Genomic DNA, 57671 nt, shown 5'->3' on the forward strand with positions numbered 1-57671 from the left:
CCAGTCACCGGTCGAGTTCGAACGCCTTCACAAGACCGCCAACCCGGCGGCATGATCAACACACCCAAACCGTCCGGAGAACCGGTTACAGGTCACCATGTCGTGGAAGGTGGGGTCGAGCTTGGTGAAGTCGCCGTCGATCTCCTTGCGCCACTGCTCAACGCCAACGCGAAGCCGGCAGCACTCGTCGCCCTTCTTGGTGAAGTGAAGCTCCGGCGCCGATGCGACGAAGCCGACCAGGCTCATCTGGGTGGGGATGGACATGTTCTGCTCCTGACACGTTTGCAGCCTCCGCGTGAGACCGCGTTCAGGAGATAGGTGCACATCACACACCGGCGATTGGGAGAGAGAATCAGGCCGCGCTACGGAAGCGTCGTGGGTGTCGGGATGCCCGGCCTCGATGTCCAACGGTCGGTTCGTCAGCGAAACAGCGCCGCGGATTATGTTCCTGACCTATCGTCGGCTGCATGACGTTTGCGTGCCCGACGTGCGGTGACGATCTAATCACCGTTCCGAATAGCGACCCGGCATATGGCCCAGCGACTCTCTATTTCTGCGAAACCGCGGGCGCCGCACATGTTCCGCTCGGATGGAGTCCCGATGACAAGTGACTTACTGGAGCAGTGGAACGATGCCACACCTGGCGATGCGGTGATCGGTGGCAGCTCGACGGGGCCGTCATCCGGCTTCGACTAGCCATCCGCTCGGGTCGCAGCTGACGTGGATCCAGCCCTCCCGCCGCCCGGCTGCGAGCTCGTCATCAGGCGGGCCAACGGTCAAGCCCAGGTCCCGCGCCCTCGCGACCAGAGCACAAACGATGGCGTCACAAACATCGTCGCTGGCGAAATGGCTGACGAGGTGATCGTCAGCGGTGAGGAAAGGGAAGTTGGACTGCAACTCAGACCAGGTCTGCTTCGCCTTCCCGAACCCCCACGCGGCCAGGGCCGCTGACGGGTACGTTTCGCAAACGTTCCCGTCAAGGCCAGCTCGGTCGATCGGGACACCGAGGGAGGCGAGCTGGGCCTCGACCAACGTCCACATCGCAGCGGTCGCGCCGAGCAATTGGAAGGACGCTGGTAGCGGACGAGTTTTGATCCGGGGGTCGTCGGTCAAGAAGCGATCCGTGAGCCGCTGGGCGACCTGTCGGGTCCGCCACTGTTCCCAGTTTTCCAAGGTCGGGACGGCCTCAACAGGCAAGGGTCCTTGGTGCCGATCGGCTATGAGGGCGACGAACAGGTCGGGCCAACCGAATGGGACGTCGACCGCCCAAGTACTTTCCTGGTTTTCGGCGATGAGGGGCGCGATGTCAGCTGCTCGAAGGGGGTGACGCACGTCGATCACACGGGCCTCGCCGGGGATCGACCAGTCGAGCGCGACGGCAGCAGTCTTGGCCTTGTTCGTGGACACGTCGAGGCCCCAGCTCAGCGCATCCATGACCTATATCTTCGCCTGATTCAACGAGGGAACGTTTCGCGGCTCGCCGCGGCCCCTCTGTCAGAGGTGCTCGATTGTGACGTCGTCCCAGCGCTCGGCCAGGTACTCGGCAACCAACCGGCGGTGGCACTGGTGCGGCGTCGCCTCGCTGCAAAGCAAAACAGCATTGTGGAGAATTGAAGGTGAGATCCGGTCCTCGATACGTCGCTCGGCGATGAGGTCGAGGAACCACCGCTCGTAGTCATCCCAACGCGCGCCGTGTTTCTTGTAGTCGTCGAGCATGGACTTCGTCGGGGCGAGCTCAAGCTCGTGTCGGTAGTCCATGCCACAAATCTCAGTGAGGAAGTAGGCAAGGTCATCGCGCTTCGCGAACCCGGCCAACTGCGAAACGTTGTTGAGTCGGACGTCAACGAGCCGCTCAGCGCCGGACTTCTGGAGTAGCCCGAAGAAGGTGCTGGCCGACTTCTTAGTGAATCCGATTGTGTAGAGCTTCATCCCGGCTGGACCTCGCCGAGCGACAAGTCTTTGTCGACATAGGCGATGCGCTGCTCTTGCCGCGCGAGAGCCTCGCCAAGCAACTCCTCGCGTGTGTGGAACAAGTCGTCCTGATCGAGTCCGAATCCCGACATCAAGCGTTGCATCGCGACGTCATGAGACTCAAGGAGCCCGTCTCCGTGGATGTGCGCTACCGACGCACCCCGCTCGGCCAGAACCCTCGATACGAGAACCGTGCGGTGACAATCCAAGGGTTCCTGCTCGGCGCACAAGATGGCGATGCGTTCGGAAGTTGCGCCGTTCAGCAGCCTCTCGATCCCCTCACCGAACGGGACCGTCTGCGCGAGTCGGTCGTACTGAACTTGGCCTTCGATGTAGCACGAGCGATCGTCGGATCGGGCCCCGAGCTCCTTCCCTAGGAACACGTACTTGATGTCGACGTCCGCCAGTGATCGTTTCAGAGCATCCCGATTGAACTGTGGGGTAAATCTGCTGGCGGGGACGGATCGAACGTCGGCTACAGCCGTGGCACCGTGCTTGGAGAGCAGACTGAGGAAGTGCTCGATCACATGGGTGGAATGCCCAATCGTGAGGATCTCTCCCATCTCAGGTCCCTTCCGCCGCTCGCTCCTGAGTGATCACCGCAGCGATTAATTTGTAACAGTATCCGTCATCTGCGCGCTCCCCGAGGCTCATCGTTGCGTAGCAGTCGCCGACGTCGTAGGTTCCATCGGCCTGCGCGAGGTAGTGCCGCTCGACTACGGGATCAGTCATCCACACGCGGTATGACGTGCCCAAGTACGTGAAGCCACCCTGGACGCGGCGCTTGGGATTGTTGAAATCAGCGCCTGGCGCGAAGACGCGAATGGTCAAGTCTGGCACCCGAATCAGCCGGAGTGAGTTGGCGAACCCATCCGCGTGCGACGCCCATACGCGGTCATTGATGCCGTGACGCGTCGGCGGTGCATCGTCAGGCCAGAGTGGTTCTTGGTCGTCTTCCAGGGGTGCCAACTCCTCCCAAGTGGCCCGGCCCCTCGGCATCCAATAGCTCTCGGGGTCGAGGAGCCAGTTCTCCGCTTGGTAGCCGTCTGGAGCAGCGGCGAGAAGTGGGATCTCCACGACGTCGAGGACGCGCGTGTCGGAGCCGTCGGGATACTGCCTCTCGTACTCGGAAACCTCAGCGCCGGGTCGGTCGCTCACTGGCCGCACCCACTCGACGGGGAGTCCTTCGACGATCTCGAGACCGGCGATACAGCGGCCATTGTGCTTGCGCGAGTTGGCCAAGCACACAACTAGTTTGGTTGTCGCCATGTCAATCTCCTTCAGACGCCCAACTCGCGGCCCGGCCGACTCTCAGCCTAGGGAACCGGCCGACAACCCCGAGATGCGAGGCGATGGCGCTCAGAGCACCGCTTGCATCAACCGCTGGTACTCGCCCACCGACGAGACCAAGAAGTCGACGTACGCACGTTCCTGTTCGACCGGAGCGCATAGGACCGTCGTGCCAAGGCGTCCGCGTGTCAGCGCGACATAGAGCATCGCCCTGCTGACGTCGCCTTCAGCCTTGGTCTTGGGCTCCCAAAAGGCGTAGCCGAGATCGAGGAGTAGGACGCGGCTAGCCTCGATACCTCGCGCCGACGAGTACGAGACCAACCGGACGTGGCCCTCAGGCAGAACGATGCTCTTGTTTGCCTCCAGCGTCTGGTCAAGATAGGGAACTCCCATCAGGTCCAGTGCCTTGCGGACCGTGCCAAGGTTCACCGCGTCGTTCTTGGTCCGCGCGACCAGGATGGCGAGGTCGCGTGGTCGGCGCTCGCGGTCGAGCCGATCGAGTAGCTCGGTCAAGACATCCTGGAAGCACTGGTCCTTGCCGGGCGGGTACTTCCAGAAGCGGACATCGATCAGCTCGGTGGGATCGGGCACTGCCTCGATCTCCAGGTCAAGCGTTCCCTGGCTGGAAGGTCGCTGGATCGCACGCGTTGAATACCAAGGAGCGATGCGCTCCGTCGAGGGTGCGATATCCCGCACCGACCGCGCAATCTGGAGAGCCGCACTCGCTGCTCGCCGTGAGGTCGTCAACTTCACCAACGAGCCAACTTGCCCGGCGCGCTCTCTGGCCTTCAACAGAAGTGGTGCGGGTGTGCCCTCGCTGTAGAGTTCCTGGCCTGGACCGTCGGCAAGGAACCATCGGGCATCGTCCTTGGCAACCAGCTGAATGTTGTCGAACGCCCATTCAGAGAGATCCTGCGACTCGTCGACACAGACGGTGTCGTAGAGGTCCGCCATGACGGTTGCGTCGTCGCCGGCCAGTGTCGTCAGCCGCCCGACGGGGATGATGTCGATATGGGAGGCAAGCTCGTCCCCGACGTCCTCGTGGGCGAGCATCCCCTCGAGAAAGCTCGCCAAGACGAGGTTGAAGCACGTGAACAACACACGGCGGCCATTCCGCGCGTGTTCGAGGGCAAGGCGCATGAGCTCGATCGTCTTGCCCGTGCCCGGGGCACCCTCGAAGATCACGACGCGCGGATCCGTTGGGCCGAGATACGCCCGGTCCCGTGGTGTCTGCTCGACGACAGCCGGAGCCTTTTGGCCAGGCGCCGAGGCTCTGACAACGCGCTGGATTGCGACCTTCGCGCGCTCTGCATCTGCGGACGACGGCTGGGGCTTTCGAGTGACCGCTTCGTCGATGGATAGGTGGCTGACGAGGAAGTCAATCTGCTGAGCATCCGGTAGCGCACGCTCGCCGTAGATGCTCTGGAGTTGGCGACGCAAGGACTCAGTCGACTCAAGGTCGTCCGCGAACAGGAACCAGCTCTCGGCCAGCTCGATCAACTGGCTGCTGGCAGCGAAGGCTTCCTCGAATTGAGCAAAGGTGATCTTCGGGAGCGCCACGACGTGCTTCATGAATGGATACGGGTGCCGATGGTTGCTGCCCTGGGCGTGCTTCTGCAGGTAGTTCCGGAGCGAGTTCATGCCGCTGCGCGCCTGCTCCAGCGGGTGCTTGGTCTGCACGCCGCTGGGATAGCGGATCTTGCAGGTCTTGGGACCCATCTCCTCGATCTGATCGAGAATGATGGCCTTGATCTCGATGGCAAAGGCGCCCAAGTTCGGTGCGGCAAGTAGGAGGTCACACTCGTCCCCAGAACCCAGGGTGTGGCTGTTGAGCTCGGTCCAGACGTGGGTGTCATCGCCGAGTAGCTCCTCGACGCGGCTGACGAACGCCAGTTCACCTCGATTGCTCGGCCGAGGCGTGTGCAAGACCGCCATTCGTCCCCCGTCCTCCGGCCATTGCTGGGCGGCAACACCCCCGCACCGGAAACGGTAGTGGGCGCCGTGCGGATCGACCGGCGATTACCCAGACTGGTGCGTTCAGGAGGACGCCTGGCAGTTGTGACCGATGGCGGGGCATCCGTGCCTGGTTGTAGTCGGACCACCTTTCGCAGCGCCTCCGCCAGGGTCACGGAGAAGTCCAATGCCGAGGCCTCCGTGCGTCCTCCGGCTAGCGAGCCGTCCACTGTCGGAGGTCCGCCACGATCGGCGGCGCGCTTCGCAGCAGCACGAGGCCGGTGCCGAACGGCAAGGTCCGAATCCTCTCCGGCGGCATGACGGACACACGCCGAGTCGAGCGCTGCAGCGAGCGCTGCCCATAGTCGCCGATGGTGATCGAGTCGGATCGTTCGTCCCGTTCGCCGATGAGCACGGACAGCTCCTGGAGGTCCCGCGACGCCGAAGCACCGCCCAGGATGACCTTCACGATGGAGGCGTCCCAGATGGTGCTGGCGGCGTGGTCGCCCCACCGATTTCGGGCCTGGGAAAGCGACTGCAAGACGGGCATGGTCGTGATGCCCGTGCCGCCCCCTTCCGCCATGAGGACTGGCAGGGAGGGGAGTGGGGACAGGTTGCCGATCTCGTCGAGGGCGAGAAGGAGTGGCGGGTCGAGCCGGGCGCCGTGGGAGGCTGCCGCCATGTGACGTGCGACTTCGGCGAGGTCTTCCATGAAGGCTGCGACGAGGGGCCATGAGGCGCCGGCTCCAGCGCCCGTGGCCAGCAGGTACAGAGTCCCGTTCCGCTCAAGGAACGTGCGGGGGTCGAACTCTTCGCCTGGGTCTGGGTTCACGGCGTCGAGGACGGCTGGGTCGGCGAGTGAGGCGAGTGCCTGGCCGACTGCCATCCAGATCGAATCTCGGGTTCGCGGGTCGGAGTTGATCATTCCCTCAAGGGAGTCCGACCAGCCGGGCGCTGCCTGGGGGTGGCTGGCCAGGATGCCGACTGCATCGGCCGCAGCTGGCGCGGACAGAGACCACTCGAACAGCGCGCGGGTCGAGAGGCGCTCGATCGCGGCGGCATGGAGCAGGGCCTGGATCGCCGATCGGGCTTTGCCCTCCCAGAAGCCTCCGGACTCCACACCGCCGGACGAGAGTCCGGTTGTTGACGCGAGGCCCGAGGCGCGGATCATCGCCGTGAGTGGGTGCTCGCAACCTCGGATGGGCGACCACCGCACGCCGTTGCCCTCGACCTCGCATAGGCCTTCGGTGAGGCGTTGCGGATCGAAGACCGCAACGGGCCCGCGCTTCTGGCGAGCGCGGATCGTCGCGGCGATGTTGTCGGGGCGGGTGGAGGTTGTGACCACGGCGCCCGGTGCGTCAAGTATCGCGTTTATGACGAGGTGTAGTCCCTTGCCGGAACGGGGAGGGCCGATGACGAGGATCGAATCCTCGACGGAAGCCCAGACCTCGCGGCCACGGCATCGCCCAAGAAGGTAGCCGACGTCCTCAGCGTTCGGCTTCGGGATCGACGGACGCAGGGTTCGCCCTCGACGTACGAGGGCCCTCTTCGATGCGGCGGCGTCGATGTCGCGGCGCGTGGCCGTGCCTTGGAGTCGGTGTGGATCCCGGGCGCTTCGATGGCGGAATCGCGCTGCGAAAGACCATCCGACCCAGACGATGACGGCAAGGGCGCCGAAAAGCAGGAGAACGACAACCCAGTACGTGATAGCGGAGAGGCCCGGCGCTCCAAGCGCTTGAGCCGGGTGGGCTGGATCCGTCACGAGTCGCAGCCCGGACGCGACGCCTCCCGTTGGCGCCGCCTGACCAGTGACGAGCGCCGCGACCGTCCCCGCAGCGCGGAGGAGGACGGCGAGCGCGAACGCGACAACCAGCCCGATCAGGGCGAGGTTCACCAGTTCGTCGTTGGCGCTCCGGGCGGCCGGGTTCATGCAGTTGCCTCGATGGGTGCCACCGTTTGGGAGCTGAGGCCCAGCAGGACGAGACCGCCACGCGTTGATGCCAGTAGTGCCGGCGGAAGGTGGATCGAGGTGTTGCCATCGGAATCGGCCGCCTGTCGCGCGACGACGTACGCGAGCGCGACCTCCTCCCCAGGGCGGAACCCGGCGCCGGCGAGCGCGGGAGTCGTTAACGGTGGTTGGGGCTCCTCGGATGCCGGCGCCGGGGGATCAGGGGGCGTTGCGATATCGGCGTACGACGCACCGCCGGCCTCGCGCACCTCGACGCGTACCGCGGTCCCGAGGTTTGTGGTGATCTCATCGAGGACCAATCGCAGTTCGGCGCGGCCGAGGTGTCGATCGTTCGCATAAGGCTCGCCATCGACGGCTACAAGGAGTCGCCCGTCGGCGGTCACGTCCGCGCGGACCGTGCTGAGGACGATGGGGATCTTCATAGCCCGAGCACCGTCTCGACGCGGCGTACGGCGGTGACGACCGGCGACCTGCCGGACCGATGGCTGAGCGCTTCACGGTCGAGGCCAGGTGGGTTGCCGTCGCCGATCTTCTGAGTATCGAGCTTCTCGAGGATCCCGAGCGCGGTCTTCCTGACTCGCTCGGCGGTCGACTGGACGACCTCGACCGGAGTCTTCCCCGGGACGCTTGCAGCCCAGGTCGAAACGTAGGGAACGGTGTACGACGAGGTATCGAGCCCGTGAGCGGCGCTGACCATCAACGCGATCGACTCGGCTTCTACCTCGGCGATCCCGCGGTGCAGGGTCGCGTCTGCCGCAAGGTCGGTGGACATCACGTTCTCGCGAGGAGCATGGGCCAGGCAGTGGCCGAGTTCGTGGGCCAGCGTCTTGACCTGTGCGGCGTCGTCCATGTCCATCCGGATCGAGACCTCGCGGGACATGAAGTCGGTCAAACCGTTGGCCCCGCCGATCGCAGCAGCGGACGAGACCAACCTGAGCTCGAACCCCTGGTCGGTGATCTGGTCCGCGAGGCCATCCCAAAGGCCAGCGGGAGCCTCGCCTTGAAGCAGGCTCGGGCGAGGGAGTTCAGGGACCGGGTCCCCGGCGGTCTGAGAGACGTCCCAGACGTGGGTCTGTTTGAGGCCGATGAGTTTCGACCTCACCGTCTCTCCGACACCCGGCTTTTCGCCGCGTGCTAGGCGGTGCCAGGACGTCGCATCCGCGGGGTTCCGGGAGGCGAACCGGGCAGTGACCGGGGCGAGGATGCCGTACCCGTGCTGGCCCTTCTCGACGTGCCGACCGAGTGAGAGCCATTGGTGGAAGCCGGCGACGTACGTCGGGGACGGGTCAGGCACCCGACCTTCGTTGTAGGCCGCGAAGTGCTGTGCCGCGATCAGCATCGAGTTCCCAAAGCTGCGCCCTCGAAACTGGGCGGCGAACGTCAGCGCACGCTTCCAGTCCTCCCCGGTGACGAGAGCGGCGACGGAGTTTGAGAGTTGTTCTTGCAGCGCCTCGAGCTTTGCCTCGCGGGCGGCTCGGGCACGAACCTGAGTGGTCATGACTCTTGGCCTCCGGACATTCTCGAAGAGGTATCGAAGACATCGAGCTCGGCGGGATGCATCTGGTGCTGCACGACGAACGACCGGTTCTTGATCCGCCACAGCCCCTGCCCGGTGCCGAGTGCGGGGATCAACGACTGCTCGGTGCCGGTGAGCCCCAGCGCTGCGGAGGTGGCGCCGAGCTGATCGGACTCCTGGCGGTAGACGATCCGGGTCTCCGCGTTGGCCAACAGCGAGGAGGCCAGCGCCCGCATCGCCGAGCCCTGATCGCCGACGTTGTCGAGGTCGGTGAGCTTGTGGAAGATCAGCATGTTCGCGATGCCGTAGTGCCGAGCGAGCCGCCAGTGGGCGTCCATCCGGCGCAGCAACGCCGGGTGGGACATCAGGCGCCAAGCCTCGTCGTACACGACCCATCGTTGGCCCCCGTTGGGGTCCATCAAGGCGGACTCCATCCACGCCGAGGCACAGGTCATCAGCACTGAGATGAGCGTCGCGTTCTCGGTGACGCGAGAGAGGTCGAGCGAGATCATCGGCAGCAAGGGATCGAAGGTCACCGTCGACGGTCCGTCGAACAGTCCGGCCAGGTCGCCGGCCACAAGACGACGGAGGGCGTGGCCCACGAGACGGCCGTCTTCGGTCAGTCGCCCGTCCGGATCGTCAGCCGAGTCAGGGGCAAGCAGGCGGTCTACGACCATCGGGAGAACCGGTACGTCGGCACAGCGGACTGTGCGGTCGATTGCGATGTCGACGGCGGTGTGTTCGAGCGGGGTGAGCCGACGTTCAAGGACTGTCTCGGCGAGGGCGCCGACTAGGTCGCGGCGTCGGGAGCCGATTTGCCCAGCCCATTCGGCGTCGTCGAGTCCGGAGGGGCGGTGGCCCTCGTCGAGGGGATTGAGGCGATTCGGCATTCCGTGGCCCAGCGCGATGGCTCGGCCACCGACAGCTTCCGCAACTGCGGTGTGTTCTCCCTTGGGATCGCCAGGGACATAGACGCGGCGCCCGAACGGGATCGACCGCGTGTAGAGGCTTTTGGCTAGGCAGGACTTGCCGGAGCCGACGATTCCGGCGAGGACGAGGTTCGGGGCGGTGATCAGGCCGCGGGCGTAGAGGATCCAGGGGTCATAGACGAAGGAGCTCCCCGAATAGAGGTCCTGGCCGACGAATACCCCCTCGCTGCCGAGGCCGCCTTCAGCGAGGAACGGGTAGGCGCCGGCGAGGGTGGCGGAGGTGTCTTGGTGGCGGGGGACTCGGAGCCGGCCTGGCGTGCGCAAGGCCGAGGGTCCTGGTTCGCCAGAGCGGGGGAGCAGTACGGTCGAGCGCTTCTCGGCGCTGAGTTCGTCGGCCTTGCGTCTGGCGACATTGCGCCGTTCGTCGCGGTCTTCTGTCATCAACGCCTGCGCGGCGGCCTTGCGAAGCTTGCGATCACGCCGTCGTTCCCGGCCGGGGGAGACGAGGACGGACGAGTGCAGTCGACCGTCCTGCCAACCGGTCACAGCGACAGCCCGGACTCGTGAGAGGGCCGCTGGACAGGCGAAGGGGTCGGGTAGTCGTGGATGCCGTAGGCGATGGTCGCCTCGATCTCGTGGGCCCGGTCGACGCATTCCGCAACCTGTTGGATCATTTCGGCCGCGCGATGTAGCTCCCACGACTCCCTGTACGACGCAGCGCGACCGACGTGCGCATCGCCATTTACCCAGGCTCGCTTGCACGTTGGGCCGTCCTGGAAGTCGCCGAGCTGATGCAGTGCTTGGGACAGCGAGGCCAGGGCAGTGCTGATCGAGCCGAGGACGGGATAGATCGCCGTCGGATCGTCGACCGATCGCGTCGCATGAGCAAGACCGCGGACTGCTTCGCGGAGTTCATCGGCATCGGCGACCGGGTCGCTGAAGGTGGGCATCGGAGCCTCCTCGATCGATTGGTTCTCATCGATGAGGTGCACGTGGTGCTCCGCCGTGTCGACGAAGCACCACGCGTCGGTTGTCCTAGCCTTGAGCGCATGTCCGATCTGACGGAGCCGTGCCCGAACTGCGACACGATGATGCGCTGGGAGACCTCCCACGAGCGTTGCGACGGCTGCGGCTACATCCGGCCGTGCTGCGAAGGCGCTCCCTGCAACTAAGTGGCCCCTGCCGAGTCGCCACGATCAGGCGTCCGACTCCGCGCGGTCGAAGATGGCGTTGTACTGGTCCTCAGACAGCTCGAACGGATTGCGCACGTTGGCCTGGTCGAATGGAAACTCGGCGAATGCCGGCTGCTCCTTGAGCTCTGAGCGGTGCACGTTCCGATCGAGGAAGCCATCGAACCTGACCGGGAACGCTGGGCGCGGCCCGTTTCCACGGTCCGGCTCCCGGTAGGACATCGGGTGATGAGCAAGCGCCTCTGGGCCATCGATCTGGCCGGCGCCCCACGCGAAGGCGTCTCGTCCCTGGACCCACAAGAGGACCTGGTCGCCGGGGCCCGCTTCGTGTCGGTGGTTTCGGAACGGCAGGCTCAGTAGATCGCCTCCGCTTTCGAGGTGCGCGAGCACCTCTGCCACGGTGTCCTCGCTCAGTTGGAACAGGTAGTAACGCATGGAGCCCTCCGTTGAGTGTCGTGAACTGGGGTCATTGGAGGAGACGGGCGAGGGCCGAATGTGTCAACGACCCTAGAACTCGAGATCGCGCTCGGGGAAGGCTTCGCGCACCTTCTTCCGCGCGACAGAGATCTTCTGACGAGCTGACTTCTCGGTGTAACCGTGCTTCGCCGCGACATCCTTGATCTTCATCCCTTGCGCTGCATCGAGGATCAGTCGCAACTCGGACGTGGACAGGATGTCGGGCAGTTGGCGCACGAGTGATCCCAGTGCTTTCCGGGCTCGTCCCTGCGCGCTAGGGGATGGCTCGTGGAACTCGCTGGGCCAACCCTGCTGGCGTGGACCTGGCGCCGAGAGAGGCAACTCAGTCCAGCCTTCTGGCGCGTCGCCACGATGAGCGTCAATGGCCAGGTTTCGGGCCACCGTACGGATCCACGCTCCCGGATTCGCGGGCGTCTCCTCCTGGGCCCACAGCCGCAGAACCGCTTCCTGAGCCAGGTCCTCCAGTTGCGCGGCAGGAGCGCCGGCCTTGCGAGCCGCGCGCAGTGCCCGCGCGTGAAGGAGTTTGTACGTGGCGTTGTCGATCTCCATCGGCGTTGGCGCCTCCTCACTTCTGCGAACGCTACGGCTCCGCCCGAAAACTGGGGACGGATTCGTTCCATTGACACTTTCGCGGCACCACCGTCCTCCAAGACGAGCCCGGATGGACCGGGCAGATCAGGAGCAGGACATGAGGACAGTACGACTGGATAGGGACGAGTTCGTCGGCACCGTGCAGCAAAATCGCGACAACCACCGCTCGGTCTTCGAGGAAGCCCTCGATGGCTACCGAGACCGATGGATCAAGGAGCTGGAGCGACGACTCCACGACGTACGCCGCGGTCGGGAGATCAACCAGTACTTCAGCCTTCCTGAGCCGGAAGACCACACCGACGACTACGACCGCATCCTCACGATGGCGCGGATGTCGGTCGACGATGTGATCGAGCTCAGCGAGGACGAGTTCGCGATGTACGTGATGGATCAGTGGTCGTGGAAGAGCAACTTCACTCGCACCACGACCATGTACACCGGGCGGCAGCGATGAGGGGCGAGTTGCAGCACGCCAATGCGAGCAGGGTGACGAGCCAACTCTGGATCGGCGGAGACCTCGAGGTACTCCGTCCGACGCTGGCAGCCGTGCAGCTGCACGAGTTGGACGACATCGGAATCACCGACATCGTCGATGTCCGTCTGGAATGGAACGACGAGGAGTGGGTGATGGCGGCCAAGCCCCACCTCCGTTACCACTGGCTCGGTGTCGATGACGCCGGACAGGCCATGCCTCATGAATGGTTCGACGAAGGGACCGAACGGATCAGGGCGGCACTTTCGGACAACGGATCAGTGCTCGTTCACTGCCACATGGGGATCAACCGCGGGCCGTCCATGGGTTTCGCCGCCATGTTGTCCCTTGGGTGGGACCCGATCAAGGCGCTCGACCGTATTCGAGAGGCGCGTCCGATCGCGTACATCGGATACGCCGAAGATGCCCTGGACTGGTGGTTAGTCAAGAACGACTTCAGCGTGGTCGACCTCAACCGAGCCCAGGGACGGATCCGCCAGTGGCGCCGCGACAACTACCTCGACGTCGCACACGTGATCCGGAAGGTCCGCCTTGGGGAGGGAGCATGAGCTCCTGGGATGACCTGACGGCGCTCGTCGGCTTCGCGGTCGATGAGGAGGAACAGGTCTGGATGTGGACTGACGATCCGGCCAGCGTCGACTGGAGTGTCACGGTCCGCCAGCGATGGCGGGGCGTCGAGACAGTCGAGACGCCACGTCGGCATCCTGCCGTTGAACTCAGTTGGTTCGAAACCTCGGAGTGGACGCCGGGGCACCCAGAAACGGGGTGGGGTGGGAGCTTCACGGCATTCAGCGGCTGGCGAGTCGATCGGGACCGCATAGTCGGCATCGACATCGACTTTGGCGATGGGCGTGTGCTGAGCGTGCCATGACCCTCCTCAGCAAGATCGGGCGAGCGGGAGAGCTGCGACTCCGAATCCCTGGGCCTGTTGTCCCCAGAGCCGCCGCGTCTCACACGATGCCTGGATGGCTGCCTGCTCGATCGCGGCGACGGCGCGCTCGAGTTCGTCAGGGTCGGCGGCGCTGACGGCAACGAACCCGGTCACGCGGAGAACGCCGTGGCCAGCGGTGAGGTCGGCCTCCTGTTGAAGGACGTCCTGGTACTCCGCCGTCTGCTGTGCGTCCTCGATCTGGCCGATCTTCTGGCGCTGCGCTGCGTCGGAGATGTATTCGGTCTTCTTCTTGCGGATGTCGCGGGCTGCTCGGTCGGTGCGCATCGGCGTGTACAGGAGCGTGAAGGTGCGGCGGATCCCCGACGAGAGCAGCAACGGGGCGAGGAACCCCGGGTACACGAGGGAGCGCGGCCACTCGCTGATCCAGAGGACGCAGTGGTGGGCCGAGTCGCTTCGCAGGCTGCCCCAGGATTCGGTGACGGCGACCGGGCCAGCCGTGGCCAGGTCGCGGCCGATGTCGCCGTGGCGCTCCAATGCCCCCGCGACAGCGGGGTCGTAGGCCGAGCGCAGGATCAGGGCCAGGTCGCCGGGCGTCAGCCACTTGGACGGGGAGAGATCAGCCGAGCGGAGGGCGGCGAACATCGTTGCCATCTCCTGACGGAGTACGGCGGCTGCCCCACGGTTGCCGCCTCCGGCTGCTCGGATCGCGCGGCCGGCAGTCTTGAGGTCGAGTGAGATCGAGATGGTGCTCGCATGACGTTCACCGGCCGGTCCGGCGCGCTCGACGAGTTCGCCGTACGTCGTCGATGCCCAGGTGTCGGACCGGCTGCCGTGCTGCTCCCACCAGTCCGCCAGACCCTTACCCGAGTCCGGGAGCGTCCGCTCCATCACCTGTACCGACGCCAACCGGCCAGACCGACAAGCCGTGGCGAGGACGCGACCCCACGACACCACGCGCCGTTCCTGCTCAGCTGGGTCGAGGAGTACGAAGGCCGGGTGGGAGACGCCCACGATCGCGGTCAGGGTCGCGACGTGCGGATCATGCACCATCACCGCTCCCGTCTCGGGATCAACCCACTGACGCAGGCGGGCGGCATCGCCTGGGAGCGCGAGGGTGCCAGCGGGGCGTGGCCTCACGATGCGCCGCCGGTAGAGCAGTTGCGCGCCGGTCGAGCGCCACATCCAGCGTGCGCCGATCGGAGTCCACTCGATCAGCTTCCTTCCGCCGACGCTGACGAACGCCAGACCGACGAAGACTCCGATGATCGGGAACGCCATCACGACAGCGCCGACGTACAGGCCGAGGATCAGCGTCGCGGCGGCCAGACTCGCCATCACCAGCTGCGGTCCGGACAGCCCCAGAAGTACGCCGCGGCGGGTGAGTCGAGAGAACTTGAGCGGCGTCACGCGCGGTTCGGTGTTGGCGGAGGTGCTCACGAAGGCTCACTTCCGTCCGACGGGCTCGGCGAGCGTCGACTCGGCGATCGGTAGCGGGACAGAGGAAGGCGCGGCCGTTTCGTGGGCTGCGGCCTGTCCGCTCGCTTGCGCAGCCACGAACCCGCCGAGCCGCGGCCCAGCGGCGGCGGCCTCCTTGGCGACGACGGCCCCCGCCGCGACGGCGCCACCCGCTGCTGCAGCACCTCCACCGGACGCTCCACCAGTACCAGCACCACCGCCACCGCCGCCACCGGCAGCGGGCATCGAGCCACCACCGGACGGCTCGGTTGCGGGGGAGCCGCCGGGCGTCGTACCTCCTCCGCCGTCACCCAGAATCTTGGCTGGCTCACTGCCGGTGCGCCGAGACAACGGAATCGGCATAGGGCGGTTGAGGGAGGCTTTGGCCTCCTGCTCGGCGGACATCGCGTGGTACATGTCGAAGCCCATGAAGGCGATGGCCTTGTAGCTCAGGTAGGGCGCGAACCCGGCCATCAGCATGAGCACGACGCCGGCCATCGGCTGGCTGACCGACTCCAGGTCGGCGTCAATCGGTGCCGAGACCTGAGCCGTCGCGAGCAGGAAGATCACGACGAGGACGACCTTGGACAGGATCATCGCGATCACGAACATGGCCCAGCGGCTGACCCAACTGCGTGTGTGGTCCCAACTCGATCCGGCGAGCGCGATCGGTGCGAACACGATCGCGATTAGCAACAGGGCTTTGCGGATCAGCAGGCTGATCCAGACCACCATCGCGCCCACGATGGCCAGGCTGGCGAGGAAGATCGTCAAGATCGAGCCGGCGCCAGGAGCCGCGAGGTTGATGGTGCCCAGCCCCGCGGCGAGTACGGCGATCTTGTCGCCCATCTCGTTCATGTTGGTGCCCGCGGCGTTGACGATCCCGATGCACAGTTGATCGGTGACCTCGAGCGCAGTGCCGAGAAGTGCCAGCGCCACGAAGGAGCCCAGAATCGACTTTGCAAGACCGAGCGCGGCTCTGGAGAGTGCAGCGGGTTCGCGGCGGATCATGCCGCCGATGACCTGGAGCATGAAGAAGCCAAGCATCACGAAGACCGCGATACCGAACATGATGTTGTAGACCTTCGTGTACTCGCCGCTGGTCACGTCGACGTACGTCGTGGAGTCGATGACCTTCCACACGGACGTGAACATCCACTCGGCTGCACCGCCCATGCCTTGAGCGAGCCAGTCGAACGGAGCGGTGACGACGGCGCCAGCGGCATCCCCCGCGACGTTGCAGACCGTGTGGATCACCGGTACATCACAGACACCCATGACCGTTCGCCTCAGACCTGCTGGCCGACGTTCCAGAAGAAGTTGACCAGCGTCACGGACGCGCCGCAGACAACAGCGGCACCGATCGCGACAAGTACGCCGAGCTTGCCGCGTCCGGCGAGGTGCGGATTGGACGAGTTCGCTCCGAGCGCCCAAACGATGGCGGAGATGATGAGGGCGAGCACGGCGAGAATCAGGCCGACGGTCATCGAGGCACCGACGATCTGTTTGAGCTCGCCGATGCCAGGCAGCCCGTTGGAGTTCGGGTTGATGTCGATGTCAAGCGGCAGCAGGACTCGTGCTGAGAGGTTCATGGGGGCTCCTGAGGTCGAGGGCGTACGACTTACAGGTGGGCGCCGATGTCCAACAGCCAGTTGGCCCAGGTGAGCGCGGCGCCGGTCAGGGTGGCGCCGCCGATGGCGACGAAGCAGCCGAGCTTGGCCTTCTGGGCGGTGTGCCAACTCCCCGAGCCGGACGCGAGGGCCCATGTGGTCGCGGAGACGACCAGCATGAGGACGGCGATGACCAGGCCATAGGTCAGAAGCGCTCCGACGATGGCGCGGAGGTCGTCTGAGCCGCCCACGGCACCGAAGTCAGGGGCGACATCCGCAGGGATGTAATGAGTCTCCACGTCACTCAGGTGCACGAGCCGGGGCGCGCAGGTGCCTGACCCGGTTGTGGGGTAATCGGCTTGGTCGTTGGCGCGACTTCAGCGCTCGTCGCCTTCTCACGCCTCAGGTGTGCGCGGTTCGCGCATCTCTCGCGGGAACGTGTCAGCGGTGACGGTCAGCAGTTGTCGCAGATCCCAGTGGCTGGCAGTTCCGTCCAGCATGTTGGGCACGTAGGGCGCGCAGCATCGTCTCGGCTGCTGCGACTGACTTCGTTCGAGCCGCCCGCATTGCTGAACAAGACGACGCGCTGGTCATCCGTTGCCCCACGGGTGACCCTGATGCCAGCAGCAGTCAGGAGTGTTTCGCTCTCCGGGTGGTGGATGTACGCGCGACCTGCAGCAAGGAACATTTTCTGGATGCCATCAGCGTCGAGACACGATGCACCCCTCATGTACGACGACCCCGACTGCTCTACGTAGCGCACTGTTCCCAAGGCAGTGGCCATGGCGTAGATGAGGGCATGGTCCGCTGCCGTGCGGCGCTTGTTGTACTTCGCGGCTTCCTGGAGCGACAGTTCGGCCATCAGTCGTCCAGCCCGACCGCGGCGGTCACTTGCTCGAAGACCCGCGCCAACTTGTAGCCGTCAGCGCGCCACAGTCCCATCTCCAGTGCCATGGCGACAGCCTCCCAGACAGCACCGACAGTTGGTGGAGACTCGTTCGGATGGCCTCCGGTTCGCCACGGGCTTCGAGTGACCCATGGCTCGGACCAAAGTGCCTAACGAGAGGCGTGTCTGGTTCTTCCTCATGTGGCCGCCGGATCACCCGAGGCGGCGGACGGTCATGACCTCGCCAGCAAACTCGCCGATGGTGCCGTACCGAACGACATCACCGGTCCGAGGTGCGTGCAGGATTTTCTCGGCCCCGACGTAGATCGCAACATGGTGCGGGCGACCAGCGCCGGGGTAGCCGAAGAAGATCAGGTCGCCGGGCTGCTTGTCAGCCCAAGCGATTCCCTGGCCGAGGCGGATCTGGTCGCCTGTGTAGTGGGGGAGCCGGACGCGCCCGCCCGACGCTTGATAGGCGGCGTAAAGGACGAGGCCTGAGCAGTCGAAGCCGTCTCCGGTCGGGCCCTCGAAGTTGCCTCCGCCCCAAACGTACGGCTTACCGAGCTGTGAGGCGGCTGCGGCGATCAGTGCGCCCGGGAACCCCAGCGGCAAGTTGGCCGGAAGATCGCTGCCCGTCTGCGCGCACTCCAACGAACTGCTCAGGGACGCGCCGCTGAGCGTGGCGAGGACCTTCTCGGCTATCGGCTGGTTGACGGCGTATCGGTCCGGATACGCGGAAACCTGCACCGCCTGGGCGGCGGCGCCGGGGTCCATCGTCTGCCAGCCATCGATGTCGAGGAGGCCGCGAGGCGAACCGTGGTTCGGGCCGCTGGGACCACCGTAGAAGGCGCGCGACGACCAGACGGGGTCCATCAGTTTCGCGACGCGGCCCCACCCTGCAGCGGGGCGCTGCTGGAAGAGCCCAAGCGAGTCGTGGTCGCCGCCGTTGCCGTCGTTCGGGAGGTCGTCCGATTCTGGATAGGCGCCGGTGTTCGAAAGCACCCTGAGGGACGACTCGGTGAGTGCAGTCATGATCGCGATGAGTTGGCCGCGAGCAGGGACGTTCTGGCTCTTGCCGACGGCGATGATCGTCGCGGCTCGGGTGAGTTGTTGCTGGTGAAGCGTGACGGTTTGGCCGTTGGTATTGACCGCGGACAGGCTTGGCGGAATGGGTCCCGCAACGCCGAGACTTCCAGTCGCTTGGCCGTCCCACAGGCAGCTACTGGAGCCTGCGGCGGCCGGGCTGATCAGGGTTGCGACGCCGAGGATGGCGGCGGCGGGTGCGAGCAGGACTGCGGCCGCCGCGCCGGCTACGAACACCTTCATGCCCACGCGCGTCTCACCTCATCGGTTTGTCGAGCTGGGAGAGGCGCAGGACGTGACAGCGTTCGAAGGACGGCTGGCAGGCGACGAAGACCGTGAAGGAGACCGGGTACGACGACTCGGCGATCTCGCCGTTCCAGACGCCAGCGCGATGCCGGGTCCCCGCGATCGTCACCGCCGTCGTGCCGGGGCGGAGATGGCCGCGAGCCTGCTCGACGGCGCCGGCCCAGGAGTCGGGCACGTAGGTGTCCTCGATGTTGATCGACTGCACCACCTCCATCGCGCCGAGGTCGAGCCACTGCTCGACGGTGGGCAGGTAGGTGGTGACGTCGGCGAGCAGACCGGGAGTCTCCTCGCCGGACGGATCGGTGTCTGCCAGGACAACTGAGGTGTAGTCGGTTGGGAGGAAGCCCCCGCTGGTGTCCCAGTCGAAGAGCGACTCGGCGACTGCGCGCGCGTAGGCGATTGGATCGTTGGTGTGGGGGAGTGATCGTTCCTGAAGCGTGACGACAGGGTCAGCGGGCGGTTCGACCACCGCGACGTGCCCCGACCGATCCGTCGACGGGTCCGCGTTGTTGCCGCTCGGCCCACGGGCAAGTCCGTAGATGCCGACGGCGACCGTCACCAGGGCGATAACGCAGGCGACGAGAAGGATGATCTGGCGGCCGGTGAGGTTCGACATCACGACTCCGTGGGATGGGCAACAGGACGTCTCGTAGGTGCGCCTACGACGCCGTCGAAGCTGCTTGGCGCCGCGCGGCCATGAGCTGGTCGCGGAACGCGAGAGTCGCGGTGACAACCCGGTCGAAGCGATCCCAGTCCTCATGCGTGAGCTGGGCAGCGAGAGCATCGACGTCGTACATCTCGGTCCAGCCGTCGAGCTCGGTCCAGGTCAGATTGAACGAACGCACGCTGCGGAAGTGGCTGGTCGAACCCTGGTTGCGCTTGAGGTTGTTCCGCCCCTTCTCCCTCTCCTCGCGCAGGGCACGTTCATGAGCCTCCCGGCCCATGCGTTGAAGGTCGGTCTCAACCTCGGGTTGGGGCTCCTGTGTCTTGTCGAATGCTTCCTTGACCTCCCGGTAGAGCGGCTTGACCGGCTCGCCCTCCTCGATGCGGCGGAGCGCGTCGTTGGCCATCGCGCGGATCTCTGGAGGCGTGGCCTTTCGGGCGGCCCAGTCCATCAAGGCGCAGACTCGTTCGTGGGTGCTGTACGACGCCTTGCCTGTGAGTGCCATCGCAGCCTGGCGTCGTGCGGCACCGGGTTCTCCCGGTTGTGCGCCGGGCGCATGACCGGAGAGTCCCGCGTTGTCCGTGCCCCCGAACTGCGTCGCTTGCTTGCGGAGCTCCGCTTCCTCTGCCCTGATCGCCTTCAACTCCCGGTAGAGCGAGGCCTTCTCCAGCTCGGTGAGCGGCAGGTGCAGGGCGTTCTCATCTTGCTGGGCGAGGAGGCTCTCGAGCTTGTCCGAGATCCCGGAGCGGACCCAGACCTTCAGCGCGCGCCAGCCCAGGCGTCGTACGGCTTCGAGACGACGCCACCCGCAGACGAGGACCCCTTCTGGGGTGATGGTGATCGGCTGGAGCATGCCGATCTGCTCGATGGAATCCATGAGCTGTTTGAGGTCGCCGGGGTCCTTGCGGTGACGGACGCCGACCACGATCGAGTCGATCGCTCGATCCAGCTCGATGTGGCCCCGAGTGTCAGGCATGGATCAGGCCCGCCGGACGCGGTGCGGTGCTGCTGATGTCGAACACGAGCAGGTCGTCATCGAGCAGCTCCGTCACAGGATGGCCGATCGCCAGGCGCAAGAGGACGCCATGGCCGTCCGACGTGCAAGCCTCGTCCGGGTTCGGGTTGCCCAAGATGATGCGCAGCACCGTCGACCAGGCGTCTTGGTCGATGTCGAGCAGCGCCCGAGCGGTGTGGTCGCGACGCAGCGCGGCGTGGGTCTTCGAGCGGCTTCCGGACTCGGCGAGGCGGGAGGCGATGTAGTCGAGTGCGCAGGTCGCGGTGTCGTGGGGCCAGCCCAGGGCGGTGAAGAGATCGATCGCCATCTCGACGGCCTCGAATGCGCGGGTGGGAGGAGTCTCGACTGCCTTGAACGGCTCAACTGCGAGGGAGGGCAGGAAGTTCGGGAGGTCGGCCTCGGTGTCGCAGAAGCGACGCACGTCGTGGTGGCGCGAGATCTCGGGCCGCCGTGCTTGGTCGACCGAACACATCAGCCCGGCGGCGCGTTCCTCGGCGATCAGGCTGACCTTCACCGCCTGTGTGACGACGGCCCACGGGTCGATCGCTGACCGGACGGCGTAGGTGCGCATCGCCTCGAACGCTGCGGCTGCGCCGGCGCTCGAGTCGCAACGGTGTTTGACCGCGAGCGCTTCGTACTTGCGGGCGGTGAACCGCATGAGGTCGCTGGCTTCGGGGTCGGTCTCCCAGGCGAGCGGACCGGACACCCGGAGCCGCACCAGCAGGCGGCGTAGTCCTTTGGGGGTGGTGAATGAGTAGCTCACAGTTGGAGTCCTTCCTGACGGTTCACCGGGGTAGGCGGCGAGATTGGGCGTGAGAGGCCTCGTTGGATCGCGTGGGTGGCCTTCGTCGGGGTACGGCGAGCACGCCGGATCAACTCGGCCTGGAGGTCGATGCCGCGTCCGACCAGGGGCGCGGCATACGTCGCGAGTTCGGTCGGGCGCACCCACGTGATGCCTCGCTTCGCGGTCGCTGGCGTCGCCGGACTCGAACCGAGTGACGGGTCGTGGTGGTGAGCGAGTTGGTTGACCGCTGCTTCGATATCTTGCGCGGCGGGCGCCGGCTCTGGCGGCCGGTAGCTGTGGCGGCGGTACTCGGTGTGCGTGTTCACAGTTGAATCGCCTCACTCCGTTGGGTAGGGCCCAGGCCGCTCCCGGGGCCGAGGCGGGATGCGATGCGGAAGGCGGAGTCGATCGTCGACTCGATCTCCCGGTCGGGAAGCCCGGCGTACTGCGCGGCCGGCATGAGGAAGCCGACGGCGTCGGGGCGGCTCAGGCCGTTCTCGACCATCCGGCAGGACGCCCAGAAGAGGGCGTGATTGCGACCGCCCTCCGGAGCCAGCGCGACCGTCCTCGCGAGTGCCTCGGGACGACACCCTTTCGCGAGCAGGCCTGTGGGCGGCGGCGCGGGAGTCTGCCGGGGAGGCTCGAGGAACTGACGCAGCTTGGTCGCGTCGACCGCCTTGGCCGGCTGTGTCGTGACTGCGATGACGCCATAGGCCTTCCTGACGCCGTCGACCTCGATGCGCGACGGCGGGGCGATGACGTAGCCGCCATCGCCGCGAAAGTCGACATGCGCCGACGGGACCTGCCAGGAGCGCTGCTCGTGGTCGGTCGCGACCGGGTAGTAGGCATGGATCCCGCCCGACGGGGTGCGGACCATCCAGCCCCACTTGTCAGCGAGGCCCTCGGCGCGAGCTCGCTCGAACGAGTCGAAGCCGCTGCCCCCCGCGTGGACGTCAACGTCGACGACGAGGATCCCGGTGCTCGCCCCCGTGGGGAGACCGATGTTGGCGTCGGGAGTGCGCTGCCACCAGCGATGGACCACGCGGGCCACCGAGGTGGCGTCGTGGAAGCCGTTGGGGGTCAACGGCTGCTTGCCGCCAGGCACGCACGGGAAGACCGGAATGCCAAGGTTGGCGTAGCGCATCGCGGCTGCCGCGAGCGTTGGTTCCTCAGCGACTCGCTGCATTGTCGAGGCCGACCATGTTGGGATCGGGTTGGTGGGGTCGAGCATGCACTCGACGATGCGCCGTCAGGTATCCACGATTTCGGGATACCTGCCCGGATTCGAGAGGGGGATACCTGCGTTTCCGCAGGTGAACAGGTATCCCTAAGTCGTTCTGGATTCCGGGTTGACGTAGCTGGCTTGGTGTTGAGGTGGCCGCAGGTCAGCGCTGAACACGAGGGCAGGACCGCCGTTCTTGTGGACTTCGCGCTCCAATGCGAGGCCGATGTTCGCTGCGACCCGTTGGGAGGCGACGTTCGCTGGTCGGATGATCGCGATCAGGTGCTCGATGCCTTCTGCGCTTGCCGCCGCGCGAACCGCCTTGGCGGCTTCGCTGGCGTACGCCTGCCGGCGAAGATCACAGCGCACGTGCCAGCCCACCTCTACGAACCAGTCGCCCTCGACCTCCTGCATAGTGAGACCGCAGTCGCCGACGAAGTCACCGGCGTGGGTCTCGATGACCCAGAGTCCGAACCCGTGATGCTCGTAGTTGCGTCGGGTCCATTCAATCCAGCCGTCGGGGCCGCGAGAGCCGCCGATCTCTAAGATTGCAATGTCGGGCAGGTCCGCCTCGATCATCTCGCGGAACCGAAGCCTTGTGGTCGGGGCTGGAATCACCATCACACGATATGGCGCTGACCTCGAGATCTACGTCGGTACGAGTGCATCAAGGAGGGGTCGAGTACGCCGCACCCTCGTCGGATCCCGTTGTGTCGATCCGGATCGCGTGCAACCGAACTCACCGACCAATTAGTCGGTCGCGCTCAATTCGTCGGCGTAGCGCCACGGCGCGGTCGGATCGGCGAGTGTTTCGAGCATTAGCTGACACCAGACCTGAGCCGCCCCGACCACGAGCCGGGCATGCCGTGGCCGGACCCACGTCGGCACGCTCTCGGTTCCGTGATCGACGCCGACCTGATTGCGAATCTCAGTGACGCCCTGCGCGAGCGTCACGAGCGATTGGAGCACCTGACGGAGCGACGCGTTCTCGTCACTGACAGCCTTCGCCGCGAGCCCGAGCGACTCCTGGGCGGCCGTCACGAGCGCAGGCACCTTCGCGGCCTTCGAGTACGTCTTCCCGCGCTTGGTGAGCACCAACTTGGCTGTCGACTCGATGAGCGCCTTTGCGGTGCTCACGGCGAGCCGTGGATCGGTGTCGACGGCATCGCCGAGCCGCGCGAGGTGGTCGTGGATCGCTCCAGCGTCCGTGAGCGCTGCGAGCGCTTCGGCGGTGAAGCCAACTGTCGGCCCGTTCGGATCGGTGACGGCGAAAGTGGTCTCGTCGACCTCGAAGCCCTCGGTTCGGAGCGTCCGCACCCACCTGTCGAGGTTGGCGGGCTCGAAGTCGGGGTCTCTCCGCCTCGTGGCGATGCGCTGCAAGGTGTCGCTGTAGACGCCGGTCAACCTCGCCGTGTGCGACGGGTTCCCGAGGTCGATCGACGCGAGGTAGCGGCGTGTGCGCTCCCGACGTTCGCTCGAGTCGTTGTCGAGCGGCTGGCGCGGACCGAGCGGGATGTGGTTGTCCTCGAAGAGCGCGTCAATGTCGCGGAGGATCGTATTAGTCAGTTCGTCCGGCAACAGCCGGAGCACCTTCTTGCTGAATGTCGCCACGTGAGCACGCTAGTTGGCGACAGCGAGAAGGCACGTGTGCCACGACACGGGCGCTCCCTAGCCAGTCCGACGGGTGCCAGACGACTGCTTCTGGTTGACGATCCCAGACGTGCGAGGCGGCAACTGGATCGGTCCGTAGTCGTCATCGGTCCGGTTGGAGATGCCGTTCCGCAGCCGTGCGTCGGCTCCTTCATCGTCCCCCATGGCCCGATCTACCGCGACGCGGTCGAGGTTCGCGATCTCGTCGTACGGCGACGCGGCGAGTGCGACGTTCGACGCGAAGGAGGCCAAGTCGAGGTCGCCGACAGCCAAGGCATGGCTGGTGACGATGTGCCCGACGTCGACGATCGCGGCGTTCATGATGTGGTCGAGTCGGTCACCCTCGAGGAGCCAGCCCCAGCCGTCCTTGCGGAGGTCCGTGAACGGCTCGCCGCTGACGAGGTGCAACGCGGAGATGAGGTCGTCCATCCCCTCGGAGCCGCGGCTCTGGCCCCGAGCGCGCAGACGCCGGAACAGGTCGAGATCGCAGAGAACCCCGTCGAGGGCGTACGCCGCTGGGACGCCGTCCTGGTGGGTCTGCTGAGCCCGCGGAAGGTACGGCTTGCCTGCACGGCTCTGCCCGAGCCATTTCCGGATGATGCTCAGGTCCGATCGCGCCTTCTGGGGGCGGATGCAGAGGTCCTCGGCCAGTTTCTCAGCGGTGACCCCGCTGGGGTGGAGCGCGAGGTAGGCCAGGAACTCGACGTAGTAGGGCCGTCGGTGCGCGGTCGCTGTCGCGTCACCCAGCGTCCTGACCGTTATCGGCCCGAGCAACGTGAGCTTCGGTGCGACAGGAACCGGGGAATCCCAACGGGCAAGGTCCTCGTCCAGGTCGGGGTCGGCGGCCCGAACTGCGGACGCGGCTTCCGGAGTTGTGTTCGGGGCGAGCGCCTCGACGTCATCGACGGTCGTGGCCGCCCGGTCGGCGTACACGTGGGTGTCGAGCGGAAGAAGCGACGAGGTGCCCGCCTCTTCTGCCTCGGGACGTGGTTCGGTCAGCTCCTCGACGAGCGCACCTGCGCAATCCGCCACGGCCCGATCGTCAGTCGGACGAGGGATCGGCACGACCTCCGCCTGCGTGGTCAGGTCGATCAGCGCAGCGCAGGCCTCCGCCTCAGCAGCAGTGAGCCCCGAAGCAGTGAGATCGAGGTCGAGGGACGGGATCCGGAGACGGCCTTCCGGGGAGAGGTTGATGTCGACGTACGGCGGGGATGGCTCGCCTCCAACGGTCACGAGAGCCATGCCGGAGCGACCCGGGAAGCCGACGATGGCGCCCGCCAAGCGAGCCAGGCCCGCGCCGCTGTCGCCGGCAGCGATGATCGCCGCGTGGAACTCGTCGGGCTCACCGGTGGGACTGGCGGCTCCGAGGTCGGCGGCCAGTGTGGCAAGGAACGCGGCGTCGCCTGGATCGTGAATGTGGACGAAGTCGCGGTTGATGACGGCGAGCTCACCACCAACGCCCAGCGCTTCGACGTGCACCGGGGACGCCCATGGGTTGACGACCAGTTCGGCCATGAGGTGACGAGTCAACGCGGCGCTGCGGTCGCCATCACCGGTGATCGCCACCGCACGGAGTTCCTCAAGGTTAAGCAGGACGAGCGCTCCAGGGACGGCCTGCCCGACACTGACCAGCATCGGGTATGGCGGCAGCGCCTCCGCGGGAGGCGTCGTCACCTCATCGACCGGGATCTGCCATGCAACTCCTTCCCCGGTCCACGGCTTGGGAAGGGCAGCCGGCTCCGCGAGCGTCAGCACGATCCGGCTCGGTGAGAGTCGGACGGAGACCAGGCGCGGTGCAGGGTTGAGGCAGCGAAGTGAGGCATCGAGTTCTTCGATCGGTTGGGCGGTGGCGGATCCCGTCACCTGCACCGACTTCTCGACCGCCCGTAACTCCTCTGGTGGCGGCGCGATGATCCTGCCGGGTCGGCGATAACGCAGTTGGGTCCGCCGGTGCTGCCGGAGCACCAACCAGAGCGACCCGGCGAGGAGCGCTCCTGCACCGGTCAACCCTGGGAGCAGCCAACTCGGGGCGGCCCAGTCCTCGGCAGATCCGGGCTCGGGCTGCTCGGGTGTCGGATCGGCTACTTCGGGAGCAGGAGGGGCGGCATCCGTCGGAGGAGTCGTCTCGTGGGCGGGTGGGTCCTGAGCGTGGTTCGGCTTCTTTGGCTCGGTCGGCCGAGACTGACCAGGAATGGTCAGCTTCCAGCCCGGAAGGATCAGGTCGGGATCGGTGAGGTGAGCGCCTTTCGCCTGAACGGTATAGCGGGATGCCTCGAAGATCGACGGGTAGGCGTCGGCGTCCCCGAGTTCGTCCTCGGCGATCTCCGAGAGCGTGTCGCCGGGCTGGACGAGGTACGCGCCCTCTGGCGCAGCCTCAAGAAGGGGAACCTTGAGGACCGTTCCGGGAAGCAGGAAGTCGGGACGACCGTCGAGGACGGCTCGGTTCAGGTCGACGAGCTCGACGTACCGCGTTCCGGAGCCCAGACGTTCCTCGGCGATCTTCCAGAGGCTGTCGCCGCGCCTCACCGTGTAGCGCTCTGTGTCGGGCTCCACCTTCGCCTCGACCACCGGTTGGGCTGCGCTGACCGCGGCAGGTTCCGCAGCTACGACCGTCGGATCGGAGAGGGGAGATGTCATGGCCGCTTCAGCCGGTGGCTGCGGCAGGAACGCGGTCGCTGACGGGACCGCGACGAAGAGCAATGCCGCAGCAGCGACAAGGCGGTCGGCGGCGATCTGTGGCACGACGAGTCCGGGCAGCCGCGGAGCGCGCATCCCGCGGATCTGTGACACGACCGAGGCGAGCAACTGGCAGGTGAAGACCGCCCACGCGATCCAGCAGACCGCGGTGATGACTTCCACCGCGAGCGTCCCGTCGTCGGGTGCGGTGAGCCGTGACCATGAGAAGGCCGACAGATCCGGGATCGCCCCGATAGCGAGAAGCACGGTCGGCACGCCGACCACGAAGGCCACGAGGGCAACCGTTGCAGCCAGACCTTGCAGGCGGGTGGGGAGAGTTCTCATCGCTCGTTACCTCCGAGGGTGCGGATCAGGCGCGCGGTTGCTGTGCCGGTGACGTCGAGGTGGTCGATGCCGATCACGCCTAGGAATCGTGACTCGTAGGAGTCGTCGACGGTCACGGTGATGGTGTTGCCGTTAGTGATCGCGACGGTGCCGCTGACTCCGGCGGCGTCGAGGTATCGCTGGGCTGCGGCTCGAGCGGCGGCCGGGCTGATGGCGAGGTCGTGTCCCTGGATGGCGGCGCCACCTTCGACCTCTTCGCCTCCGGCTCGGGCGGCTTGGGCTGCGAGGTCGTGGGCGCGCTCGTGGGCGTGTACCTGGCCGCCGAGGTCGACGGCGAGGCCGACGAGGAAGATCATCACGAAGCTGGACAGCGCTAGCCAGACTGTGATGGATCCGCGTGCGTCGCGGTGCCGGCTCACGACTCCCTCCACGTGTCGACGGGGCTGGACATGGTCGCTATCAGGACGCGACTTCCTGGTACTCCCGGAATGGCGAGGTCTGCCAGGTCCAGGCGACAGGAGACGCGCACCTCGACCGAGCCGGGTACGCCGGGCTGCTTGTTGAAGTCGGTGGTGTCCACGGTGACCTCGATGTCCGAGCACCCGATCTGTTGGTTGGCGATGCTCGCTGTCGCGGCTTCGCGCGCGTTACTTCGTGCGGTCTGCGCGTCCCGCGCGATCGACGCCGAGCGGGCCCCGTCAGCGGCAGCCGCTTGGAGCGCTTGGTGGGTGCTCGCCGTACGCCCGCCGAAGATGATCAAGGCGACTAACAGGGCGAACGCAGGTACGCCGATCGCGGCCTCGATCGCCGCTGACCCTCGTTCGTCGCGCAGCCGGATCATGGCGCGGTCACCCTCTCAACTGGGACGGTCGCGCTCTGGGTGATCCGGACCTGCCAGCCGGGGATCACGCTCAGGCTGAACCCGGTGACTGTCACCGAAGCCGTTGTCGCGGTCCGGTCGGCGGTGGTCGAGGTGCCGGTGAGAACATCGTCGCCGCCAGCCTCGGCGATGAAATCGTTGGCCGCGCCGACACCGTCGGACTCGCGTCCATGCTCGACACCGGCTGCTCGGGCGCCCTCCTGCGCAGCAGCGATCGCGACCGTGCGTGCGTGATAGAAGAGCGCGGCCTGCATTCCCAAGAACATGATGGCGAAGAGAGCGGGCAGCAGGATCACGAGCTCGATCGAAACCGAACCCTGCTGATCGCGCCGCCGAGGGCGGCTACTTGATCTTGCCGGCCTGCGACGTGACATAGGACGTGACCGCGGCGACCACAATGCCGACGATGGCGATGACCGCCACAGCCCAGAGGACGTGCTCGGTGGTGACCGAGCCACGCTCGTCATGCCGTGTACGGCGCAGGTCGTCGTACATGGATGTTGCTGTGAGTTGAAGCAGAACGAGAAGTTTCAACATGGGTTCCTCCTTGGTGGTGTCCTTCCGTGTCACGAGGCCGTGAGCATGCGAAGCAATGAGGGCGCGACCAGCAGCGCCATGAAGATCACGCCGAGCAGCGATCCGGGGATGGTCATCCGTTCGCCGACTGCGTTCGCCTCGGCGATCTCGTCGTTGAGCATCGCCGTGCGCATGGCCGCGGATCGAGCGCGGAGGGTGGCATACACGCTCGCTCCTTCCTCTCCGGAGAGCCGCATGATGTCTGCGAAGTCGTCGAGCTCGGGGAGTCCGAGCTCCTCTGCCAAGGTGTGCAGGGCGTCCCAGGGCGGCAAGCCGGACCAGCGCGAGCGTGTGAGTTCCTCCGAGAGTCGGGTGAATACCCACGAGTCGCCAACCTCGGCGGCGGCCTCCATCGCCTGCCGCACGCCGATCCCGTTGTTGCGTTCAAGGGCGACCAAGTCGATGTAGGCGCCAAGTGCGCGGGCGAACTCGAGCCGAGCCTTCCGGGCGTCGTCGAGCGCGTTGTAGTTCGGCAGGAAGAACATGACGGCGGCGAGCCCGAGGGAGGCAAGAGCCGGGATCTGGAAGGGGATGCCCAGTCCCAACGAGTTGAAGAGCAGGGTGAGCCCCGGCGGGATCAGCAGGCCGAGGCCGGCAAAGGTCAGCTTCTCGCCGTAGAACTGCGCGACGGAGATCCGAAGCAGGGCGAGCTCGCGACTCGGCGTACGAACCCAAAGTCCGGGCGGAAGTACGCGCAGACCCCAGAGTCCGAGCCGCTCCTTGCTCGTCTGAGCCGCGGCAGCCGTCGCTGTCGTCCGTGCGCGCGTGGAGGCGACGCGCGCCAACGCGTCGGCGAGATCGGGCTCGACCGGCAGCAGCCGGGCAACAATGAGCGTCAGCCCGAGTCCGGTCAGTCCGCCCGAGAGGATCGCCAACTGGAGCCCGGTGATCATCGCGCCACCATCGCTCCAGAGCGTGCCGACAAGAACCGGGGCATCGGCCGTCCTGTCGCCATCCGCTTCATCCAGACCAGCGTGGCGACGTACGCCGAGAGCAGCACCGCGAGGATGACCTGGCCGACCGGACTCCGGTAGGGCTCGACGTAGCTGCCTGAAAGCGCGAGGACGATCAGGACGCTGGCACTGATCAGCGTTACCCACCGGGCCGTCGACCGGGGCTTCGCTCGATCAGCCTCCACTTGACGACGCGCTCGCACGTCGGCTGCGACCGACTCGGCGAGCCCTTCCAGCACGCTGGCGAGCCCGGCACCGCGGCGGCGCGCCCCGAGGATGAGGTTTGCGGCAACCAGGTCGCCGGTGGCGTCATCGAGTTCGTCGGCGAAGGTCCGGAGCGCGGTCTCGGTGTCCCAGCGTGCACGGAGTCTGGCCACCAGTCGGGTGACCTCGACGTTGATCGGCGCAGGTGTCGATCGGAGCGTGGCCGCGAGCGCCTGCTCCAGGCCGATTCCGACCGTGAGCACTCCGGCCAGCGAGCGGGTCCATTCCTCCATGGCTTCGAGGCGCGCGATCTGAGCGGCGGCCGGGGGAGCGGACAGCAGGGTGGGCAAGCCGATGACCGCCACAGGCGCGATGACCAGGGAGAGGACCCAGCCGGTGATCAGCCAGCCGAGGAGTCCGAGCCCAATTCCGGCGAGAAGCAACATCCGGGTGCGAGCGGGCAGGTTGAAGTGACGGCTGCGCCCCCACGGCCGGGGCGGCAACGCGGTGAGCCGTAGCCCGACGAAGATGCCGAGGAGCCCGGCGGCGATCAGGCCGCCCGCGAGGCTGGGGATCAGCGGGCTCACGGCTGGACTCCGAACGGCTGCGTAGAGAGGTACGCCGCGAGGTCGAATCCGTGCTGGGCGAGGGCTCGGTAATCGTCAGGGAGTACGTCGGGCCGGGCGACGCCCGACGCATCCGCACGAAAGACATGGGTCGTCGCGTAGCCGACTTCCCTCTCGCCGGGTGCCAGAGCGATGACTTCGGCAACCCGTCTTGTCCGCTGCGCACCGCCAGGGACGGGCCTGGTCTCCATGCTCAGTTGGACGATGAGGTCGACGGTCGCGGCCAGCTTGCTGGTGGCAAGCCCGTGGGTGATGTGTGGTCCGGCCTCCATCGCGCAGGTGACAAGTTTCTGCACCGCGGCGATGGCGTCGCCGGCGTGCGTCGTGGAGATGGAGCCCGTTCCGGACTCCATCGCCTTGATCATCGCCCAGATCTCCTTGCCACGGACCTCCCCGACGATCTGTCGCGAGAGGTTGAAGCGGAAGGAGTCGACCAGGGCCTCGTCAAGCGTGAACTCGCCTGCCTGGCGACCATCCGGGCCGCGCTCACCTGAGCCGGGCCGGGACTCCCACGCGTGTACCACTTTGTGGCGGCCGAGCTCGTGCAGGTGCAGCTCGTACTCAGTCTCGAAGGTGCCGATCGCCTCCAACGCGTCGATCTCGGCGCAGAGCGCCCGCACGAGCGTCGTCTTGCCGGCACCCTGTGCGCCCGCCACGACAATCGAACGACGAGCACGTACGGCGGCGCGGAGAAATGATGCCAGTGTCGGCGTCATCATCTCCCTCGCCACGAGGTCGTCGAGGGTGACCTGCATCAGCCGGTGGCGCCTGATGACGACCGACGGACGCGGGGTCACCCACGCGGCCGCAGCGAGGCGGGATCCGCCATCGAGCCTGAGGTGGAGCCGGGGCTGGGCCTCGGAGAAGGATCGTGCGTTGACCTCGCTGCGGGAGGCAAGGAAGACGAGGAAGTCGATCAGTTCCTGGTCGGAGTCGGCAACTGCCGGCCCGTCGACGAGCGTTCCGTCGACCAACTCGAGGAGGACGTTGTCGTGGCCGACGATGACGATGTTCTCGATCCGGTCGTCATCCACCAGTGGCTGGAGCCGACCGAGCCGGAACAAGGAGTCGAAGACCGTCTGGGCGGTGGCCTGCTGGCGCGCCAGACTCCAGGTGACCTGACCGGCGTCGACTGCGTCAGCCATCGCCGACTCGATGAGATCCAGCACGATCGACCGACCAAGCTCCTGCTGCGCGGCCTTGTCGAGTCGACTCCGGTCGGATGCGACCGCTTGGCTCAACTGCTCTGATGCCTGGGCACGGAGCGCAGAGACGATCGACCAGTCGACGTCGGTGTTCTCAGTCGGCACCGCGACTACTTGAGTGTCGAGCGCGGATGGGTCCGGCGTCGAGCCGTTGGCCGCCTGAGTGAACAGCGGCAGCCGCGACAGGTCGCCGTAGTCGTTGAGGTCGCGGGACGCCTCGCTCATTGGGCCGACTCCTCGATGAGAGTGAACCGACCACGAGCGACGTGCGCCTGCACCGACTGCGCAGCAGCCTGGAGTCCACGGACGTAAGGCCCGGTCTCGAAGCGCCGTGGCGGGGTCGCTCCGCGTTGGTAGACGGCAGCGGCCGTCGGATCGTCGGGAAGATCGGCGACAACGGGCATGCCCAGGACCTTGGCCACGTCGGAATCGCGATACGGCTGACCCTCGCCGATGAGCAGCAAGCCCGGGTGGGGCCAACCGCTGGCCGGCTGGCGCACTGTCTCTGCCCACGACCGAGCTGCCGAGATCGACGGTAGCGTCGCTCGAGTGACCAGCAGCGTCACGTCAGCGGCATCGAGCAGCTGCTGGGGGGAACCGGCGAGACCGAGTCGACCACCGTCCACAATGACGTCCTGGCCGTTGGCCTCCAGTTCCTTGAGAGCGACAGCCAGCGGCTCCCACACATCGTTGAGGGCGGCGGCCTGAGCGTGCGTCCGAGTGCCGGCGACGAGGGAAACGCTCGGGCTCAGTGGGCGGACGACCTCTCGCAGCGCGTCTGCCACGCCGAGCGGCGACAGCGCGAGCTCGATCAGTCCGGCGTCGTACGGCGTCGTCCCGCGCAGGAAGCCAGCAAGGATCCCGGAACCGCCAGTCGGGTCAGCCTCGACCAGAAGCACAGGGCGCGGCCAGCAGAACGCGAGCCCGACGGCAGTCGTGGTGACGCCGGGCGAGCCCGAGGCAGATGTCAGGCAGATGACGGCCATTACTCGGTCCCTGAGTCGAGAACGAGTACGACGTTGCCGGTGGCGGCGCGGGCCGCGAGGACTCCAGCATCGGCGTACGGGACCAGAACATTGACGACCGTGTTGCCAGTGGTCTCATCGAGGTAGGTGTCGACGACCTCGGCAACGGTGAACTGCGGCGCGTTCGCCGGCACATCGCCGTTCTCGCCAGGCGTGGCGATGATCCGAACCTTGTCACCGCCGTACATCGGCATGGCCGGGACCTGCGCCGGCGTCAGCGAGATCCCCACGATCGACTGGCCATTTGGAGGCATCGGCTCGTCCGCCGTCGACTCCCGGGTGAGCAACCCACCGGCCGCGATGTCGAGGCTTGCCCGCTGGCCGATGACGTCGTCGTACGCCGACGCTGGCAACGGCGCGAGGGCAGGGTCGCCGCTGATCCGGACCCGCTGGATGTCCTTGGCCTCGATCACGTCGCCGCGGTGGATCGTGTCACCCGCAACGAGGACCTCCTGGCTGTCCGTCGTGGCGCTCCACGCCCATGCGCCCATGAGGCAGCCGAGGGCCGTTACGACGACACCGGCCACGACGAGGGCGGGGCGCTTGCGCAGCTTGGGCGGGGGAGTGATGCTCGCGCCGGATTGCGGCGGGGTGGTGCGCGGGCCGGTCTTCCGGTCCTCTCGGGCTGATGTGGTCATCGTCGTCCTCCCTCGCGCAGCTCGTCAGTTCACGAGCACCTGCGCCTCACCGATCCGGATCTGGGTCGAGCGGTTGAGACCGTTGAGGCGGATCGTCCCTGTCTGGCCGGCGCCCGACCAGGTGATGACCCAGCTCGACGTCGCGGTGACGGTGTAGGCGTCATCCGTCTCGTGTGCGCTCGACTTCTTGTAGGTGTGGCCGCAGTCGGGGGACTCCTTCCGCCCGAACTCCGGCTTGTACGGCGAGCCCGCCGTGTCGCAGACGACCTCGGTGCCATCGCCCATGTCCCACGTGACCCGCAGGACGCGAGCCGTCGCGGTGATCGTGATGCCACCAGCGGACGCGCTGGCCTCGATCGGGCCGAACGTGTGGTCGTTCGGAGCCTTCGCCCACATCCAGACCGGCATACCGACGAGGCCGATGCTGTCCGGGCCCGGCTCGGGTGCGATGCCGATAGTGATGGCGGAAAGTTTCATCCGTGCTATCGCCAGTTGCGCGACGTCGCGGGGTGTCGGTCCAGCGCCTGAGTTTGGCGGCGGGTCCTGCGACCAGACCGTGATGAGCAGCCCGGTCTGCGGCTGATAGCAGTTGTAGAGCGCTCCGTCGCCAGGGACGTGGCCCTGCCACATCGGATCGCCGGCAGGCGGCAGGGGAGTGACTGGGCTGATGTAGCAGTGGTAACCGTTCGACCAGTAGCCGTCCGGCGACGAGCACGGCACTGGCCCGGGCGGCGGCTTCGTGATGCCCTGGCTCGTCCCGTCCCAGTAGCAAGCCGCGCCCGTGCCGGTGTCCTCCGGGCCATCGTCACCGGGCTCGCCGGGCGTCCCAGGGGTGCCGGGTACCTCGATCCATACAAGGCACTCGCCCGTGGCGGGATTCGTCTGCGCACAGGTGGTGTCCGCGTACGACGGTGTCGGGACGAGGAAGGCGAGGCAGGAGACGGTGGTGAGGCCGGTCAGGAGGACCCGAGTCAGGAGCTTGCGCATGGCGTCCGCTTGAGATCTTGACCTGTCGCCACCCGCCAGCCGCCGGCCGGATCGGCGGCGTACTTGTAGTTCGCGACCGTGTAGCGCGTCCACCCGGTGTCTGGGCGGTCAGGGGAGACGATCGACACGCCGCTCTCGTCGAGCACATCGACCTTGCTGACGTCCCAGCAGACGTCGAGCACCACCGTCGGCACCTTGCCGACCGAAGGGTCGGAGTTGTCGAGGTTGACGGACTGGACCGTCAGTTCGCTGATGGCCATTGCGCCGGTCTGGCGTTGCCCCTTCTCATGCTGGCGACGTAGAAGCGTCTGGACGGCGCTCAGCTGCGTGCTTGTCGCGACGGTCTTCAACCGCTTGAGGTCGGCGGCCGGGTCCTGACCAACTTCGTCGACCACCGCGAAGTAGGCCCGCATCGCTGCTGTCGCATCGGTCGTTGCTGTGTCCGACGGCGACGCCGGAGAGGCGCTCGTCGTCGGCACGCTCGGAGAGGATGATGCCGGTGGCGACGGCGGGGGATCCTCACCGTTGTCGCCACACGCGGAGACCGCGACCAACAGGAGTGTGCCGGTCGCCCAGGAGATCAGCCCGAGTCGAATCTTCATGGTTGTGTGTCCTGTTCCTCTCGCCGTTCGGCGTGAGGCGCAGACGACCCCACCTGGCGGTGCGTGCATCGTCTGTCCCTTATCGTAGGCCCGATTTGTGATTTCTGACCCGGGCGATTTCCAGCCCGGATCACTTCTCAGGTGCCCTTCTGTTTCCAACCACGCTGCCTAACCTGCTGCCTCTGCCTCATCCCCATCTCGCCTCCTCTCCGACTTTCCCGTCCTCCTGCTTCTGCCCCTCCCGCCTCGTCCCCTCCCGTCTCGTCCTTCGTCCCTGTCCTCCACCTCACCCCTTCTCCATCTCCACACGGGGTGCAGATCGCGGGGTCTGTGGAGAAGGACGCGCACCTGAGACCTGTGGAACGGAAACGGCCGTGACGGTCTCGATGCGCAGGATGTCCGCGGGCAGCGGCTACCAGTACCTGCTGCGGAGCGTCGCCGCCGGCGACGGGAATCGAGCGCTGTCGACACCGCTGACTCGTTACTACGCCGAGGTGGGTACGCCGCCCGGCCGTTGGCTTGGGTCAGGCGTCGGCGCTTTCGGCGCTGGCCAGATCAAGCCCGGCATGGCGGTCACCGAAGAACAACTGGCTCTGCTGGTCGGGATGGGCCGCGACCCTGTGACGGGCGAGCAACTCGGCCGCGCGTACCCGACGTACAAGCGACTGGTCGACCGCATCGACGAGCGCGTCGCGGCACTCGATCCCGAGATGACGCAGGAGGACTGCGCCGCCGAGACCGCAAAGATCGAAGCCGAGGAGACTGCGGCCGGGATGCGCCATGCGGTGGCCGGTTTCGACCTGACGTTCAGTGTGCCGAAGTCAGTCTCGGTGCTCTGGGGTGTCGCGGACGCGGCCACCCAAGAGCGCATCGCTGACGCACACCACGCCGCAGTCGCCGATGTCATCGACTTCTTCGAGCGCGAGGTCGCCGCGACACGAGCCGGCTTCTCGGACCGGGACGGTGCCGTCGCTCAGGTCAGCGTCGAGGGCGTCGCGGCGGTCGCCTATGACCACTTCGACTCGCGCGCTGGCGACCCGCAACTTCACACACATGTGGTCGTGGCCAACAAGGTCTTGACGGAAATGGACCAGCGCTGGCGGAGTCTCGACGGCCGCCCGGTGTTCGCATCCAGGACCGGCCTCTCGGGGCTCTACGACGCTCTGCTCGCCGACCGTCTGGCCCGCGACCTCGGCATCGATTGGGAGCTACGCCAGCGCGGCGCCGACCGCAATCCGCAGTGGGAGATCGTCGGAGTCACCGATGAGCTGATCGTAGAGTTCTCTAGTCGCACCCGCGAGATCGAACTCAAGAAGGACGAACTCATCACCGAGTACGTCGCGCGTCACGGGCGGATGCCCTCAGCGAAGAGGATCGTCGAGCTGCGAGCCCAGGCGACTCTCGCCACCCGGCCGCCTAAGGAGGTCCGCTCGCTCGCAGACCTCACTGCTGACTGGAGGAAGCGGGCCTCCGACCGACTCGGAACCGAAGCGACGGCTTGGACGACGACGCTCCTGGGTTCGACGTCGCAGCCGCTCACGGTCGACGACGTATCGCTGGCGGCAGTCGAGGCGATCGGAGCTGACGTGGTCGCAGCCGTAAGCGTGAAGCGGGCGGTGTGGAATCACTGGAACCTCATGGCGGAGGCGTCCAAGCAGACGATGGATCTGCGGTTCGCCACGACCGAGGACCGTGAGGCAATCGTCGCGATGGTCGTGGATGCCGCCCAGCTGAAGTCGGTCATGCTCACGCCGCCCGAACTGGCGATCAGCCCGGCCCGGTTCCAGCGAGAGGACGGCAGCAGCCTGTTCCGGCCGCGCCACGGCGCGAAGTACTCCTCGACGGTGGTCATCGAGGCAGAGGTACGGCTGCTCGACCGCGCGACGTCGGTGTCGGGCCCGACGGTCCGGCCGCACACCTCCGCTCGCGTCATCGGACGGTCGCCACGCTCGCTGAGTCGCCAGCAACGCGTGGCTCTGGAGAGCATCACCACCTCTGGTCGCCAGGTCGACGTGCTGGTGGGGCCGGCAGGAGCCGGCAAGACGACCGCCATGCGCGCACTCCGAGCAGCCTGGATCGTCGAGCACGGGCAAGGCAGCATCGTTGGCCTGGCGCCGTCGGCCGCTGCCGCCCAGGCATTGGCCGACGACCTCGGTATCGCCTGCGACAACACGGCGAAGTGGCTCCACGAGTACGACCACGGCCGGACCGAACTCCGTTGCGGGCAACTCGTGATCGTCGACGAGGCGACCCTCGCTTGCACGAGATCCCTCGACAGGATTACCGGCATCGCCGCGGGTGCCGGGGCGAAGGTTCTGTTAGTCGGCGATCCGCACCAACTCCAGTCAGTTGATGCCGGTGGAGCGTTCGCACTCCTTGTCGACCGACGACCCGACGCACCTGAGTTGACCGAGATCCACCGCTTCTCTCACGCGTGGGAGAAGGAGGCATCGCTCGAGTTGAGTCGCGGCGACGTCGAAGTCATCTCCACCTACGCCCGGCAGCACCGGATCCGCGAGGGGCTGACGAACCAGATGCTCGATGCTGCCTACGAGGCGTGGCAGGCCGACAGCAGTGCTGGTCGGGCAACCATCCTCGTGACCGAGTCGTCCCACGCCGTACGTGCCCTCAACGAACGAGCCCGTGCCGACCGACTCCTGAACGACGGTGCCGTCGACAGTCGTGAGGTCCACCTCGCAGACAGCAGCCAAGCTTCGGTGGGCGACGTCGTGATCACCCGACGCAACGACCGCACGCTTCGGACGACGTCGGGGAGCTGGGTGAAGAACGGCGACCGCTGGCGCATCACCGACATACGCGGTGATGGCACCGTCGTGGTTAGCCGCGTCGACCCCCGATGCCAGGGACGGACCGTGCTGTCGGCCGACTACGTCGGCCGGCACCTCGACCTCGGGTACGCCGTCACGGCCCACCGCGCCCAGGGCATCACCGTCGACACGGCCCACGTGGTCGTCACCTCGTCGACCTCCCGGGAGAACCTCTACGTCTCGATGACTCGCGGCAGGGAGTCGAACATCGCGTACGTCGCTCTCGACCAGCCCGACGACAGTCACTCGACGCCCGAGCCGGACGACGTCACCGCTCGGACTGTTCTGTACGGCGTCCTGCAGCACAGCGGCGCGAGCCTGTCGGCGCACGCGACGATGGAAGCCGAATACGAGCTCAACGGAGGCATCGACCGCCTTGCCGCCGAACTCGAAACCATCGCGGCTGATGCGCAGCGCGATCGGTTCGTTGACCTCCTGGCGCGATCTGGCCTGACCTCCGGGCAGCACTCCGAGGTCGTCGGGTCACCCGCCTTCGGGCCACTCGCGGCCGCACTACGACGTGCCGAGGCGTACCACCACGATCTTGAGCGACTCGTGCCGCGGGTCGTGGGCCAGCACGGTCTCGACGACGCGGAAGACGTAGCCGCGGTGCTCCGGTATCGCTTGGAGAAGCTGGCGGACTCGAGCCCGCGTCGCACCCGACTGCGCCCCCGCATGATCGCCGGGCTGATTCCCGAGCCACTCGGATCGATGAGCGAGGACGATCGCCAGGCAATCGCCGAGCGCAAGCACCTCATCGAAGCGCGAGCGCGAGCCCTCGTTGAGGAAGCGGTGCGAACCGGCGAGCCGTGGGTACGCCGGCTTGGTGCGTCCCCTGCCAAGCATGCCGAGCGCGATCTCTGGCTCGGGGCAGCAGCCACCGTGGCTGCTTACCGCGACCGCTACAAGGTCACGTCTGACCTTCCCGCCGGCGGGGACGCGCGCAACGAAGCTCAGCGCGCAGACCGCCATCGCGCCATCGCGGCCATGCGCTCTGCTGCTTCGACGAACACGCTCGAACGCCCGTTGGACCCGCCGCAGGTGGAGGTCCGTGCCATTTCCATTCCATAGGCCGCGGGACGCCGTCGCCCTCCACAATCGCTCGCTCTCCAGCCGCGAGCCTCGTCGAAACGGCGTATCGAGGAAGTCCCAACCTCCAGGAGGTCTTCGATGTTGATCCTGCTCGCAATGCCGGTCTTCATCGCCGTCGCGGCGATGCACCGCTATCTCGCGGTGTTCGCGCCGACCAACGTGCTCGTACGCCGCGTGTGTGTAAGCGAGCCGCGCTGGCGCACTGCCGCCTTGCTCGCTGCCGTTGCGCTTGCTCTGCTGGCGGCGATGCACGGCGCGGCGAGTGCCGTGGCCAGCGGCGCGCCCGGCTGGCTGAACATCGTGGTCCTCGTCCTTGCCTGGGATGCGATCAAAGTGGGGTTGTTTGCGATGGGCGTCTTCATCCGCCGTCTGCTTCGCGCGGTGCGGTGTTGGCGACAGGACAGACCGTACGGATTGACACTGTTCGGCTGAGTCGCGGTACCTGACTGTCATCCTGATCAGATGAGCGAGCGACCCGCCCTCCTGTTCTTCGACATGAACGTGTGGGTCGCCATGTCGAAGGGCATCGCTGCCGCAGACGATCGTTGGCAGACCATCGTCGACAAGGCACAAGCACTCGTCGCTGACGATGCGGCTCGCATCCTCCTGTGCTCCTGCAGCTACTTGGAGCTTTGGCACCGGCGTGATCGAGCCTCTCGTGAGGGCGTGGGGCGGGTGATGCGAGATCTTACGAAGTACACCACCTTCGCCCCGATAGAGACGATCCGGTCGATGGAGGTCGACGCTTTCGTGCAGCGACACGTCGGGAGGTCTCGGACGATCACCGCAGCCGAGGTGGTCGGTCACGGTGCTTGCCATGCATTCGGATCGCCGTTCGGGCGGTTCAGGTTCGTCGAGTCGATCGCATCGGCTGACGGCATGACGCCTGAGGGGCCAGCCGCGCGGGCGCCGGACAACTGGCTCGACTTGAAGCGAGAGGGGCCCGGGTGGGAGTGGTTCAACCTCGTGGGGGCTCAGCACGTGGTGGAGCTCGAAGGCCTTGAGCGGACGCCGCAGCACCGGATCGGGAACTCGCGGGTGGAAGATGAGATGCACCTGCGGCAGCTGATCGAGACCCAGCCTTGGGCGAAGGCACGGATCAGGGATCTGGTCATCACCGACGAGATCAAGGCGCTGACAGACGAGATCATTCAGGCGTGCTGGGAAGCTTGCACCGACCCCCACGGCCTGTTTCTGGAGCACCCCGCCTTCGATACCCCGCCTGAGGCCATGCGCGGGTTCGTCGCAGGACTTCCGAGTGTCGACACGTTGGCCACGCTGCGCGAGTGGAAGCATCGCGACCTTACCCACGATTGGCACCAGCACGACCAGAGCGACCTGCTGAGCCTGGCAGTCGCCGTTCCCTACGCGGACGTGGTTGTGACTGAACGCCGGTGGACTCACCTGTGCGAGGCGTCGGGGCTATCCGAGAAGTACGACACCCAAGTGTGTGCCCTGCGCGACCTGGAGCGAGTTCTGGATGGGCTTGCCGCAGCAACCTGATCCCGATTGCGTGGGCCGTTCCGCCGTACCAAGCAAAATCGTCGGGGGTGGTCACTAAGGTCTACTGATGTGACAGAAGTTGTGATTCCACGCGCTGCAGTGCCCGAAGTCGGACAGATCGTGACCGTGCGAGGAGCCAACTGGGCTGTCGTCGACGTCCAGCAGCAAGGCCTTGGACGCAGTACGGCTGACGATGCCACCGCGCAACTCCAACACGCAGTCACCCTCCAGTCGGTGCAAGAGGACCGGCTCGGCCACGAGCTCCGGGTCGTGTGGGAGCTTGAGCAGGGCCGCAGTGCACTGGCCCATCGTGGTCTTCCGGACGACATCGACCCCGCCAGGTTCGACGATCCCAACAAGCTCGCGGCCTTCATTGACGCGTTGCGTTGGGGTGCGATCACCAGCGCTGACGATGACACCGTCCAGGCGCCCTTCCGCAGTGGCGCCAACGTAGAGCCCTACCAGCTCACCCCGCTCAAGCGCGCCCTCGCCAGCCCACGAGCCAACCTCCTGCTCGCCGACGACGTGGGCCTCGGCAAGACAATCGAAGCGGGGCTGGTGATCCAGGAGTTGCTTCTTCGTCACCGTGCGCGCACGGTGATCGTGGTCTGTCCCGCCGGGCTCGCCTTCAAGTGGCAAGACGAGATGCAGGAGAAGTTCGGCCTCGACTTCACGGTCGTGAACTCCGAGACGATGAAGGAAGTACGACGGTCACACGGCGTCCACGCCAACCCGTTCACGCTCTTCCCGCGGATCATCGTCTCAATGGCCTGGCTGCCTGGTCAGCGTGCCCAGCGCCAACTGCGCGACGCGTTCTCCAACTCAAGCCAGCGGTTCGCATTCGACATTCTCGTGGTCGACGAGGCACACCATGTGGCGCCCAGCAGTCCCGTGCGCGCCGACAAGGTTGGCCAAGAACGACGGGGGTACGCCGTCGATTCGCAGCGCACTCGCGCGGTCCGTGAAATCGCCGAGCGTTCCGAGCATCGGCTTTTCCTTAGCGCCACACCGCACAACGGCTACACCGAATCGTTTACCGCGTTGCTGGAGATGATCGACCCGCAGCGCTTCGTCCGCGGCAACAAGATCGACCCCGTGGCCCTCAAGGAAGTCGCAGTTCGGCGTCTCAAGCGGGACCTCAAGGAGGCGAAAGCGTTCGTTGACCGACAGGTCAGTCAGCTTCCCTACACCCCGACGGCGAACGAGTCCGACGCCTACGACCGCCTCCTCGCGTTCACACAGCGGCGTGACAGGGCGGTAGCTGCCGATGGTTCGAAGCGAACCGCGAGAGACATGGCGACGCTCCTGCTGAAGAAGAGGTTCTTCTCCTCGCCGGTCGCGTTCGCCCGGACTGTCGATGTCTACCTGGATACGCGTACCCGTGGTCTCGACCTGGACTTCGAGTTCGACTACGACGAGATCTTCGGCCCGGACGCCGATGAGCTTGAGGAGGGCAAGGTCGACCAGCCCGAACTTGAGGCCCTGCGCGAAGCCAAGAAGGCGCTGCCGGCACTTACGGACGAGGACATCGCAGACCTTGAGTGGCTCAGCGACTGGGGTCACCGCTTTGAAGGCCGGCCAGACTCAAGGCTTGAGGCACTGCTGACCTACATCGAGGGAACGCTCCGCTCTCACGGCGACTGGAACAACGAGCGCGTGGTCATCTTTACCGAGTACGTCGACACCTTGCGCTGGATCCGCGACATCCTGCGCCAGCAGGGCTACCAGGATGAGCGTGTCGAGATCATCGACGGCGGAACCGAGGCTGAGATCCGAGAACTGATCCGGGCACGCTTCAACGAAGACCCAGCCAAGACTCCTGTACGTATCCTGCTGGCTACCGACGCCGCCGGCGAAGGCATCGACCTCCAGCATCACTGCCACCGACTGATCAACTTCGACATCCCCTTCAATCCCAACCGGCTTGAGCAGCGCATCGGCCGGGTGGACCGCTACGGCCAGACCAAGGCCCCGGACATCCGGCACTTCGCGCCAGTCCTCGACGCAGACAGCGCGCTGAGCAAAGACGTCGATCTCCTCGCTCGCGTCGCAGTGAAGATCGACCAGATCATGCGCGACCTTGGATCGGCCAATGAGATCATCGCGCCCGACCTGCAACGCCAACTCGGCGGAGAGGTGATCCAGCCGCGGCGGGCGAAGGCGGAGAAGGACCCGGTCGCTGGGCTGATGAGGGGCGAAAAGGAGCTCAACGCCGAATTGGCGCGGCTGGAGGAGAACCTCGCTGCGAGTCGTGAACGGCTGCACCTGCGACCCGAGAATCTGCAGCGCGTCGTCGAGATGGCCTTCGAGCTGAACAACCTGCCTTCGCTCGAGCTGGTGGGCTCCGAAGACACCGATGTCCCGGTGTTCCGGCTGCCCAACCTCGACAACTCGTGGGAGCAGGTCACCCGCGGGCTCTACACGCGCCTGGACGATAAGAACGCCCGTCCGATCGCCTTCGATCCCCAGGTCCTGAGCGAGGACCCCAACGTGGTCTACATGCACCTGGGGTCTCCACTACTCCAGCGGACGACTCGGCGCCTCCGCTCGGCGCTGTGGGGCGGTGACCGTGCCCTGGAACGCGTGACGGCCACCGTCGTGCCAGGGCTGGATGAGTCGTACGCCGTGGCGGTGACTCGCCTCGTCCTGGTTGGCGCCGCTGGTCTCCGCCTCCACGAAGAAGTCTTCCTGGCTGGCACCCGACTGGCTCGCCACCAGGCTGTAGGCGAACAACGGGCCGAAGAACTGCTGGAGTCCGCTTTGGATCGCACCGACCTCACCGCGGTTCCTCCACACATCGCTGGCCAGTTGGCCACTGCGTGGAACTCCACCGGTGATGACGGACTGCGTGCCCGGGTCCAGCAGGCGATTGGCGAACGCGCCGCACGGCGCCGCAAGGACGTCGAGGCACACCTGACCGAGCGCCGCGAAGCCGACCGAATGCGCGTGGGGGAGATCTTCGACCGCTTCGGGCAGACCCTTACCGACGCCTTGAGTGAGGCCGAAGCCATGGACGGCGATCCGCAACTCGGACTGTTCGAGGATGAGCGACGTCAGAGCGAGCGCGACCTGCGCGAGATCCGACACCGGATTGAGTCTCTCGGCGAGGAACGCGACCGCGAACTCGCCGCAGTCGTTACGCGATACCACGACATCCGCACCTGGGAGTTCCCGGCGGCAGTGATCTTCGCGATCGCCCCCAGCGACCTGGAGAACGGATTGGCTATTCGATGAGGAAGCGGACCCAGAAGAACCCTGACGTCCACAGCGACTGGCTCACCCAGGTCGACGTGGAGGGCCCGTTCCTCGCGTATCCGGTGCTCAAGGACATGTGGCCCAACGGTGTCGACCGCCTGGGCGACTCCGATGATCGGCTGCTCAGGTTCAAGCAGGCATTCGTGCAGTGGCAGCGCTCCTTTGACCTGTACGCCGAGCACCCGAAGACGCCCGAGTCGAAGGCTGCCTACGACACCGTGCGGCGCGAATGGATCGACATCGTCCTCGACGACATCGCCGAATGGGCGGGCCTGCGGGCAGACGCAGCGGTGACCGTGCGTTCGCCGGGTGAGCAGGTCACGGTTGACGCGACAAGCGCGCTGACGGGACGCGACGCTGACACCGCGGCTCTGCTGTTTGTCTGCGACCCCACGTCGGGTCTCCACGACGCCGGTCTGGACGGATGGGCCGCCAACGATGTGGACCGGATGGCGATGCTGCTGCGCAAGGCGCAGGTTGAGGTCGGCATCATGACCGACGGCCAGTGGTGGGCTCTGGTGTGGGCCAAGGACGGCAAGCCCACTGGCTCCGGGATGGTCAACGCCCTGACGTGGGCCGAGGAGCCCCTCCTACGCGACGCCTTCTTCACGCTGATCAACCAGCGTCGCTTCCGAGCTGCTGACCCTGAGCAGCGGCTGACCCGGCTCTTCGAGCGCAGCGAGCTTGAGGCCGAGGAAGTCACCGAGGCTCTCGGCACGCAGGTCCGCCGCTCAGTCGAGCTCCTGGTCCAGGCGTTCTCCGAGGCTCGCCTGGCGGCAGCCAAGACAGGCGACCCGGACCCGTTGACTGAGAAGCCGGACGACGTCTACCAAGCCGCTGTCACCGTCATGATGCGCATCGTGTTCCTGCTCTTCGCCGAGGAGCGCGACATGCTCCCAACAGAGAAGCTCTATTGGGACTCGTATGCCATTAAGGACCTGCTCGACGAACTTCGCGCCCAATCCGCCGGCGGCGAAGAACAGCTCGACGAGTCCTACGACGCCTGGCACCGACTGCTCGCCGTGAGCCAGGCGCTCCACGGCGGAGTGAACTACGACGAGATGCGGATGCCTGCCTACGGCGGGTCACTGCTGGACCCGAAGCGTTTCCCCTGGCTGCACGCCACAGACGCCCGTGGCCTTCGCCTCATGGTGTCCGACCGGGTGATGCTCCATGTGCTGGAGTCGGTCCAGACCGTCGTTGCCAAGGGTGAACGGCGACGGATTTCGTTCCGGGAGATCGACGTCGAGCAGATCGGCTACATCTACGAAGGCCTCCTCGGCTACTCCTGCGCCGAAGTCACCGACGACTTGATCCTAGGACTGGTTGGCAAGGACGGCGCAGAACCCGAGATCCCGCTCGGCGTCATCAACGACTTGTACGACGAGCACGACGGAGACACCAAGAAGTTCGCGGCAGCTCTTGTCGGGTGGACCAAGGAGAACCAACCAGCAGCCACAGGCAAGACCGCAGCCGCGCTGGCCAAACTCACCGGCAACGACCCGACTTCAGACGAGCGCGCCGAACTTGTCCGTTTGCTGACCCCGGTGGCGGCGGGCAACCAGGACCTGTTGGAGAACATGGTGAGTTGGGGGAACCTGATCCGCCGCGACCTCCGAAACATTCCACTGGTATTCCCCGTGGGGGGCCTCGTTGTGGTCGAGACGCCCTCTCGCAAGAACGCTGGCGCTCACTACACGCCGCGGTCCTTGGCTGAGGAGGTTGTCCTTCATGCGCTTCAGCCCCTCGTCTATGAGCCGGGGCCGCTCCAGACGAACGACGAGAACCAGTGGCGGCTCAAGTCTTCCGCGGCGATCCTGGACCTCAAGGTCGCCGACATTGCTGCCGGCTCCGGCGCCTTCCTCGTCGCCGCTGCCCGATTCCTGTCTGAACGGCTCGTCGAAGCGTGGATCGCCGAGGGCATGCTCGACGGCAACGTGACCGCAGACGCTGAGGATCTCCGTCGTGACGCCTTGCGCGAGGTGATTGCCAGGTGTCTCTACGGCGCTGACATCAACCCAATGGCCGTCGAAATGTGCAAGCTCTCGCTCTGGCTCGTCTCCATGGACAAGACCAAGCCCTTTTCCTTCGTCGACGACAAAGTCTTCTGCGGCAACTCCCTCCTCGGGCTCACCGCGCTCGACCAACTGCGCTATCTCCACATAGCCCCCAAGCCTGCGACGATGCAGGAGCAACTACTAGTCAACGTCGACGCGAAGATCGCCGCGGCGACCCGGCTACGGCATGAGTTGGCGAGCCCGGTCGAAGAACGTGACCCAATGCGGTCGTCGCGTGGCAAGCAGCGGCTTCTGGAGCAGTTCCAAGAAACTACCGCTGATTTGCGGCTCATTGCGGATGGGATCATCGCTGCCGGGCTGCCACTCGGGGGCAAGCCGGGACGCCAACTCGACGACGCATTTAAGACCCTGTCCTGGCAGCTGCAGGAGGCATTCCCAGCCGGCGGTTCCACGGGTGATCCGTCGAAGTTGCTCCAACGCATCGCGACGGGTCTGACTCCGATTGTTGAGACTGACTACGAGCGGTGGGACCCGCTGCACTGGGTCATTGAGGCGCCGGACGTGATGGTCGAGCACCGTGGCTTCGACGCCATTGTCGGCAACCCGCCGTTTCTCGGTGGGCCAAAGGTCCGGGCGGCGATCGGGGATAATCTGCGTGAGTGGCTCGTTGAGCAACTCGCGGGCGTCCGCGCAGGGCAGACCGACCTCGTTGCCTACTTCTTCCTCTGTGCGCAGTCATTGCTGCGCACAGGTGGACAGCTCGGACTGATCGCCACAAACACGATCGCTCAAGGTGACACCCGGGCTGCCGGCCTTGACGTCATGTCTCGTCGTGGCCTCACGATCCATCGGGCGATAAGGAGCTCACCATGGCCGTCCACTCGAGTCACACTCGAGTATGCGGCTGTGTGGGGCCGTCAAGGCACAGATGAACTGCCGGGGTACTTCGTGCTCGACGGCAGCCCCGTAGCTGGTATCTCGACCCTGCTTGAGCCCGTATCGCGGAGTTCAGGTGAGCCGTTCCCTCTGCGCGAGAACGCCGGCCTCTCGTTCAATGGAATGAAGATCTACGGAACAGGATTCATGGTTGACGAGGGGAGGGCTTCGGGCTGGATATCGGAAGAACCTTCTTGCCGCGATGTCCTGGCTCCGTGCCTCTCGGGTGATGACCTTGGAAGCGATCCGGAATGCTCCGCCAGTAGGTGGGTCATCGACTTCAACGACAGGTCGCTCGACGGCGCTGCGGCCTATAGTGCGCCGTACGAGCATGTGCTGCGCTACGTAAAGCCTGAGCGCGACCTTGTTCGGCGCAAAGCGATCCGAGAGCGGTGGTGGCAGTACGGCGACCGTCGCCCCGCGTTGCGGGCTGCAATAGCACCGCTAACTCATGTCCTAGTCATCACACTCCACTCCAGCACCGTGATGCCAGCGCGCGTGAGCGCGCGGCAGGTTTTCACACACGCGTTGGGCGTGTTCGCCATGGACCGGTTCGACGATCTGGCTGTCCTGTCTTCTGCCGCGCACCAGTTGTGGGCCATCACTCGCGGCTCGACTCTGGGCCACGCGGTTCGATATACGGCAAGCGACGTCTTCCTCACGTTCCCGCGGCCGAAGGCAACCCATGAGCTAGAGGGGGTGGGGCGATCGCTCGAAGAGGAGCGCGCAGGGTTGATGATTGAACGGAAACTCGGTCTAACCGGCCTGTATGGGCTCGTCAATGATGGCGCCGTTCACGGCGACGACGGCGTAGATCGGGTCCGGCAGCTCCATGTCGATCTGGACCAAGCGACGATGGCCGCCTACGGCTGGGGTGACATCGTCCTCGATCACGGTATTTACACATTCCGCGGCCTGACGAGGTGGACCGTGTCGCCTACCGCGCGTGTCGAAATCCTCGATCGACTCCTTGAGTTGAATCACGAACGTGCCCGCGCCGAAGGCCAGGACGTGCCGGACCAGAGTCCATCGAGCGGACAGGACACACTCTTCGCATGACCATCAGCGCATCCACCACCGTCCGAGCCGACTTGGTGGCGTTGATCGAGCAGGAGCTGCTTGGTCCACGGAACGGTTCAGAGGAAGAGATCAGGGGCACGCCACGGGCGGCGTACATGGTGGGTGCTCTGGCCCCCGTCACGATCGACCCCAGCTTGGCCGTCATGGGCGGGACGGGCGACGGCGCAGACCCTGCCGAAACCGGGCACGCGGTGAATGATCTTGACCCGACCACGAACGGCCAATCCGGTGTTCCGGTCCCGACGGACGAGGACCCGGCCGAGGACGATGAGGAACGAGACGAGGGCGCCAAGGGTGGGCTGACCCACCCGTCGTCCATGGGTCTGCGGCTCCAAGTCCCCTCCGATTGTGGTGTCCTGACGGTCACGGCGTCGTGGGGGCGTTATGAGTCGTTCCGCCAGGAGAATGAAGACGGCCGCAAGGTGCAGTTCTCCCGGCGGATCCCGGTGGAGCGCACCGCTGAGATCGATGTCCGAGACCAGACGAAGCACGTCCTCCTAGCGCCTGTCGAGCTGGATGATGACGTGAGTGTTCGTGTGGAGCTCTACCCACGTGGTGACCGGACTATCGTCGAGTTGGCGCTTTCCAACGACCGCACCACCTCACTTGATGCGCCGCCGGGGGACTGGCTGTTCCAGACCAAGCTCAAGGTCGAAGCCAACAGCGGTGACGCCGTGTTCCTGCCGACACGTGACGTGCTTGCTGATATGTACGACGAGCATGACCCCGAGCGGCAACGGCTTGATCTGCAGTATCTACACCGCCTCGAGTTCGCCGTCGGCCGCACCGCCTCTGTGACTTGGGTCGAGGGTTTTGACTCTGAGGGCGATTCTTTGCGGCGCGCTACTTCGGTGGAGACGACCTGGCTGCCTACTGCGGATGTGCCGCAGACCGTAGCCGGTGACGCGGGTGATGCCGAGACGGCGATGCGGGCGTTGATGGACCTCACACCCGATGATGTGGACGCGGCGTTCCTCCCTCTGGTTGACGGGTACCGCTCGTGGCTCGCCACTCAGGCAGAGCTGACCTCGAAGCTCCCGGAGCACTTGAAGTCGATTGCGGACGAGGCGATCGCCGAGGCAGGTCTCGTCGTATCACGGCTTGAAGCCGGCCTGGATCTGCTCAAGACAAACGACCAGGCGTTGCGGGCGTTCCAGTTCATGAACCGGACGATGCGGGATCAGCGCACGCGTTCGCAGGTGGCCGCCAAGAGGTCGGAGCGCGCAACGCTGTCGATCGACGATGCGGTTGCCGAGGTAGCGGCAGACGGTGACGACGCTGCTCGGTGGCGTCCTTTTCAACTCGCGTTCATTCTCCTCCAATTGCCATCGCTCACCGACCCGGCACATGAGTCTCGGAGCGGACTCGCCTCCAACGTGGAGTTGCTGTTCTTCCCCACCGGTGGTGGCAAGACTGAGGCGTACCTCGGTCTTGCGGCTTTCACCTTCGCCATCCGCCGACTCCAAGGAGTCATTGATACCGACGGCGGACCACTGGACGGGGGCGATGGCGTAGCGGTGCTCATGCGCTACACACTCCGTCTGCTCACCTCCCAACAGTTCCAGCGAGCAGCCGCGCTCGTGTGCGCGGCGGAGTTGATGCGTCAGGCCGACCCCCAGACTTGGGGAGATCGTCCGTTCAGCATCGGTCTCTGGGTGGGGTCTGCCGTCAGCCCTAAGCGCTACGCCGATGCCAAGCAGCAGGTCGAGACCGCACGGCAGGACACTGGCAAGACGCACGGACTCACGGTCCTTCAGTTGCAGCGTTGTCCGTGGTGCGGATCCAAGATCGATCCGAAGCGTGACCTGCACACTGTTGGCGTCACTGAGCGGGTCGAGGTTCGTTGTGGTGACCGCACGGGCACGTGCCCATTCTCGGCGGATGGCGGAGCGGGGCCGCTGCCGATCACCACGGTCGACGACGAGATCTACCGCAACCCGCCGACGTTCCTGCTGGCCACGGTCGACAAGTTCGCTCGTCTGGCTCGAGAGGGTGAGGCCTCGAGTCTGTTCGGGTACGTCTCCGAGCGCTGTCCGCGGCATGGCTATCGACACCCGGACTCTCGAGGTAGCTGCAATGGGCAGTCCCACAACCAGAAGGCCGAAGGCGGCAAGGACTATCCGCCGGTCCAGATCGCCAAGGTGAACCGTCTGAGGCCACCCGACCTCATCATCCAAGATGAGTTGCACCTGATCACGGGCGCACTCGGCACTGCCGTCGGCGTCTTCGAGAACGCCGTCGACGTGCTCTCGTCCTACGACAACGACGGCACGATCGTTCGGCCGCTCGTCGTTGCGTCCACGGCGACCGTGCGCAACGCGCTCAACCAGGTCACTGCGCTGTATGGGCGAGGGGTCGCAGTCTTTCCGCCGCAGGTGCTCGACGTACGCGACACCTTCTTCTCGAAGGAGAAGGAGCTGTCGGAAACAGATCCAGGCCGAAGGTATCTCGGCGTCTCTGCACACGGTATTCGATTGACGCTGGCTGAAATCCGCATGTCCGAAGTGCTGCTGCTCGCCGGGCAGAAGCTTCTCGACGAGCATGGTGACGCGGCTGATCCCTACATGACGACCGTCAGCTACTTCTCGGCCACCCGAGAACTCGCGGGCATGCGCCGCTACCTTGACGATGACGTGACTACCCGCGTGGCGGGCAACACGGAGCCTTTCCCGCGCCGGACCACCGACTGGGCTCGCCTCCTCATTGGTGAACTCACCGCTCGCATTTCTGCTGAAGAGATCTCCAAGACCCTCGACCACCTCGCCGTTCCCTTTGGCGCCCGCTGGACGACCCACGGGAAGGCCGCGTTCGCGAAGGCCTACAAGGAGGCAGCGGACGCGAAGCAGCCGACTCCCAAGTCTCCTGCCCGGCCGTTCGATGCGGTGCTGGCAACGTCGATGCTCCAGGTCGGAGTCGATGTCCCGCGGCTCGGATTGATGTTGGTGGTGGGCCAGCCGAAGAACACCGCCGAATATATCCAGGCTTCATCGCGTGTGGGTCGAGATGCACGGAAGCCGGGTCTCGTGGTCTCGTTGGCGAACTGGTCCCGCCCCCGCGACATGTCCCACTTCGAATCGTTCCGGCACTACCACGAGACGTTCTATGCCCAGGTCGAAGCGCTCAGCGTCACGCCGTACTCGGACACCGCGATGGAGCGCGGCCTGATGGGCATGCTCGTGAGCGCGATCCGCGTAGTCGACGAGGGAAAACCCGCTTCGCTGTCTCCCGGTGGCGGCGCAGGACAGATCCTCAGCAAGATGCCCGCGGCCCAGATCGTCGTTAATCGCTTGATTGCTCGTGCGACACCCGCCGCGCCGGACGCCCAGGCGCTGGGTCGGATGCGGCAGAAACTCTTGCAACGACTCGATCGCTGGTACGACAAGGCCAACCAATACAGCGGCGCACTCGTATATGAACGCCCAGGCAAGGGCAAGGCGGAGTGGCCACTCCTGATCAGTCCCGAGGCGACCGTGCCGACACCGGCCGACAGGGTGTTCGTGGTCGCCAACTCGATGCGCGAAGTACAGCCCGAGTTCAACCTCTTGGTCAGTCCCGCGCAGGCCAACCTGGCATTCAAGGAGCCGGTCTCCGCCCCAGCGTGGGAGTTTCCGAAGAAAGAAGACGACGCGTGAGCGACTCACCAGTCGAATCTGTCCCGCCGATGGACGGTGGACTAGCACCGGTATCCATTGGTCTCACGGAGCTTGACCCGATCGCTGACGTCGAGGCCAAGGCGACGAAGAACCGCAGCAAGGTTGGCGGTGTGCGGCCTTCTGCGCTGCTCTACACCTCGGGGATCGGCGCGACCGTCGATTTGCCGCACCTCTCCGTGATGCCGCACGGATTGGATGCGTGGCAGCGCTACTACGACCGCAGGCCTGGCGGTGCTGACGTCATCGTTGAACCCCGCCTGCTTGGCCTCGTCCAGGCCCACCTCGGCGATCACGTGGCCCAACTCCGCAAGGCACCATGGGCACCGGATATCCCAGGTGGTTTCGGTGAAGACGCGCTTGACCTGGGGATTCCCGCGCGGGTGTTTCCGCAGTGGCTGCGCTGCACTGGCTGCAATCTGCTGGCGCCCGTGAGTCACCCGATCTTCGAGTTCAAGAACGTCTTGAAGTTCCGCCCCGATCAAGCACAGTTCATTCACAAGGACTGCAAAGGCTGGAGCGTCGCTGCCAAGGGCAAAGGCAAGGCGCCGGCTCGCAAGGGCCGCGAGCAGATGGCTGTCCCGGCTCGCTACCTGATCGCCTGCGTCAACGGCCACATCGACGAGTTCCCCTACGCCGCGTGGGTGCACCGCGGAAAGGCGTGCTCAAAAGCAAAGATCCCGCAGCTCCGGATGCGCGAGTGGAAGAGCAACCTCGGACCGGACGTCCAGATCATCTGCCTCTCGTGCGACGCGAGCAGAGGGATGCTTGAGGCGACCGGGCCAAAGGCCGGAAGCAAACTGCCCAAGTGCCGTGGGCGGCATGCGCATTTGGACGCCTTCTATACCTGCGACGAACCCGGCAAGTTGATGATGCTCGGCGCCGCCAACCAGTGGTTCGCTTCCACGGTAGGTCTGCTTGCCTTGCCGCGGGATGAGGCGGCAACGGTCGCGGATCTCCTGCCGGTGTTGCAGGGGCTCCCTCCTGAAGTGATGGCATCGGCGACGACCAAGGAGGCCCTTGCTGGATTCCGAGGATGGGCCGGCAGTCTGACGGGGTCAGATCTGTTCGGGGCCGTCACCGACGACGTGTTGTGGGAAGCGATCCAGGCACTCAAGGGAGGTGGAGCAACGTCGTCGGGTGCAATGAGCACTGACCCGGGCGACATCCTGATCCCGGAATGGCTGGTCCTCACCGATGAGGAGAAGTACACGAAGCACTCGGGCTCGGTGGACTTCCGCGCTGTCCGACGCCAAGTGCCTGCATCGCTGGCTCCGCTGGTCACCGAGGTGGTCGCGGTGGAGAAGCTCAAGAAGGTCAATGCTTTCGTGGGCTTCACCAGGATCGATGCGCTCGACCGCATCGACGACAGCAAGAATCGCGTAGCGCCGTTGACTCGCAGCGGCCGACCGACTTGGGTGCCTGCCACCGAAGACCGGGGGGAGGGGTTCTTCCTCCAGTTCGACGAAGCAGGTGTTCTCGCGTGGGAGGAGAAGATCCTCCAGCTCGATGTTTGGGAGACATACCGCAAGGCGCACGAGCTCAACTTCAAGCGCCGCACTAGCAGGACCGCCGACAGCTCGATCGATCCGGATAGTCGTTTCCCGGCTCCGCGCTACTGGGCGATCCACACCCTGTCCCACCTGATGATCCGCCAAGCCGCGATGTCCAGTGGTTACGGGTCGGCCAGCCTCACCGAACGCATCTACGCCTGGCGCCCCGATGAGGACCGTCCCGCAGCTGCGGGTCTGCTCATCACCACTACGGCCTCCGATAGCGAGGGCACCCTTGGCGGACTCGTGGATCTATCGCGCCCGGAGCGGCTGGCAGCACTGGTCCATGAGGCGGTCCGCAGGGGAGGGCGGTGCTCAAGCGACCCGGTCTGCTCGCACCGCCGCCCCCGCGGCAAGGAAGACTTCCTTCACGGGGCTGCCTGCCACTTCTGCCTCTTCGTAAGCGAAACCAGTTGCGAACGCACCAACCGGTTCCTGGACCGACGGCTCCTGCTCGACCTGATGGTTGACCCGGAGATCGCAACACCGGCGCTGCTGGACCCGATCCTCGGGCACTGAGACCGTGACACCTGTTGCCCGGTTGGGCGAGCTATTGGCACCTGCAGAAGCAGGTGCGATCGCGGCTGCCCTGCGCCAACAACGGCTCCCGCACCTAGCTGCGCAACGTGCGTTCGCCGCCAATCGCGCGGAGGTCAAGACGCTCCTATCCCAGCTTGTCGCGACCATTGGGGATGCTGATTTGGCTGCCGCCGTTCTCGACGGCATCGCGGCCGTGCCTCGAGCCTTCGGACCCGAGCCCGTCTGGACGGCCCCGAACGTCCCGGGACTTGGCGGGCGGACCACCCTTGCCGTCGCTGACCTGATCAACCAAGCCACCGGCACGGTGTACGCGGCTACGTACTCCGCTGGCGCCGGATCCGACTACGTCCAAGCACTCGCGCATGCCATCGACCGGGGTGTCGAGGTAACCGTCATCCTTGACAAGGGCATGCAGGCGAAGACTGGGGGGCTAATCCCTAAGGCCCTCGCAGGCGCACGGGTTTGGGCCTACGCACCTGAGCCTGTCGGAGAGTACGTACCTCTGCAGCATGCCAAGTTCGTCATCGTCGATCGCACTGCCGCCCTGGTGACCAGCGCGAACTTCTCCAACGCCGCCGCAAGGCACAACCTTGAGTGTGGCCTGCTCAGCCATGACGCGACCGTCGCCGGGGAGCTCGTGCGGCAGCTGGAAACCCTGTACGAGCATGGCGCGCTGGTCGACTATTGAGCGCCCCGCCTATCGGGGCGCTTGACGCATGCTCGAGGATGTACGCATGCGCTCCGTAGGACTCTTTGCCGGGATCGGCGGCTTCGAGCTCGGGCTCCAACGGGCAGGCATCGACATAGAACTCCTCTGCGAGTATTGGGACCCAGCGGCCGCCGTCCTCAAGAGCCGGTTCGACGCCGACGTAGTTGGCGACATCCGCGACCTGGTTGCACTCCCGGAAGTCGACGTCGTAACGGCAGGATTTCCCTGCACCGACCTCAGCCAGGTCGGTCGCACTGCGGGGATCGACGGCAACGAGTCTGGTCTTGTGCGTGAGGCCTTCCGGCTTATTGAGAAGACGCCGCCCCGTTGGGTCGTTCTCGAGAATGTTCCCAACATGCTCAGCCTTGGTGGCGGGGCGGCGATGTCGTTCATTGCCGAGTGGTTCGAGGAGCGTGGCTGGAACTGGGCATATCGGACCGTGGATTCACAGCACTTCGGTCTACGGCAGCGCCGCCGCCGAGTATTCCTGGTCGCTTCTCGTTCGGAGGACCCGAGAGGCGTCCTCTTCGCAGACGACGCCGGCGCTCCCGTCCCGCGCGCGAGCCATGCTGCTTATGGGTTCTCCTGGACAGAGGGAAACCGCGGTGTCGGCTGGGGCGACGGCGTCACCCCGACGCTGAAGGGCGGGTCGAAACTGGGCATCGCTTCACCGCCCGCCGTATGGCGTCTTGGCGTCGATGCCGGTCAGGCCATTGCTAGACCGAGCGTTTGCACGGGAGAGAGGCTCCAAGGGTTCCGCGCCGGCTGGACGGATATTGGAGCCAAGGACGGTGTCCGCTGGAAGATGGTGGGCAACGCCGTTTCCGTTCCAGTAGCAAGCTGGATCGGACGTGGGCTTGCCTCACCGCGCGACGTGGTCGACGTCGATCGGCGCACACTGGCCGCAGGCGAGAGATGGACCGCTGCCGCCGCATCGATGGGAGGTGCCCGCGAGGCGTGGGCCCTGAGCGAGCGTCCGCTCGCATTGCCTGCGCGATCAACGCTCGCCGCATTGATCGACAAATATGGCGGCGTACCGTTGTCATATGGAGCGTCCAACGGCTTCTACACGCGGTTGCAAGCGAGTTCGCTACGGGTACGCGAAGACTTCCTTGTTGCACTCGCGGAACATGTCAGGCTGGTCGGTGCAAGATGATTAGCGATCCGATCGGAATCTTCCGCGCCCGCTCCACCAAGGACGGGGAGGCGTTCGAGCGCGACGGACAGTCATACTTCGCGATCAATCCCCTGCAGGAGCGGGCAAAGCCGGCCGGGGATCGTGACCTGTTCGAGATCCAGTTCGGCGACGGCATCTGGATGCTCGCACGGCTCGATGACCTGGTGCGGGTTGTCCCGAAGACCGACGAGGCTGGACGCTAGGACTGCGGTGTCTTCCGCACCAGTCGGGTCCGGGTCCTGGGCCGTAACGCCCGGGGTGCGCCGATCGATGCAGGGCAACCGCCGTAAGGACACCAGGCCAGAGCTGGCCGTCAGGCGCCTCCTGCACGCCGCCGGCCTGCGCTACCGGGTGGACGCCCGTCCGATCCCGGATCTCAACCGGCGCGCGGACATCCTGTTCACCCGCGCGCGGGTCGCCGTGTTCATTGACGGGTGCTTCTGGCACGGATGCCCGGAGCACCACACGGTGGCGAGATCCAATGAGGGGTACTGGGCCGAGAAGGTCAGTCGGAATCGAGAACGGGATCGTCATACCGATCAGGTACTCGAGAGCAATGCCTGGACGGTCCTTCGTGCTTGGGAGCACGAGCCGGCAGACGAGATAGCTCGGCGCGTGATCGATGCTGTCAGCGCAGGACGCGCCGCTGCCATCAGCCGGCGTGGCTGAAGGCGTCGAACCGATGAGCGAGACGATCCTTGTCGGGCTTCTGGGCGGCCCGTCGCGGCACCCACAGCGCCCGCCGGTCCATCTGTTGCAATCCATACTTCAACATCGGGCCATCGACCTCCGAGAGCACGTCTTTGTTGATGTGCACGACGTAGTCGGGTGAGATGCCGAGGATGTTCTCGTCATAGGCAGCGTGGTGGATCTTGCACAGTGCGAGTCCATTGGTAACGACTGGAAGTCCGTCAACAGCGGTGTCCGCCGTGATGTGGGCAGCGTCGAGGAGCGGCGTCTTCTTGAGGTCGCAGACAGCACATTTGAGCTCGTATGCGTCTAGGACTCGCGAGCGGAACTCCGGTTGATGCACGCGCTGACGAACGACCCGCTCGACGTAACGGCGCTGATCTTCGGTGAGATGTGCAGGGTCTGGGAGGAAACGGAGGCTCTCGTCGAGGGCCAGAAGGAAGCGGCGGTGGTCAGGCTCCTCCTTGACGACGTAGACAGGCATGACCGGCACGAACCGGCCGTCGGAGATCTTGCGGAGCATGACGATGGGCAGTCCAAGATGCATCGCCTCGCGGAGCTTGATATTCGACCCACCAAGCGGGTCTTGACCGGCCGGTCTCTTCTCGTATGAGTAACGGTAAAGCGAGTCACCATGGTCGCCGTCGTCGTATTCGCTGTCCGGGTCGCTCACGATCGTGAGCGTGCCGGCGTATGAGGATGGGTTCCAGATGCCCTTGCCGACGTCCTTCACCCGCTCTGGCCCAAAGCCGAAATCGACACGACCTAGCCACTTACTCGTCAGCACTGCGTGCTGCGCGAACTCCGTCGCGAGCGCATGCATCAATGCCTCACGTTTCGAGAACTCGACAGACAGGTCGATCACGAAACTCAGGATGACAGCTCGGTCAGCTCATGGACGGCAGAACCGTCGCCCAGAATCTCCGCCGCCGCCTGTTCTCCGGTCTGGTCTTCGCCGTCCAGTGACGCCAGAAGGCCGTCCAGCCGCTGGGCGCTCGCGGAAGCCTGGAGGTACTCGTCGTACTGCTTCAAGGCGTTTTCGATCAACTCGTCGTAGTAGACGATTCGTCCGTCGATCTGATCCAGGCATGAGTCGATGTAATCGTCATCATCCATTGGCAGTGTGGCAGTCACGCGAGGTTTGCTGCCCAACACGAAAACGATCTCCGTCCTCGGCTTGGGGTCACCTTGTTGCGTGAGGACCTGACGAAGCGCAACGGCGTAACGGCCACCTTGCGCCCTGAGGTCGTCGATGTCTGGGCGTACCGAATACTTCTTCAATTCCACGATGACGTGCTCGCCACCAGTAGAGGCATAGCGAATGTCGACGCGCCCACGGTCCTCCATCTCGGCGGGGTCGAGCTCGAAGTCGTCTTTCGCCATCCGCTTGAGGCTCTGCTCCATCCGCTCGCTTCCCATGGCGCGCTCCCAAGACGCGTCGAGCAGCCATAGATTCTCGAACAAGTGCTCCTGCAGGACCCGCTCCTTCTCGTCCGCGTCGGTCAGTTGCTGAAACTGGCGGATCGCGTCGATCCGTGAGCGAAGGATGTCGACCCACAGCCCTGACTCGTAGTCGGCCTGCCGCCCGAGAAGGGGAAGCAGGTCTTCAGCCGTAACGCGCGAGAGGGCGTCAAGGTCAGCGCTCGCCTTACGCAGTCCAACCCGTTCGAAGGCGAGGATCCCTGACCGAAACAGGTCAAGCCTCTGCCCCTCCGCGCTTCGCTCAAACTCAAGGCCCGCAATCGTGGAGATCATCTTCTCGGCGTACGGCTGCTGGTATGCGTCGAGATCATCGATCCACTGCTTGATCTTGGGGTACCGAGCCATCACATCCGGCGTCTCCTTCTTAGGCCGTCGCTCAGCCCACGTTTCGGAGGCTTTGAGGAATGCATGCCGGAGGAACGTTTGAAGGGCAACCACGCGATCGTCGTCTTCAATCAAGCGTTGGCGATCGCTGGTCGCGATGTCGTCCAGGTC

53 protein-coding genes (1 of these 53 running past the window's edge) are annotated in these 57671 nt (G+C 65.7%); 15 read left to right on the plus strand and 38 right to left on the minus strand.

All coding sequences use genetic code 11. The features are described 5' to 3' along the window. Positions 1-27: 27 nt before the first annotated feature. From C9J87_RS17850 to C9J87_RS17900, 11 genes are all read right to left on the minus strand, one after another. Positions 28-264, minus strand: coding sequence for a single-stranded DNA-binding protein (locus tag C9J87_RS17850; RefSeq protein WP_107706199.1), 237 nt, complete (start codon positions 262-264; stop codon positions 28-30). Positions 265-678: 414 nt separating this feature from the next. Beyond that, on the minus strand, positions 679-1434 hold the full coding sequence (locus C9J87_RS17855; protein WP_107706200.1) for a DUF429 domain-containing protein: 756 nt from the start codon (positions 1432-1434) through the stop codon (positions 679-681). A gap of 60 nt (positions 1435-1494) precedes the next feature. After that, positions 1495-1929, minus strand: coding sequence for a DUF488 domain-containing protein (locus tag C9J87_RS17860; protein WP_107706201.1), 435 nt, complete (start codon positions 1927-1929; stop codon positions 1495-1497). Further along, positions 1926-2534, minus strand: coding sequence for a DUF488 domain-containing protein (locus tag C9J87_RS17865; RefSeq protein WP_107706202.1), 609 nt, complete (start codon positions 2532-2534; stop codon positions 1926-1928). Before C9J87_RS17865 ends, C9J87_RS17860 begins: the two co-directional genes overlap by 4 nt. A gap of 1 nt (position 2535) precedes the next feature. Beyond that, positions 2536-3240, minus strand: a complete 705-nt coding sequence (locus tag C9J87_RS17870; protein ID WP_157953253.1) for a dual OB domain-containing protein — start codon at positions 3238-3240, stop codon at positions 2536-2538. A gap of 90 nt (positions 3241-3330) precedes the next feature. After that, entirely contained in the window at positions 3331-5196 is a 1866-nt protein-coding gene (locus C9J87_RS17875; protein WP_107706204.1) for an NERD domain-containing protein, read from the minus strand. Between the two features lie 232 nt (positions 5197-5428). After that, entirely contained in the window at positions 5429-7144 is a 1716-nt protein-coding gene (locus C9J87_RS17880) for a TraM recognition domain-containing protein (RefSeq protein WP_107706205.1), read from the minus strand. Then, positions 7141-7605, minus strand: a complete 465-nt coding sequence (locus tag C9J87_RS17885; protein WP_107706206.1) for a hypothetical protein — start codon at positions 7603-7605, stop codon at positions 7141-7143. The genes C9J87_RS17880 and C9J87_RS17885 overlap by 4 nt, the downstream gene beginning before the upstream one ends. After that, complete coding sequence (locus C9J87_RS17890) at positions 7602-8681, minus strand: ArdC family protein (protein ID WP_107706207.1); 1080 nt, start codon at positions 8679-8681, stop codon at positions 7602-7604. Before C9J87_RS17890 ends, C9J87_RS17885 begins: the two co-directional genes overlap by 4 nt. Then, positions 8678-10069, minus strand: coding sequence for an ATP-binding protein (locus tag C9J87_RS17895; protein ID WP_232820102.1), 1392 nt, complete (start codon positions 10067-10069; stop codon positions 8678-8680). The genes C9J87_RS17890 and C9J87_RS17895 overlap by 4 nt, the downstream gene beginning before the upstream one ends. A gap of 101 nt (positions 10070-10170) precedes the next feature. Next, entirely contained in the window at positions 10171-10620 is a 450-nt protein-coding gene (locus C9J87_RS17900) for a hypothetical protein (protein ID WP_107706209.1), read from the minus strand. A gap of 57 nt (positions 10621-10677) precedes the next feature. Here C9J87_RS17900 and C9J87_RS20495 point away from each other — a divergent pair, with 57 nt between their 5' ends. Continuing rightward, positions 10678-10800 (plus strand): hypothetical protein, encoded by a 123-nt coding sequence (locus C9J87_RS20495; RefSeq protein WP_269801760.1) that lies wholly within the window; start codon positions 10678-10680, stop codon positions 10798-10800. 24 nt (positions 10801-10824) lie between these two features. On the opposite strand, the gene C9J87_RS17905 is transcribed toward C9J87_RS20495, so the two are convergent. Beyond that, positions 10825-11253: an EVE domain-containing protein gene (locus C9J87_RS17905; RefSeq protein WP_107706210.1), complete on the minus strand. Its 429-nt coding sequence runs from the start codon at positions 11251-11253 to the stop codon at positions 10825-10827. 72 nt (positions 11254-11325) lie between these two features. Beyond that, positions 11326-11844 carry an RNA polymerase sigma factor gene (locus tag C9J87_RS17910; RefSeq protein ID WP_107706211.1) on the minus strand — a complete coding sequence of 173 codons (519 nt, stop codon included), beginning with the start codon at positions 11842-11844 and terminating at the stop codon, positions 11326-11328. A 139-nt stretch (positions 11845-11983) separates the two neighbouring features. Between C9J87_RS17910 and C9J87_RS17915 the strand changes: the two genes are divergently transcribed. The 3 genes from C9J87_RS17915 to C9J87_RS17925 all read left to right on the plus strand — a co-directional run bounded on the left by C9J87_RS17915 (position 11984) and on the right by C9J87_RS17925 (position 13250). Beyond that, complete coding sequence (locus C9J87_RS17915) at positions 11984-12340, plus strand: hypothetical protein (protein ID WP_157953254.1); 357 nt, start codon at positions 11984-11986, stop codon at positions 12338-12340. Positions 12341-12432: 92 nt separating this feature from the next. After that, positions 12433-12927, plus strand: coding sequence for a dual specificity protein phosphatase family protein (locus tag C9J87_RS17920; protein WP_157953255.1), 495 nt, complete (start codon positions 12433-12435; stop codon positions 12925-12927). Beyond that, the gene (locus tag C9J87_RS17925) at positions 12924-13250 is read left to right on the plus strand and encodes a hypothetical protein (RefSeq protein ID WP_107706214.1); all 327 of its coding nucleotides are present in this window, start codon (positions 12924-12926) and stop codon (positions 13248-13250) included. Before C9J87_RS17920 ends, C9J87_RS17925 begins: the two co-directional genes overlap by 4 nt. A 6-nt stretch (positions 13251-13256) precedes the next feature. Here the strand turns inward: C9J87_RS17925 and C9J87_RS17930 are convergent, their stop codons facing one another. The 23 genes from C9J87_RS17930 to C9J87_RS18040 form a co-directional block, all read right to left on the minus strand. Then, positions 13257-14708 carry an SCO6880 family protein gene (locus C9J87_RS17930; protein ID WP_107706215.1) on the minus strand — a complete coding sequence of 484 codons (1452 nt, stop codon included), beginning with the start codon at positions 14706-14708 and terminating at the stop codon, positions 13257-13259. Positions 14709-14714: 6 nt separating this feature from the next. Next, positions 14715-15833 carry a conjugal transfer protein TrbL gene (locus C9J87_RS20075; protein ID WP_198652396.1) on the minus strand — a complete coding sequence of 373 codons (1119 nt, stop codon included), beginning with the start codon at positions 15831-15833 and terminating at the stop codon, positions 14715-14717. 182 nt (positions 15834-16015) lie between these two features. After that, positions 16016-16318, minus strand: a complete 303-nt coding sequence (locus C9J87_RS17940; protein WP_107706216.1) for a DUF6112 family protein — start codon at positions 16316-16318, stop codon at positions 16016-16018. Between the two features lie 29 nt (positions 16319-16347). Then, on the minus strand, positions 16348-16635 hold the full coding sequence (locus tag C9J87_RS17945; protein ID WP_232820103.1) for a DUF6112 family protein: 288 nt from the start codon (positions 16633-16635) through the stop codon (positions 16348-16350). Between the two features lie 800 nt (positions 16636-17435). Beyond that, positions 17436-18548: a C40 family peptidase gene (locus tag C9J87_RS17950; RefSeq protein WP_232820114.1), complete on the minus strand. Its 1113-nt coding sequence runs from the start codon at positions 18546-18548 to the stop codon at positions 17436-17438. 13 nt (positions 18549-18561) lie between these two features. Continuing rightward, positions 18562-19227 carry a hypothetical protein gene (locus C9J87_RS17955; RefSeq protein ID WP_107706218.1) on the minus strand — a complete coding sequence of 222 codons (666 nt, stop codon included), beginning with the start codon at positions 19225-19227 and terminating at the stop codon, positions 18562-18564. Positions 19228-19270: 43 nt separating this feature from the next. Continuing rightward, entirely contained in the window at positions 19271-20200 is a 930-nt protein-coding gene (locus C9J87_RS17960; RefSeq protein ID WP_157953256.1) for a ParB N-terminal domain-containing protein, read from the minus strand. 43 nt (positions 20201-20243) lie between these two features. After that, positions 20244-21053 carry a serine/arginine repetitive matrix protein 2 gene (locus C9J87_RS17965; RefSeq protein WP_107706220.1) on the minus strand — a complete coding sequence of 270 codons (810 nt, stop codon included), beginning with the start codon at positions 21051-21053 and terminating at the stop codon, positions 20244-20246. 343 nt (positions 21054-21396) lie between these two features. After that, complete coding sequence (locus C9J87_RS17970) at positions 21397-22305, minus strand: bifunctional DNA primase/polymerase (RefSeq protein ID WP_107706221.1); 909 nt, start codon at positions 22303-22305, stop codon at positions 21397-21399. 96 nt (positions 22306-22401) lie between these two features. Further along, positions 22402-22917 carry a GNAT family N-acetyltransferase gene (locus C9J87_RS17975; RefSeq protein WP_107706263.1) on the minus strand — a complete coding sequence of 172 codons (516 nt, stop codon included), beginning with the start codon at positions 22915-22917 and terminating at the stop codon, positions 22402-22404. Between the two features lie 129 nt (positions 22918-23046). Then, the gene (locus C9J87_RS17980) at positions 23047-23907 is read right to left on the minus strand and encodes an abortive infection family protein (protein ID WP_107706222.1); all 861 of its coding nucleotides are present in this window, start codon (positions 23905-23907) and stop codon (positions 23047-23049) included. Positions 23908-23964: 57 nt separating this feature from the next. Continuing rightward, positions 23965-26916 carry a LysM peptidoglycan-binding domain-containing protein gene (locus tag C9J87_RS17985; RefSeq protein WP_198652397.1) on the minus strand — a complete coding sequence of 984 codons (2952 nt, stop codon included), beginning with the start codon at positions 26914-26916 and terminating at the stop codon, positions 23965-23967. A gap of 47 nt (positions 26917-26963) precedes the next feature. After that, positions 26964-27386: a TadE/TadG family type IV pilus assembly protein gene (locus C9J87_RS17990; RefSeq protein WP_107706224.1), complete on the minus strand. Its 423-nt coding sequence runs from the start codon at positions 27384-27386 to the stop codon at positions 26964-26966. After that, positions 27383-27808 carry a TadE/TadG family type IV pilus assembly protein gene (locus C9J87_RS17995; RefSeq protein WP_107706225.1) on the minus strand — a complete coding sequence of 142 codons (426 nt, stop codon included), beginning with the start codon at positions 27806-27808 and terminating at the stop codon, positions 27383-27385. The genes C9J87_RS17990 and C9J87_RS17995 overlap by 4 nt, the downstream gene beginning before the upstream one ends. Next, the gene (locus C9J87_RS18000; protein ID WP_107706226.1) at positions 27805-28221 is read right to left on the minus strand and encodes a TadE family protein; all 417 of its coding nucleotides are present in this window, start codon (positions 28219-28221) and stop codon (positions 27805-27807) included. The genes C9J87_RS17995 and C9J87_RS18000 overlap by 4 nt, the downstream gene beginning before the upstream one ends. Then, a complete protein-coding gene (locus C9J87_RS18005) occupies positions 28190-28384 on the minus strand; it encodes a hypothetical protein (RefSeq protein ID WP_107706227.1) in 195 nt (64 codons plus the stop codon). Before C9J87_RS18005 ends, C9J87_RS18000 begins: the two co-directional genes overlap by 32 nt. Positions 28385-28413: 29 nt before the next feature. After that, positions 28414-29316, minus strand: a complete 903-nt coding sequence (locus tag C9J87_RS18010) for a type II secretion system F family protein (protein ID WP_107706228.1) — start codon at positions 29314-29316, stop codon at positions 28414-28416. Beyond that, the gene (locus tag C9J87_RS18015; RefSeq protein WP_107706229.1) at positions 29313-30167 is read right to left on the minus strand and encodes a type II secretion system F family protein; all 855 of its coding nucleotides are present in this window, start codon (positions 30165-30167) and stop codon (positions 29313-29315) included. The genes C9J87_RS18010 and C9J87_RS18015 overlap by 4 nt, the downstream gene beginning before the upstream one ends. Beyond that, positions 30164-31636, minus strand: coding sequence for a CpaF family protein (locus C9J87_RS18020; RefSeq protein WP_107706230.1), 1473 nt, complete (start codon positions 31634-31636; stop codon positions 30164-30166). The genes C9J87_RS18015 and C9J87_RS18020 overlap by 4 nt, the downstream gene beginning before the upstream one ends. Continuing rightward, positions 31633-32397 carry a P-loop NTPase family protein gene (locus C9J87_RS18025; protein ID WP_107706231.1) on the minus strand — a complete coding sequence of 255 codons (765 nt, stop codon included), beginning with the start codon at positions 32395-32397 and terminating at the stop codon, positions 31633-31635. The genes C9J87_RS18020 and C9J87_RS18025 overlap by 4 nt, the downstream gene beginning before the upstream one ends. Further along, on the minus strand, positions 32397-33074 hold the full coding sequence (locus C9J87_RS18030; protein ID WP_107706232.1) for an SAF domain-containing protein: 678 nt from the start codon (positions 33072-33074) through the stop codon (positions 32397-32399). Before C9J87_RS18030 ends, C9J87_RS18025 begins: the two co-directional genes overlap by 1 nt. Before the next feature lie 24 nt (positions 33075-33098). Then, positions 33099-34061 (minus strand): hypothetical protein, encoded by a 963-nt coding sequence (locus C9J87_RS18035; RefSeq protein WP_107706233.1) that lies wholly within the window; start codon positions 34059-34061, stop codon positions 33099-33101. Beyond that, on the minus strand, positions 34046-34663 hold the full coding sequence (locus tag C9J87_RS18040) for a hypothetical protein (protein WP_157953257.1): 618 nt from the start codon (positions 34661-34663) through the stop codon (positions 34046-34048). Before C9J87_RS18040 ends, C9J87_RS18035 begins: the two co-directional genes overlap by 16 nt. 374 nt (positions 34664-35037) lie before the next feature. On the opposite strand from C9J87_RS18040, the gene mobF reads away from it, so the two are divergent. From mobF to C9J87_RS18095, 11 genes are all read left to right on the plus strand, one after another. Beyond that, the gene (mobF, locus tag C9J87_RS18045; RefSeq protein ID WP_232820106.1) at positions 35038-38562 is read left to right on the plus strand and encodes a MobF family relaxase; all 3525 of its coding nucleotides are present in this window, start codon (positions 35038-35040) and stop codon (positions 38560-38562) included. A 99-nt stretch (positions 38563-38661) separates the two neighbouring features. Continuing rightward, the gene (locus tag C9J87_RS18050) at positions 38662-39015 is read left to right on the plus strand and encodes a hypothetical protein (RefSeq protein WP_107706235.1); all 354 of its coding nucleotides are present in this window, start codon (positions 38662-38664) and stop codon (positions 39013-39015) included. Positions 39016-39045: 30 nt separating this feature from the next. Then, on the plus strand, positions 39046-40086 hold the full coding sequence (locus C9J87_RS18055; RefSeq protein ID WP_107706236.1) for a hypothetical protein: 1041 nt from the start codon (positions 39046-39048) through the stop codon (positions 40084-40086). 99 nt (positions 40087-40185) lie between these two features. After that, positions 40186-43320, plus strand: coding sequence for a DISARM system SNF2-like helicase DrmD (gene drmD, locus C9J87_RS18060; RefSeq protein ID WP_232820107.1), 3135 nt, complete (start codon positions 40186-40188; stop codon positions 43318-43320). Continuing rightward, complete coding sequence (locus C9J87_RS18065) at positions 43317-47354, plus strand: Eco57I restriction-modification methylase domain-containing protein (protein ID WP_107706238.1); 4038 nt, start codon at positions 43317-43319, stop codon at positions 47352-47354. Before drmD ends, C9J87_RS18065 begins: the two co-directional genes overlap by 4 nt. Next, positions 47351-51007 carry a DISARM system helicase DrmA gene (drmA, locus tag C9J87_RS18070; protein WP_107706239.1) on the plus strand — a complete coding sequence of 1219 codons (3657 nt, stop codon included), beginning with the start codon at positions 47351-47353 and terminating at the stop codon, positions 51005-51007. The genes C9J87_RS18065 and drmA overlap by 4 nt, the downstream gene beginning before the upstream one ends. Next, complete coding sequence (drmB, locus tag C9J87_RS20335; protein ID WP_232820108.1) at positions 51004-53097, plus strand: DUF1998 domain-containing protein; 2094 nt, start codon at positions 51004-51006, stop codon at positions 53095-53097. Before drmA ends, drmB begins: the two co-directional genes overlap by 4 nt. Before the next feature lie 4 nt (positions 53098-53101). Then, complete coding sequence (gene drmC / locus C9J87_RS18080) at positions 53102-53806, plus strand: DISARM system phospholipase D-like protein DrmC (RefSeq protein WP_198652399.1); 705 nt, start codon at positions 53102-53104, stop codon at positions 53804-53806. Positions 53807-53852: 46 nt separating this feature from the next. Then, the gene (locus C9J87_RS18085; RefSeq protein WP_107706266.1) at positions 53853-54983 is read left to right on the plus strand and encodes a DNA cytosine methyltransferase; all 1131 of its coding nucleotides are present in this window, start codon (positions 53853-53855) and stop codon (positions 54981-54983) included. Beyond that, entirely contained in the window at positions 54980-55207 is a 228-nt protein-coding gene (locus C9J87_RS18090; RefSeq protein ID WP_107706241.1) for a hypothetical protein, read from the plus strand. Before C9J87_RS18085 ends, C9J87_RS18090 begins: the two co-directional genes overlap by 4 nt. A 67-nt stretch (positions 55208-55274) precedes the next feature. Then, positions 55275-55673, plus strand: a complete 399-nt coding sequence (locus C9J87_RS18095) for a very short patch repair endonuclease (RefSeq protein ID WP_198652400.1) — start codon at positions 55275-55277, stop codon at positions 55671-55673. On the opposite strand, the gene C9J87_RS18100 is transcribed toward C9J87_RS18095, so the two are convergent. Further along, positions 55657-56559 (minus strand): HNH endonuclease, encoded by a 903-nt coding sequence (locus C9J87_RS18100; RefSeq protein WP_198652401.1) that lies wholly within the window; start codon positions 56557-56559, stop codon positions 55657-55659. The genes C9J87_RS18095 and C9J87_RS18100 overlap by 17 nt on opposite strands. 5 nt (positions 56560-56564) lie before the next feature. After that, positions 56565-57671: the 3' portion of a BbrUII/HgiDII family restriction enzyme gene (locus tag C9J87_RS18105; protein ID WP_157953258.1), read on the minus strand. The gene runs 963 nt beyond the window's last position; the window shows 1107 of its 2070 coding nt (coding positions 964-2070); its start codon lies beyond the right edge, outside the window; it ends in the stop codon at positions 56565-56567.

It is taken from the genome of Nocardioides allogilvus (genome assembly GCF_003047285.1).
Taxonomy (GTDB): Bacteria; Actinomycetota; Actinomycetes; order Propionibacteriales; family Nocardioidaceae; genus Nocardioides; species Nocardioides allogilvus.

What these genes read in the sequence shown, in the direction of transcription:
- C9J87_RS17850 (WP_107706199.1), bottom strand. Translation starts at nt 264, where the DNA reads ATGTCCATCCCCACCCAGATGAGCCTGGTCGGCTTCGTCGCATCGGCG.
- C9J87_RS17855 (WP_107706200.1), bottom strand. Translation starts at nt 1,434, where the DNA reads ATGGATGCGCTGAGCTGGGGCCTCGACGTGTCCACGAACAAGGCCAAG.
- C9J87_RS17860 (WP_107706201.1), bottom strand. Translation starts at nt 1,929, where the DNA reads ATGAAGCTCTACACAATCGGATTCACTAAGAAGTCGGCCAGCACCTTC.
- C9J87_RS17865 (WP_107706202.1), bottom strand. Translation starts at nt 2,534, where the DNA reads ATGGGAGAGATCCTCACGATTGGGCATTCCACCCATGTGATCGAGCAC.
- C9J87_RS17870 (WP_157953253.1), bottom strand. Translation starts at nt 3,240, where the DNA reads ATGGCGACAACCAAACTAGTTGTGTGCTTGGCCAACTCGCGCAAGCAC.
- C9J87_RS17875 (WP_107706204.1), bottom strand. Translation starts at nt 5,196, where the DNA reads ATGGCGGTCTTGCACACGCCTCGGCCGAGCAATCGAGGTGAACTGGCG.
- C9J87_RS17880 (WP_107706205.1), bottom strand. Translation starts at nt 7,144, where the DNA reads ATGAACCCGGCCGCCCGGAGCGCCAACGACGAACTGGTGAACCTCGCC.
- C9J87_RS17885 (WP_107706206.1), bottom strand. Translation starts at nt 7,605, where the DNA reads ATGAAGATCCCCATCGTCCTCAGCACGGTCCGCGCGGACGTGACCGCC.
- C9J87_RS17890 (WP_107706207.1), bottom strand. Translation starts at nt 8,681, where the DNA reads ATGACCACTCAGGTTCGTGCCCGAGCCGCCCGCGAGGCAAAGCTCGAG.
- C9J87_RS17895 (WP_232820102.1), bottom strand. Translation starts at nt 10,069, where the DNA reads ATGACAGAAGACCGCGACGAACGGCGCAATGTCGCCAGACGCAAGGCC.
- C9J87_RS20495 (WP_269801760.1), top strand. Translation starts at nt 10,678, where the DNA reads ATGTCCGATCTGACGGAGCCGTGCCCGAACTGCGACACGATGATGCGC.
- C9J87_RS17905 (WP_107706210.1), bottom strand. Translation starts at nt 11,253, where the DNA reads ATGCGTTACTACCTGTTCCAACTGAGCGAGGACACCGTGGCAGAGGTG.
- C9J87_RS17910 (WP_107706211.1), bottom strand. Translation starts at nt 11,844, where the DNA reads ATGGAGATCGACAACGCCACGTACAAACTCCTTCACGCGCGGGCACTG.
- C9J87_RS17915 (WP_157953254.1), top strand. Translation starts at nt 11,984, where the DNA reads ATGAGGACAGTACGACTGGATAGGGACGAGTTCGTCGGCACCGTGCAG.
- C9J87_RS17925 (WP_107706214.1), top strand. Translation starts at nt 12,924, where the DNA reads ATGAGCTCCTGGGATGACCTGACGGCGCTCGTCGGCTTCGCGGTCGAT.
- C9J87_RS17940 (WP_107706216.1), bottom strand. Translation starts at nt 16,318, where the DNA reads ATGAACCTCTCAGCACGAGTCCTGCTGCCGCTTGACATCGACATCAAC.
- C9J87_RS17950 (WP_232820114.1), bottom strand. Translation starts at nt 18,548, where the DNA reads ATGAAGGTGTTCGTAGCCGGCGCGGCGGCCGCAGTCCTGCTCGCACCC.
- C9J87_RS17955 (WP_107706218.1), bottom strand. Translation starts at nt 19,227, where the DNA reads ATGTCGAACCTCACCGGCCGCCAGATCATCCTTCTCGTCGCCTGCGTT.
- C9J87_RS17970 (WP_107706221.1), bottom strand. Translation starts at nt 22,305, where the DNA reads ATGCTCGACCCCACCAACCCGATCCCAACATGGTCGGCCTCGACAATG.
- C9J87_RS17975 (WP_107706263.1), bottom strand. Translation starts at nt 22,917, where the DNA reads ATGGTGATTCCAGCCCCGACCACAAGGCTTCGGTTCCGCGAGATGATC.
- C9J87_RS17995 (WP_107706225.1), bottom strand. Translation starts at nt 27,808, where the DNA reads ATGATCCGGCTGCGCGACGAACGAGGGTCAGCGGCGATCGAGGCCGCG.
- C9J87_RS18000 (WP_107706226.1), bottom strand. Translation starts at nt 28,221, where the DNA reads ATGTCACGTCGCAGGCCGGCAAGATCAAGTAGCCGCCCTCGGCGGCGC.
- C9J87_RS18005 (WP_107706227.1), bottom strand. Translation starts at nt 28,384, where the DNA reads ATGTTGAAACTTCTCGTTCTGCTTCAACTCACAGCAACATCCATGTAC.
- C9J87_RS18010 (WP_107706228.1), bottom strand. Translation starts at nt 29,316, where the DNA reads ATGATCACCGGGCTCCAGTTGGCGATCCTCTCGGGCGGACTGACCGGA.
- C9J87_RS18020 (WP_107706230.1), bottom strand. Translation starts at nt 31,636, where the DNA reads ATGAGCGAGGCGTCCCGCGACCTCAACGACTACGGCGACCTGTCGCGG.
- C9J87_RS18025 (WP_107706231.1), bottom strand. Translation starts at nt 32,397, where the DNA reads ATGGCCGTCATCTGCCTGACATCTGCCTCGGGCTCGCCCGGCGTCACC.
- C9J87_RS18030 (WP_107706232.1), bottom strand. Translation starts at nt 33,074, where the DNA reads ATGACCACATCAGCCCGAGAGGACCGGAAGACCGGCCCGCGCACCACC.
- C9J87_RS18035 (WP_107706233.1), bottom strand. Translation starts at nt 34,061, where the DNA reads ATGCGCAAGCTCCTGACTCGGGTCCTCCTGACCGGCCTCACCACCGTC.
- C9J87_RS18040 (WP_157953257.1), bottom strand. Translation starts at nt 34,663, where the DNA reads ATGAAGATTCGACTCGGGCTGATCTCCTGGGCGACCGGCACACTCCTG.
- C9J87_RS18050 (WP_107706235.1), top strand. Translation starts at nt 38,662, where the DNA reads ATGTTGATCCTGCTCGCAATGCCGGTCTTCATCGCCGTCGCGGCGATG.
- C9J87_RS18055 (WP_107706236.1), top strand. Translation starts at nt 39,046, where the DNA reads ATGAGCGAGCGACCCGCCCTCCTGTTCTTCGACATGAACGTGTGGGTC.
- C9J87_RS18065 (WP_107706238.1), top strand. Translation starts at nt 43,317, where the DNA reads ATGAGGAAGCGGACCCAGAAGAACCCTGACGTCCACAGCGACTGGCTC.
- drmA (WP_107706239.1), top strand. Translation starts at nt 47,351, where the DNA reads ATGACCATCAGCGCATCCACCACCGTCCGAGCCGACTTGGTGGCGTTG.
- C9J87_RS18085 (WP_107706266.1), top strand. Translation starts at nt 53,853, where the DNA reads ATGCGCTCCGTAGGACTCTTTGCCGGGATCGGCGGCTTCGAGCTCGGG.
- C9J87_RS18090 (WP_107706241.1), top strand. Translation starts at nt 54,980, where the DNA reads ATGATTAGCGATCCGATCGGAATCTTCCGCGCCCGCTCCACCAAGGAC.
- C9J87_RS18095 (WP_198652400.1), top strand. Translation starts at nt 55,275, where the DNA reads ATGCAGGGCAACCGCCGTAAGGACACCAGGCCAGAGCTGGCCGTCAGG.